Origin of the sequence: Sinimarinibacterium flocculans (assembly GCF_003201205.1) — a bacterium.
In the GTDB taxonomy this organism is placed as follows: Bacteria; Pseudomonadota; Gammaproteobacteria; order Nevskiales; family Nevskiaceae; genus Solimonas; species Solimonas flocculans.
In genome coordinates this window covers 1-56,418 of the sequence record NZ_QICN01000011.1, presented here as the reverse complement: position 1 = coordinate 56,418, position 56,418 = coordinate 1, and the positions used below count along the sequence as shown (strand labels likewise).

The window sequence follows — 56,418 nt, the reverse complement described above, 5'->3', positions numbered from 1 at the left end:
CCGCGCTCGGGTTGACGCTGATCTTCACCTACTTCCAGAACCTCGGCGGCATGGCCCTGGTGGTCGCCTGGTGGGGCATCTGGCACCTGATCACCGGTGGCCTGTTGGCACGGTACTGGGCGCGGCGCCCGGGGCATTCCTCAGGATAAGATGTCCGCAGAAGCTGCCGAGCATGAGCAGCCAAGGGAGCGGTGCATGAAGCGGATGCGATGGGTGTTCGCGTTACCGGCCGTGATCGGTGTCCTGGCGCACGCCGGCGAGCTGCCGCCGTACACCTGCAATCCGCCACAGGCGGGGCGCGGGCAGGCGCTCGAAGCCGAGGTCGAGCAGCGCATTTCCGCCACGCGGGCGCGGCCGACCGTCGAGGCGATCGCCGAACTCGAAACGATGGCCGAAGCGGCGCCGACAGGCAGCTATCTCGATGGCGTACTGGCCTTCGAACGGGCATGGCGCTATATGGACGACGGCCGTGCCGAGCTCACGGCAGAGCAGGCGCACCGGGTGTTGCGGAACGAGTATGTGGAGGGCGCGCGCATCAATCAGATGCGTGCCGTTCTCGCCCAGCTCGCGCGCGATTCGCAGCGCTGGCCGGAGGTGGTCGAGGCACTGCGGCCCGTGGTCGAGCAGCAATGCCGTGCGGTACCCGATACCTACCGCTATCTGCTCGCCGAGGCCTATGTGCACCTGGACGACACCGGCGCTGCGCTGGTGCAGATCGACGCAGCCGAGCCCGCCGACGACGCCGAAGGGATCGGATGGATGCGGGCGGCACTCGCGCACGACTGCGCCGGCGAGCCGGCGGCGTCCTGCGCGGTGCGGGTGCTGCGTTATGCCCAGACACCGGGGCCGAGCGCCGGTCTGCAGGCGCTCGTCAACGACTATCTCGCAACGCTGTCGGGCGTCGATGCGCACCGGCCGATGCTGGAGCAGGCGCGTGCGGCCGGCCTGCTCGACGAGCGTTATCGGCTGATTCCACGGGCGCCGAAGACGCTGACCGAGCTCAAGCCCATCAAACGCGTCGCGCCCACGTATCCGCAAGCAGCGATCCGGCGCGGGCAGCAGGGCTATGTCGAACTGGAGCTCACCGTCGGGCCCACGGGCAAGGTCATCGGCGCACGGGTCGTCGATTCGTCGCCGCCCGGCGTGTTCGACGCTGCCGCGCTCAGAGCCGCATCGCAGGCCCGCTTCCAGCCGGCGACGGAGGATGGCGAACCGGTCGAGACGACCGGGCGCTACACCGTCCAGTTCAAGCTCAGGTAACGGCGGTCAGGGGTGCGCCGGTCGCTGCGCCTGCAGCGCCGGTCGCGCATTGCTCATGCGGTCGAGGCGCGCGTCCTTGCGTGCCCAGACGCCGTTGATCCAGGTTTGGAAGCGCTGGCGGAACTCCGCATCGTTCTCGTAATCGCCGTGCAGCAGATCCGGCGGAATCGGCAGCACGTCGGCGTGAATCGCGAGCTGGTCCTGTTCGCCGCAGGCGAAGCTCCACAGCAGCGGCTTGGGCGTCGGCCGGTAGGCGATGGTCACGTCGATGACGCCGGCAAACTGCTCGCCCATCGCGTTGAGCGTGAAGCTCATGCCGCCGGCCTTGGGCCGCAGCAGATGGCGATAGGGCGACTGGCGCGCGACGCGCTTGGTTTCGGTGAAGCGCGTGCCTTCGAGGAAGTTGATCACCGTGACCGGCTCGGTCCTGTACAGCTCGCAGGCACGGCGCGTGGTTTCGAGGTCCTGGTGACGCAGTTCCGGATGGGCCTGCAGCGCACGCCGGTCGTGACGGCGCATGAAAGGAAAATCCATCGCCCAGCAGGCGAGGCCGATGACGGGCACGTAGATGAGTTCCCACTTCAGGAAGAAGCGGGGAAACGGCGCACGCGCGTGCAGCAGGTCGAACAGCACGACGATGTCCGCCCAGGACTGGTGGTTGCTGATCACCAGGTAGTTCCTGCCGGGCTCAAGCTGTGCGCGCAGGTCCACCTCCCACTGCTCGGCATGCAGCAAGCGGAACAGCAGCTTGTTGTTGCGCACCCAGTTGGTGGCGATCCAGATGCAGTAGTGCGCGCAGGCGCGTTGCAGCGGCCGGTAGGGAACCAGCTTGAGCAGGATGGCCGGCGACAGCAGGAGAAAGCAGGTGGTCATCCAGCCGATCATCGCGACCACCGTGAGAACGCCGATGGCACTGGGCGGGAAGATCACCGAGAGCATCGCGGTACTCCGGGCAGGCGCTAGGCGTGGAACGCCGGGCTCAGGTTGCGCACCGCCTCGATCATCGCGGCGGCATGCTCGGGCGGCGTCTGCTGCAGGATGCCGTGGCCGAGGTTGAATACGTGGCCGGGGCCCTTGCCGTAGCTGTCGAGCACGCGGGCGACGGCGGCCTCGATGCGCGCGGGCTGCGCCAGCAGCCAGGTCGGGTCGAGGTTGCCCTGCAGGGCGACGCGCGTACCGACGCGTGACCGCGCGCTGCCGAGGTCGGTCGTCCAGTCGAGGCCGAGCGCGTCGCAGCCGGTTTCGGCCATCGCCTCGAGGTGCTGGCCGCCGTTCTTGGTGAACAGGATCACCGGCGTCTCGGGGGCCACGCGCTTGAGGTGTTCGACGATGCGCGCCATCGGTTCGAGCGAGAACTGCACGTAGTCGGCCGGCGACAGCACGCCACCCCAGGTGTCGAAGATCATCAGCGCGTCGGCGCCGGCGCGCTGCTGCGCTTCGAGGTAGAGGCTCACCGATGCGGCGAGCTTGGCCAGCAGGCTGTCGAGTGCCTCCGGCGCGTCGTAGGCCATGCGCTTGATCGTGTGGAAGTCCGAGCCGCCGGCACCTTCGATCATGTAGGTGGCCAGCGTCCACGGGCTGCCGGCGAAGCCGATCAGCGGTAGTCGCGAACCGAGCGCGCCGCGGATCGTGCGCACCGCGTCCATCACGTAGCGCAGCTCGGTTTCCGGATCGGGCACGCCGAGCGCCTCGATGGCGTGCGCGTCGCGCACCGGGCGATCGAACACCGGCCCCTCCCCTTCGACGAAGCGCAGCCCCAGCCCCATCGCATCGGGCACGGTGAGGATGTCGGAGAACAGGATCGCGGCATCGAGACCGAAGCGGTCGAGCGGTTGCAGCGTGACCTCGCAGCACAGTTCCGGGCTGCGGCACAGGCTCATGAAGTCACCGGCGCGCGCGCGGGTGGCCTTGTACTCCGGCAGGTAGCGGCCGGCCTGGCGCATCATCCACAAGGGGGTGCGGTCGACGGGCTGGCGCCGGAGCGCACGCAGGAAACGATCGTTGTCCACGTGTACGTCCTATACAAGCCGGCGCCATCCATGGCGCCGACTTTCCAAACAAGCAGGGCAGTTCGTTTCGTTGATCATCGGCCTAGCTTAGAGCGTGTTCCCAGCGCGTGCCTGAACGGCCGCGGCAATCTCGGCCTGAATCGCCAGTGCTATCGCGCGCGGATCGGCCGCGTCGCGGATCGGACGGCCGACGACCAGGTAGTCGGCGCCCGCGGCGATGGCGGCCGCCGGCGTCATGATGCGCTTCTGGTCGGCCTCGACGCGGTTCTCCACCGGCCGGATGCCCGGCGTCACGCAGATCAGTTCGCGCGGCGCTTCGCGGCGCAGGCGTTCGACTTCGAGGCCCGACGAGACGACGCCGTCGCAGCCGGCCGCAAGCGCCCGGCGCGCACGCGACAGCACGAGGTCGGCCACATCGCACGCGAAGCCCAGATCGTTCAGGTCGCCCCGGTCGAGACTGGTCAATGCGGTGACCGCGAGCACCTTCAGCGTGCCGGACTTCGCCTTGGCGGCGGCCTCCATGATCGACTGGTTGCCGTGGATCGTGCAGAAGTCGGCGCCGCGTTCGGCCAGGTTGCGCACCGCGCGCGCGACGGTTTCCGGGATGTCGAAGAACTTCAGATCGACGAAGACCTTCCTGTCCTGCACCTTCAGCCATTCGAGCAGCTCGAAGAAGCCGGGCGCCATCAGCAGTTCCATGCCGATCTTGTAGAAGCGCACGGCATCGCCGAGCGTGTTCACCTGCGCGCGCGCGGCGTCGGCGGTGGGAACGTCGAGGGCGACGATGAGGCGGTCGGCGGAAGGGATGGTGTTCAAGCGTTTCAGTGTCCAGTGAACAGGAAGTCGACGGCCGCGAGGATTTCGTCGCGCCGATCGGACAAGTCGGCAACCACTTCGTTCAACTCGCGCTCGTCGAGTGCAGCAAGGTCGGAAAAGGACGCCACAACCGCCGCACCATCAACCGTCAATTCGAGGTTCAGCCGCGAGTACAGCATCTCGTAACCGCTCCTGCGCACCAACGGCACGACAATACGCGAGGAGGTCGTGACCAGATTCGATTGCACGTCGAGCAGGAACGGGATTTCGCCTCGACTGGGTCGGCGATTGCGATAGACCTTGTATTGAGCCATCCGCGTCAGAACGCGATCAGATCCTTGTTCAACATGCCATCGCGCGCGATGCGTTGCCGGTGGTACTCGATGGCCTCGCGGTTCTCTTCCTGCCAGCGCCGCGCCGCCTCCTCGCGTTGCCGCTGCAGCAGGGTTTCTTCGAGAACCTGCGATAGATTCAGCTTGGCCTGACGCGCGTACTGCACCATGTCGGCTCGCACCGTCAGGTTCAGTCGTTGCTTTGCTGTCGACGACGTCATGCCGGGCTCCATGCGCATATGTATGCGCATGGTAAGGCGCATTCAGGGCTGGCGCAAAGCGTCGTCGACCTTGCTTGCCGTCGGTCCGCCCTGCGCCCGCAACTCCTGCGCAAACAAGGCGATGCGCCACTCCTCCAGGACCCAGCGGGCCGCATGGAACGGCGCCGGCAAGCGGGCCGACAACGGTGCGAGCTGGCGGGTGAGGTCGTCGTCGCGCGCCGGCTTGTTGGGTAGCCGTTCCAGGCGCACGTCGATGGCGCGCAGGTACAGCGCGACGCGCGGCCACTGCGCATCCGGAATCGCGGCGACGAAGCCGTCCGCGAACAGGCTGTCGAGCTGACCGCGCAGGTCGGCCAGCGATGCCGGCCAGCGTTCGCCGAGGCTGCGCAGGCGCGCGCGCAGCTCGCGCGCCTTGTTCAGCCAATTCTGTACCTCGTCGAGCCGGCGTTGCGCGTCGATCGAGAATGCGCCGCGACTCTCCAGAGCGCTCTGGAACGCCGCACGGCTGCGCGGCGCGCCGTCGCGCAGCAGCACGGACTCGGCGCTGCGCGCGGCGAGCTGCTGCGTGATTGCGTCGATGTCCAGCGCGAACGCCGGCGCGAGCATGCCGAGCTTGCTGCGCACGCTCTTGCCGAGATCGCGCAAGCGGTCGGGCATGCGGGCGAGCAGCAGGGCGCGCACGCCGACGCGATGCGCCGCCTGCGCGGCGTCCGGCGACTCGAACAGACGCAGGTCGATCCGCGTGCCGTCGACGGCCAGGCCCGGCCACGCATGTGCGCCCGAGGCCAGTTGCACCTGTTCCGGCAGATCGTCGAAATCCCAGTCGGTGATCTCGCGGCGGCTCCATCGGGCGAGCACCGGATCGGTGGCCGCCGCACGGTTCAGGGCGGTGCGCGCGGCGTCGCGGTGGCGGTGCTGCAGCCCGTACAGCGAGTCCGCAGTTCCGAGGATCGTGCCCTGCGCATCCTCGAGCTGGAAACGCGGCCGCAGATGCGCATCGAGCCGGGCGGGGTCGAAATCCTCCGGCGCCACAGCAGCGCCGGTCATCGCGGTCAGCGCCGCGCACAGGCGCGCGAGCAGATCGCCGCCGTGCGGTTCGAGCCGTGCCGCCGCGGCCTGCGCGAACTCGGCGGCCGGGGTGAAAGCGCGGCGCTGGCGGTTGGGCAGCGTACGGATCAGGCCCTCGATCCGCGCCGCCAGCAGCCCCGGCACCAGCCAGTCGAAGTCCGCCGCCTGCAGCGCATGGACCTGGGCGAGCGGAATGTGGAAGGTGACACCGTCATGCTCGGCACCGGGCTCGTGGTGATACGACAGCCCGATGCGCACACCGCCGATATCGAGATGATCCGGAAACTGATCCTCGATGGCCGTCGAGGCCCCGGGCCGCAGGGCATCGGTCTCGGTCATCGCCAGGCGCGCGGTCGCGCTGCGCTGACGCGGGTCCTTGAGCAGGCGCTTGAGCGCCGCGGTGGTGCAGATGTCCGCCGCCAAGCGCGCGTCGTAGAACGCGAACAGCTGCGCGTCGTCCGCGAGCAGGTCCGGTCGGCGCAGGCGGGCTTCCTTGTCGCGGATCTGATCGACCAGCTGCAGGTTCTGGTCGAGAAACGCCGGCTTGCGCTGCATGCGCCCGCCGACCAGGGCTTCGCGGATGAAGATCTCGCGCGCCTCGGCCGGATGGGTCGAGCCGTAGTGACGCGGTCGCGTCAGCAGCGGCAGGCCGAGCAGGGTCAGGTGCTCGGTGGCGGACACCTCGCCGCGCTCGACGTTCCAGGTCGGATGCAGGAGCCGGCGCTGGACCAAGTGACCGCCGACGCTCTCCAGCCAGGCCGGTTCGATCGCGGCATTGGTGCGCGCGAACAGGCGCGAGGTCTGCGCGAGCTGCGCGCTCATGATCCACGGTGGGGTCTTCTTCGCGAGCGCCGAGCCCGGGTGCACGAAGAAACGCCGGCCCTTGGGGCCCTGGTAGTCACCGGACTCCGGCAGCTTCTGGCCGATGTGGTCGATCAGTCCGGCGAGCAGTGCCTGGTGGATGGGCGCGTACTGCGCCTCGAGCGACTCGGCCGTCCAGCCGGCAGCATCATCCGGCGCGCGTCGCGGCGCGTCGCCGGGCTTGCGCAACAGGTCGACGATCTGCCGGTGCACGGCCTCCCATTCCTCCATGCGCAGGAACGAGACGTAGTGTTCGCGGCACAGCTTGCGCAGCTGGCGGTTCGAGTGCGCGGCGCTCCATTCGCGCCAGCGCTGCCACAGCAGCAGCAGCGACAGGAAGTCGGAGCGCCTGTGCCGCCACTGCGCATGCTTCTGGCGTGCGGCGTCCTGGGCATCAGCCGGTACCTCGTGCGGGTCCTGCACCGACATCGCCGCTGCGAGCACGAAGATCGCCTCGCGCGCGGCATTGTCGCGGCCGGCGAGCGCAATGCGCGCGACGCGCGGGTCCAGCGGCAGGCGCGCGATCTCGCGGCCCAGCGCGGTCAGACGTCCGCCGTCGTCGAAAGCGCCCAGCGTCTGCAGCACGCGGTAGGCCTCGGCGACGTGCCGGCCTTCCGGCGGATCGACCCACGGGAACTCGTCGACGCGACCGAGGCCGAGCGCCGCCATCTGCAGGATCACGCCCGCGAGATTGGCGCGCTTGATCTCGGGATCGGTGAACGGCGGCCGCGCGGCGAAGTCGTCCTCGGCGTACAGCCGCACGCAGATCCCCGGACCGAGGCGACCGCAGCGCCCGGCACGCTGGTTGGCGGCGGCCTGCGACACCGGCTCGATCTGCAGTTGCTGCACGCCGGTGCGCGGCGCGTAGCGGTTGAGCCGCGCCATGCCGGTGTCGATCACGTAGCGGATGCCCGGTACCGTCAGCGAGGTCTCGGCAACGTTGGTCGCGAGCACGATGCGCGGCTTGCTGCTGCGACCGAAGACCTTGTCCTGCGCGGTCGCGGCGAGGCGCGAGTACAGCGGCAGGATCTCGGCACGCGGGAATCGTCCTTCGAGCACGCGCGCGGCATCGCGGATTTCACGCTCGCCCGGCAGGAAGACCAGGATGTCGCCCTGGGGCGAGCCGCGCCACAGCGATTCGGCGGCCGCGGCGATCGCGCCTTCGAGATCGGCATCGTCGTCCGCCGGCCGGTAGCGCATCTCGACCGGCCAGGTGCGGCCGGAAACCTGCAGGATCGGCGCGTCGTTGAAGTGTCGCGACAGTCGCTCGGGGTCGAGCGTGGCCGAGGTGACGATGAGCTTCAGGTCCGGGCGCTGCGGCAGGATGCGCTTGAGCCAGCCGAGCAAAAAATCGATGTTGAGGCTGCGCTCGTGCGCCTCGTCGATGATGATCGTGTCGTAGGCATTGAGCTGATGATCGCGCGCCAGCTCGGCGAGCAGGATGCCGTCGGTCATCAACTTGACCAGGGACTGTTCCGACACGCGGCGGTCGAAACGCGTTTCGTAGCCGACCAGCCCGCCGAGCGGCGAGTCCAGCTCCGAGGCGATGCGGTGGGCCACGCTGCGCGCGGCGAGCCGTCGCGGCTGCGTGTGACCGATCAGGCCGCGCGTGCCGCGGCCGAGCTCCAGGCACAGCTTGGGCAGCTGCGTGGTCTTGCCGGAGCCGGTCTCGCCGCAGACGACGACGACCTGATGCGTGCGGATCGCTTCGAGCAGTTCCTCGCGCGCCTGCGAGACCGGCAGCTCGGCCGGATAGTCGATCCGCGACGGGCGCAGGCGCTGCCGGTTCTCGGCCTTCAGCTGCGCCTGCTGCACGTCGCGTTCGAAGCGCGCGGCGTCGAAGCGCGGCGGCCTCGCACGTGCGAGCTGGGCGGCCAGACGCGCGGCATCGCGCTGCAGCAGGGTGTCCTTCGCTGCGGCGAGCTGTCCGCGCAGCGCGTCGAGATCCATCAGCGGCGCGGGATCAGCCGGCGTCGCCGGGGGAGGGTCCGATGCCCAGCTGCGCCTCGAGTCCGGCCATGCGTGCTTCGAGCGCGGCCACGCGCTCGCGCAGGGCGACGATTTCGTCGTTCGCCGGCGCGGCGGCCGCGGCGCTGCGGGGACTGGCCGGCGCCACCGCATCGGCGGCCGGCTCGCCGCACAGCAGGTGCGCCCAGCGCGCCGCCGACTGCCCGGGTGCGCGGGCGAGCTCGGTCACCAGCGGCTGCGCCCGGTCGGCGAGATCGGCGAGTGCTGCCTGCACGCCATCGAGATCGGTGGGGCCGTTGAGCGCCTCGGCATGCGCACGCAGCTCGGCCTGGGTCTGCGCCCCGCGCAGCATCAGCGCGACCAGCACCGCCAGGGTCTCGGGCTTGAGCATCATCTGGTGCTGGAACTGGTGGCGCCATTTCTGCGCGCGCGCCGAGAAGCTGTCCCGCACGACGAGCTTGCGTTCCTCGAGGCTGTTCAGCGCGTTGCCGACGTCGCCTTCGCTCAGGCTCATCACCGGATGGCGCGAGGTCTTCTGGTTGGCCGCCAGCATGATGCCGTTGACCGTCATCGGGTAGTACTGCGGTGTCGTGATCGACTTCTCGACCAGCACGGCGACGACGCGCGCTTCGGCTGGTGACAGCTGGAGCTCGGACATGGGGGTTCGGACGGCGGCAGGGGGCGCTAAAGATACAGATAGTCGCGCGTGAGCGGCACTGGCCTCAGTTGGTGTTCGCCAGACCGATACGCAGCACGCGGCCGTCGGCCTCGTCGGTGAGCAGGTACAGGGCGCCGTCCGGACCGAGGCGTACGTCGCGGATGCGCCGGTTGAGGCCTTCGAGCAGGCGCTCCTCGTGCACCACCGTCTCGCCCTCGAGCTCCAGCCGCACGAGCTGACCGAACTTCAGTGAGCCGACGAACAGGTTGCCGCGCCACGGGGCGAAGCGCTCCGCGGTGTAGAACGCCATGCCGCTGGTTGCGATCGACGGCACCCAGTGGTGGATCGGCTGCGCCATGCCCGGTGCTTCGGTGATGCCGTCGCCGACCGGGGCTCCCGAGTAGTCCCGACCATAGGTGATCACCGGCCAGCCGTAGTTCACGCCGGCGCGCACGACGTTGAGCTCGTCTCCGCCCATGGGGCCGTGCTCGTTCAGCCACAGCATGCCGGTATCGGGATGCAGCGCCGCACCCTGCGGATTGCGGTGGCCGTAAGACCAGATCTCGGGCCTGCTCTTGCCGCCGTCCGCGTACGGGTTGTCGGGCGGAACCGAACCGTCCGCCTGGATGCGGACGACCTTGCCGAAGTGATTTTCCAGCGCCTGCGCCGCCTCGCGATCCTTTGCCGCGCCCCGGGCCGTGTTGCGTTCGCCGAGCGTGACGTACAGCCGCCGCCGGTCGTCGAACACCAGACGCGAGCCGTAGTGGTGCTGTCCCTCCCAGTCCGGGCGCTGCCGGAAAATGACGGTGACGTCTTCGAGCGCCTCGTCGGTCAGTCGGGCATGCGCGACGGCGGTGCCGTTGCGGCCGCCGCGCGGCTCGGCGTAGCTGAAGTAGATGCGTCGCGAGTCGGCATAGTCGGGCGCGAGCACCACGTCGAGCAGGCCGCCCTGCCCGCGCGCATGCACCTCAGGGACCTGCTCCAGCGGCGCCGACACGGTGCCGTCGGCCGCGATCAGGCGCATGCGCCCCGGACGCTCGGTCACGAGCATGCGCCCGTCCGGCAGGATGGCGAGCGACCAGGGGTGCTCCAGGCCGCTCGCGACCTCCGTGACGACGACGGGACCGTGCTCGCTGTCGAAGCGTTGCGCCGCCTCGGCGGCAGCGGCGCTGCCGGCGGCGGTGGTGAGGACGATGCCGGCCAGCAGACGTGGACGAAGCATGGCGACTCCTTTCGGGACGTGCCTGTTCGACCGGGGCCGGCCGCATCCGTTCAGCTATCCGGGCCGGTTTGACGAATCGTCGGCGTACCGTCAGGTGTTGTCGTCGATCTCGTCGCCGACTTCCTCGACCGCTTCGCTCGCGCGGTCGCCGAGGGACTCGTCGTTGTCGCCGACATAGGCAAACAGCAGCAGGCCGGCGACGACGATCACGGCGCCGAGCAGCAGGACTTTCCAGTTCATGGGATCGGTTCCTCGCGTGAAGGTTGCGAGGACGGTGGATCAGGAAGCGTGCCGCGGCTTGCCGGACGCAGGAACAAGGGCTTGCGCGCGCAGCAACCGTCGCGAGCGTGCAAGATGCCCGCTCGCGACGAAGACTGCTGCAGTTCGACGGATCGTCGTTCCGGTTTCGTGCGCGCTCAGACGCCGAGGTAGTCGAGGATGCCCTCGGCCGCCTCGCGGCCTTCGAACACCGCAGTGACGACGAGATCCGAACCCCGGACCATGTCGCCGCCCGAGAAGATCTTCGGGTTCGAGGTCTGGAACTTGTGCTTGGCCAGCACTTCGCCGTTGACCTTCATGCGGCCGTCCTCGTGCAGCTTGAGGCCGTGGTCGCCGAACCACGGCGCCGGACTGGGCCGGAAGCCGAAGGCGACGATGACGCGGTCGGCCTCGATGATCTCCTCGGAGCCCTCGACCACCTCCGGCCTGCGCCGGCCGCGCGCATCGGGCTTGCCGAGCTGCGTGGTGACGAGCTTGACGCCTTCGACCTTGCCATTGCCGACGATCTCGACCGGCTGGCGGTTCCACAGGAACTCGACGCCCTCTTCCTTGGCGTTGGCGACTTCACGACGCGAGCCGGGCATGTTGGCCTCGTCGCGGCGGTAGGCGCAGGTGACGCTTTCGGCGCCCTGACGGATCGAGGTGCGATTGCAGTCCATCGCCGTGTCGCCGCCGCCGAGCACCACGACGCGCTGGCCCTCGACGTTGTAGTCGGCGTCGCCCGGGCGCGCCTCGCCGAGCATGCCGTTGACGTTGGCAATGAGAAACGGCAGCGCCTCGAAGACGCCGGGCAGATCCTCGCCGGGGAAACCGCCCTTCATGTAGTTGTACGTGCCCATGCCGAGGAACACGGCGTCGTAGTCCTTCAGTAGCTTCTCGAACGCGAGGTCCTTGCCGATCTCGACGCCGAGCCGGAACTCGACGCCCATGCCCTCGAGGATCTTGCGCCGCGTCTTGACGACGTCCTTCTCCAGCTTGAACGGCGGGATGCCGTAGGTCAGCAGGCCGCCGATCTCCTGGTACTTGTCGAAGACGATCGGCTTGACGCCGTTGCGCGCGAGGATGTCGGCGCAGCCCAGACCTGCCGGGCCGGCGCCGACGATCGCCACCTTCTTGCGTGTCCACTTGACCTTGGACATGTCCGGGCGCCAGCCCTGCTTGACCGCCTCGTCGGTGATGTACTTCTCGACCGAACCGATGGTCACGGCGCCGAAGCCGTCGTTGAGCGTGCAGGCGCCTTCGCACAAACGGTCCTGCGGGCAGACGCGACCGCAGATCTCCGGCAGCGAGTTGGTCGCGTGCGACATCTCGGCAGCGGCGAACAGGTTGCCTTCCTCGACCAGCTTGAGCCAGTTCGGGATGAAGTTGTGCACCGGGCACTTCCACTCGCAGTACGGATTGCCGCAGGCGAGGCAGCGGCCGGACTGCGCCTTGGCTGCTTCCGGCTGGAACTGGCCGTAGATCTCGCGGAAGTCGTGGATACGCACTTCCACCGGCGTCTTCGCCGGGTCCTGCCGCGGCAGGTCGAGGAACTGGTTGACGTTCTTTGCACCCATGTCTTTGTCCTCAGGCCGCGGCGCGCACGGAATCGATCAGCGAGCCGATTTCGGCGGCACGCGGCTTCACCAGCCAGAACTTGCCGACGTAATCGGCCCAGTCCGACAGGATGGCCTGCGCCCACTTCGAGCCGGTGACCTTGGCGTAGTCGCCGACGAGGTTGCGCAGGTAGTTCTCGTGCGCCTCCATCGATTCCGACACGACGCGGTGGATGTCGATCAATTCGTGGTTGTAGCGGTCGACGAAGTTGCGCTTCTCGTCGAGCACATAGGCGAACCCGCCGGTCATGCCGGCGCCGAAGTTCACGCCGGTGCGACCGAGCACGACGACCACGCCACCGGTCATGTACTCGCAGCCGTGATCGCCGCAGCCTTCGATGACCGCGTGCGCGCCGGAGTTGCGCACGGCGAAACGCTCGCCGGCAACGCCCGCGGCGTACAGCGTGCCGCCGGTGGCGCCATACAGGCAGGTGTTGCCGATGATCGCGGCCTCGCGCGTCTCGTAGCGCACGCCCTTGGGCGGCTTGACGACGATGCGGCCGCCGGCCATGCCCTTGCCGACGTAGTCGTTGGCATCGCCCTCCAGTTCCAGGTTCAGGCCGCCGGCGTTCCACACACCGAAGGACTGCCCGGCCGTGCCCTTCAGGCGGATCGTGATCGGCTTGTCGGACATGCCCAGGTTGCCGTGGCGGCGCGCGATCTCGCCGGACAGGCGGGCGCCGATCGAGCGGTGCCGGTTCTGCACGGTGTAGTGGAAGATGCCGCCGGTCTTGTGCTCGATCGCCGGCAGGCAGTCCTGCAGCATCGCCTCCGCCAGCTCGCCCTTGTCGAAGGGCTCGTTGTTGAACATGCAGTACTGCGCGCTCGGCAGCACCATGCCGGCCGATTCGAGGATCGGCTTCAGGTCGAGGTTGCGCGCCTTCGCGGTCTCGGCCTCGTCGATCTCGAGCAGGTCGGTGCGGCCGATCAGCTCGGCCACCGAGCGCACGCCCAGCGCCGCCAGCCACTCGCGCGTCTCCTCGGCGACGAAGCGGAAGTAGTTCATCACCATTTCCGGCAGACCGATGAAGTGCTCGAGGCGCAGCACCTGGTTCTGCGTCGCCACGCCGGTGGCGCAGTTGTTCAGATGGCAGATGCGCAGGTACTTGCAGCCGAGCGCGACCATCGGCGCGGTACCGAAGCCGAAGGACTCGGCACCGAGGATCGCCGCCTTGATGACGTCGAGGCCGGTCTTGAGACCGCCGTCGGTCTGCACCCGCACCTTGTCGCGCAGGTTGTTCATGCGCAGCGTCTGGTGCGTCTCCGACAGGCCCAGTTCCCACGGCGTGCCGGCGTACTTGACCGAGGTCAGCGGCGAGGCGCCGGTGCCGCCGTCATAGCCGGAGATGGTGATCAGGTCGGCGTAGGCCTTGGCCACGCCGGCCGCGATGGTGCCGACGCCCGGGCCGGACACCAGCTTGACCGACACCAGTGCCTGCGGGTTGACCTGCTTCAAGTCGAAGATCAGCTGCGCGAGATCCTCGATCGAGTAGATGTCATGGTGCGGCGGCGGGCTGATCAGTGCGACGCCCGGCTTGGAGTAGCGCAGCCGCGCGATCATGTCGTTGACCTTGTCGCCGGGCAGCTGGCCGCCTTCGCCGGGCTTGGCGCCCTGCGCGACCTTGATCTGCAGCACCTCGGCGTTGACCAGGTAGTGCGGGGTGACGCCGAAGCGGCCCGAGGCCACCTGCTTGATCTTCGACATCTTCTCGGTGCCGTAGCGCGCCGGGTCCTCGCCGCCCTCGCCCGAGTTGCTGCGACCGCCGAGGCGGTTCATCGCGATGGCCAGCGCCTCGTGCGCTTCGGGCGAGAGGGCGCCCAGCGACATGCCGGCGGAATCGAAGCGCTTGAGGATGGCTTCGGCCGACTCGACTTCCTCGACCGGGATCGGCTCGGCCGCCTTGAGCTTGAACATGTCGCGGATCGTCGCCACCGGACGCTCGTTGACATGCTGTGCGAAAAGCTTGTATTCGGTGTAGTCGCCGGACTTGACCGCGCGTTGCAGCGTGGCGATCACGTCGGGGTTGTAGGCGTGGTACTCGCCGCCGTGGATGTACTTGTACAGGCCGCCCTGCTCGATCGGCTTGCGTGCGCTCCAGGCGATATCGGCGAGGCCGTCCTGCTCCTCGTGCAGGTCGGCGAAGCGGGCGCCGCCGATGCGCGAGACCGTGCCCTCGAAGCACAGGTCGATGACCTCGTCGTGCAGGCCCACAGCCTCGAACAGCTGCGCCCCGCGGTAGCTCGAGATGGTGCTGATGCCCATCTTCGAGATGATCTTGTACAGACCCTTGTTGATGCCCTTGCGGTACGACTGCGCGAGCGCCTCCGGTGCCTTCTTCTTGACCTGGCCGGAGCGCACCATCTCGTAGAGCGTGGCGTAGGCCAGATACGGATAGATCACGCTTGCGCCGTAGCCGATCAGGCAGGCGAAGTGGTGGGGGTCGCGCGCGGTCGCGGTCTCGACGACGATGTTGCAGTCGCAGCGCAGCCCCGCGTGCACCAGGCGGTTGTTGACCGCGCCGACCGCGAGCAGCGCATGCACCGGCAGCTTGCCGCGCTCGATCGCGCGGTCGGACAGCACGATGATGACCTTGCCGGACTGCACCGCGGCGATGGCCTCGTCGCAGATGTGCTCGACCGCCGCCTTGAGGCCCAGCGCCGGGTCGTAGTTGAGGTCGATGACGTGATGCGCATACGCGGCGTCGTCGTTGCCGACGGCCATCAGGCGCTTGAACTTGGCCTCGGACAGCACGGGCGAATCGATCAGCAGGCGCGCGGCGCGCTCCGGCGTCTCCTCGAACATGCCCTTCTCGACGCCGAGCTGGCATTCGAGCGACATCACGATCTGCTCGCGCAGCGGATCGATCGGCGGATTGGTCACCTGGGCGAACATCTGCCGGAAATAGTCGTAGACCGAGCGCGCCTGTCCCGACAGCACCGCGAACGGCGTGTCGTCGCCCATCGAGCCCACGGCTTCCTGCCCGGCCTCGGACAGCGGGCGCAGGACCTGGTCGCGCTCCTCGAAGGTGAGCTGGAACATCTTGTGGTAGGTGGCCACCATGTCCGGCGGCATCACGTCGAGCGCGTTCGGGTCGTCCGACAGCGAGGCCTCCAGGCGCCTCATCTGCGTCTTCAGCCACTGCTTGTAGGGCTTGCGGCCGGCCAACATCCGGTCGATGTCGTCCGGACGCAGCAGGGCACCGGTCTCGGTGTCGACCGCGAGGATCTCGCCCGGGCGCAGGCGGCCCTTCTCGACCACGTCCTGCGGCTTGAAGTCATGCACGCCGATCTCCGACGCCAGCACGATATGGCGATCGGCGGTGATCACGTAGCGCGCGGGCCGCAGGCCGTTGCGGTCGAGCGCGCAGGCGGCGTAACGGCCGTCCGTCAGCACGACGCCGGCAGGGCCGTCCCAGGGCTCCATGTTCACCGAGTTGTACTCGTAGAAGGCGCGCACGTCGGGATCGAGATCCTCGACGTTCTGCCAAGCCGGCGGGATCAGTGCGCGCATGGCCTGGAACACGTCCATGCCGCCGGCCAGCAGCACCTCGAGCATGTTGTCGAGCGACTGCGAGTCCGAGCCGTCCATGTTCACCAGCGGCGCGATCTCCTCGATGTCCGGCAGGTCGGCGCACTGGAACTTCTTCGCGCGGGCCAGCGCCCACTTGCGGTTGCCCGAGATAGTGTTGATCTCGCCGTTGTGCGCGAGGTAGCGGAACGGATGGCACAGCTGCCAGCGCGGCAGCGTATTGGTCGAGAAGCGCTGGTGGAACACGCACATCGACGATTCCAGCGCCGGGTCGGCCAGATCCGGATAGAACGCCGGCAGCAGCTCCGGCATCACCAGGCCCTTGTAGACGATGACGCGGCACGACAGGTGCGTGATGTAGAACTCGCGGTCGCCTTCCGCGGCCAGCAGCTTCTCGGCACGGCGGCGAGCCTTGAACAGCTTGAGTTCGAACGCGAACTTGTGCAGGCCGGCCGGCGGCACGATGAAGGCCTGCTCGATCTTCGGCAGCGCGCGCAGCGCCTCTTCGCCGAGCGCCGTCTGGTCGGTCGGCACCTCGCGATAGCCGAGCAGCGTCAGGCCGTGCAGCTCCAGGCTTTCCTTGAGCGCGGCCTTGGCCCGATTGCGGCGCTTGGCGTCCTGCGAAAAGAAGATGTTGCCGGCGCAGTACAGACTCTGGCTGTCCGCACCGAGATCGAAGCCGAGCTTCGCGGCTTCGCGGCGCAGGAACGCGTCGGGCTTCTTCATCAGCAGGCCGCAACCGTCGCCGGTCTTGCCGTCGGCGGCGACGGCGCCACGATGGGTCATGCGGTGCAGCGCGGTCACAGCCGTCTGCACGAGCTTGTGGCTGGCCTGGTCGTCCATGTGGGCAATCAGGCCGAAACCGCAGCTGTCGCGCTCGAAACTTTCCCGGTACAGGCCGTAACCGGCCTGCGGCGTGAGACCGGCAGGGCGGTCGAAATGCTCGCGATCCAACATCGGGCTGGCTCCAAAAAAACACAGCAGGAATCCCCGTTTGAGGCGGCGCGGGGCGCGGAAGTGTGCGCCGCGACTGTTCCGGCTGCAAATGTTTTACCTCGCCTTTGCAGAAGGTGAAAAAACGCCCAATTGATTCAACGTGTTGTCGTGCCATAAGATGGCCATCTACATGGCCATCTGCAATCGATGCCGATGAAGACCGTCTCTGTTGCCGAGGCCCGGAACCGGCTCACCGAGCTGCTGCGCGAAGTCGAGCAGGGCGCGCCGGTCGCGATCAGCCGTCGCGGTCGCGGGGTCGCGGTGCTGATCGCCGAGGGCGACTACGAGCGTCTGCGCAGCGCCGCTGGCGGCGCCGATTTCAGCGCCTGGCTGGCGAACTGGCGTGCACGCGCCGGTACCGGTTTCGACGGGATCAGCCCGGACGAGCTGGCGCGCTGGTCGCTCGCGGAGTGAGCCGTGCCACGGCCGCGCTATCTGCTCGACCTGGCCGTCCTGGCCGAACTCACCCGGCCGAGCGGCAATCGCCTCGTGCTGACCCGATTCCGGCGGCACCAGCACGACTGCGCGACCGCGGCCTCGGTGGTCTACGCCCTGCTGCGCGGCATCGAGTCGCTGCCGGACGGGCCGCGACGCAGCCAGCTCGAGGCCTTTGTCCAGGAGCTGCTGCGCAGCGGGCCGCCGGTCTTGCCGTTCGACCTGGAGGCGGCGCGCTGGCTGGCGCGCACGGCCCCCCGTCGCGAGCGCCAGTACCGGGCCTGGACGGCGGTCGAAGGCCAGCTCGCGGCCACGGCGGCAGTGCACGAACTGCGCCTCGTGACGCGCAGCCCCGGCACCTATGCCGGCGCCGAAGGGCTGGCACTGGAGGATTGGTTCCGGCCGTAGACCTCAGTTGCGCGAGGGGATGCGCCAGAGCCAGGCAGCAACGGCGACACCCATCGCGGCGAGCGCCCACTTGAGCCCGATGGGCTGGACGAAGAACACGATCGAGCTGCCCAGGGTCAGGCTCATGAGAACGATCGCCCACAGCTTGGTGCGTCGCGGAATGCTGCGATGCTGCTCCCATTCGGTCAGCAGCGGGCCGAAGGCCCGGTGGCGCAGCAGCATCGTGTGGAAGCGAGCGGAGCTGCGCGCAAAGCAAGCGGCGGCGAGGAGCACGAACGGTGTCGTCGGCAGCACGGGAAGCAGGATGCCGATCAGTCCCAGCACCAGCGACAGCCAGCCGGCGGCGATCAGCAGCCAGCGGACCGGCGGCGAAAGCGGCCGTTGCGCGGCGGTCGGGAGTGGCGGCGGCAGGTCCATCTGGCCGGCGAGTGTACCTGCGCAACGCTTCGCCGAGCGGTCCGGTCGCCGGGAGGGTCAGCGCAGGCGCCGTGGGTCGAACAGCCGTTCGTACTCGTCGAGCGCGAAGCGGTCGGTCATGCCGGCGACGTAGTCGGCGACCACGCGTGCGCGCCCGGTTTCACCGTCGCGGCTCTCGAGCTGACGGGCCGCGTCGAAGAAATCCGGCGGCATCAGGCGCGGATCGGCGAGCAGCGCCGCGAACAGTTCGCGCACGACACGCTGTGCCTTGACCATGATCCGGTAAACCTGATGGTGGTGGTACAGGTGCTCGCGCAGAAAGCGCTTGAGCGCCTCGTTCTCGTGCTGGATCTCGTCGCTGAACCGGATCAGCGGTTCGGCACGCGCGCGCACGTCCTCGATCGATGCCACGCCGGCGGCCTGCAATGCGCGCCGCGAGCTGTCGGTGAGATCGACGACAAGCGTGTTGATGATGCGGCGCGTGGTCTCGTGGCGCTGCTGCTTGGCACTGATGTCGCCGTAGCGGGCCAGCACCTCGTCGTGATGGCGCCGGAACAGGGGCACCTCGCGCAACTGCTCGATCGTCAGCAGGCGCGCGCGCAGACCGTCGTCGATGTCGTGATTGTTGTACGCGATCTCGTCGGCACGGTTTGCGAGCTGCGCTTCGAGGCTGGGCTGCGTGCGGTTCAGGAAGCGCTCGCCGACGTCGCCGAGCGTGCGTGCGCGCGCCGCCGAGCAGTGCTTGAGGATGCCCTCCCGGGTGTCGAACATCAGGTTGAGGCCGCGGAAGCTCGCGTACTTGTCCTCCAGCTCGTCGACCACACGCAGCGACTGCGCGTTGTGCTCGAAACCACCGTAGGGCTTCATGCGGGCGTTGAGCGCATCCTGGCCGGCGTGGCCGAACGGCGTATGGCCGAGGTCATGGGCCAGCGAAACGGCCTCACACAGATCCTCGTTCAGTCCGAGGGTGCGCGCCATGGTTCTGGCGATCTGGGCGACTTCGATCGAGTGTGTCAGCCGCGTCCGGAACAGGTCGCCTTCGTGATTGACGAAGACCTGGGTCTTGTATTCCAGCCGCCGGAAGGCCGCGGAGTGGATGATCCGGTCCCGGTCTCGCTGATACTCGCTGCGATGTCCCGGCCCCGGCTCCGGGTGGTGACGGCCGCGCGAGCGGCGATCGTCGGCGGCGTACGGGGCGAGCGTCATTGCGCTGCCGGCGCGCCGCAGAAGTGTTCCAGCGTCTCGGCGAGCCGAGACGGATCGAAGTCGGCCGTCACCACGGCATCGCCGATCGCGCGCAACAGCACCAGGCGCAGCCGGCCGGCAGCGACCTTCTTGTCCAGGGCCATGTTGTGCAGAAAGTCCTGCGGGGTCATGTCACCGGGCGGTTTCGTCGGCAGGCCGCTGCGCGCGATCAGGTCCACGCAGCGCCGTGCGTCGTCCGCGTCGATCCAGCCGAGACGCGCCGACAGGTCGGCTGCCATGCACAGGCCGGTCGCGACGGCTTCGCCATGCAGCCAGTCGCCGTAGCCGGCATGGGTCTCGATGGCGTGGGCAAACGTGTGGCCGAGGTTGAGCAGCGCCCGCCCGCCTTTGCCGTCGGCCAGCGACTCACGCTCGTCGCGAGCGACGATGACCGCCTTCATCTCGCAGCTGCGCCGGATCGCTTCGGCGGTTGCGACCGGATCGAGCGTCAGCAGGTCGTCGAGATGGTGCGTGATCCAGTCCAGGAAGCTGGCATCGCCGAGCATCCCGTACTTGATCACCTCGGCAAGACCGGCGAGCAGCTCGCGCCGCGGCAGGGTCCTGAGCGTCCCGGTGTCGGCCACGACCATGATCGGTTGATGGAAGGCGCCGATCATGTTCTTGCCGAGCGGATGGTTGACGCCGGTCTTGCCGCCGACGCTCGAGTCCACCTGCGAAAGCAGCGTCGTCGGCACCTGCACGAAATCGACTCCGCGCTGGTAGATCGCCGCCGAGAAGCCTGCGAGATCGCCGATGACGCCGCCGCCGAGGGCGATCAGGCAGCCGTCGCGTGCGAGCCGCGTCTGCAGCAGCCAGTCCTGTACGCTGCCGGCGACCTCCCAACTCTTCTGTGCCTCGCCCGGTGGCAGGACGCGAACGGCATCGTCGTCGAGCGCCAGCGCCGAGCGCACCGCGTCGAGGTGCAGGGCGGCAACGTGCTCGTCGGTGATCAGCCGCAGGCTGCGCCCGCGCAGGGCCTGCCACAGGCTGCCGTCGGACAGCAGGCCGGCGCCGATGTGGATCGGGTAGCTGCGGTGGCCCAGGTCGACGTGCAAGCTCGGCATGGCGGGACGTGAGATCGGCGGACGCGCAGTGTATGCGCCAGCGGCCGGGGTTTCGAGCGTCAGCCCGACGGACGACCGTCGACGAAGTCCGCTATGTCGCGCACCACGCACTTGGCACTGCGCGCATCGGTGCTGACGACCAGATCGGCGATCTCCCGGTACAAGGGGTCGCGCTGGCGGAACAGCCGCTCGAGCACTTCGCGGCGGTCGGCAGCCTGCGCCAGCAGCGGGCGTGCCTCGGACCGCTGCGTGCGCGCGAGCTGCTGCTCGACGCTGGCATGCAGGTAGATCACCGTTCCGCGCGCCGCGAGCACGCGCCGGTTCTCGGGATCGAGGACGGCGCCGCCGCCGGTCGCCAATACGAGCGGCCCCTCGCCGCTGAGCTCGGCAATGGCCTGCGCCTCGCGGCGGCGGAAACCCGCCTCGCCTTCACGCTCGAAGATGTAGGGAATGTCGACGCCCGTACGGCGCTCGATCTCGTGATCGGAGTCGACGAAACGCACGCCGCGGATCTGCGCGAGGCGTCTGCCCACAGTCGTCTTGCCGGCGCCCATCGGGCCGACGAGAAAGATATTGGGACCCTGAGCCATCGCGAAACCGATGTTGTACGGACCGCTACCGCGCGCAGTATAGGCACGCGGTGGCAGTACCGCGACGACTTCACTGCACGACCAGACCTTCCTGCAGTACCCGCGGCGTCACGAAGATCAGCAATTCGCGCTTGTTGTCCGAGCGGCTGTTGTTGCGGAACAAGGTGCCCAGCAGAGGGATGTCGCCAAGAAACGGCACCTTCGCAGACGAACGTCGCGTCTCCTCCTGGAACACGCCGCCGAGCACGACAGTCTCGCCGCTGGCGATCAGTACCTGCGTGTCGAGTCGCCGGGTGTCGATGGCCGGTGCGGAGCCCACGCCGGTGTTGACGTCCTCACCCTGCGAGTCGTTGGTCACTGACAGGTCCATGATCACGCGGTTATCCGGGGTGATCTGCGGACTCACCGAAAGAGAGAGAACCGCCTTCTTGAACTGCGTCTGTGTGCCGGCGTTGCCGCTTGACGACTGATAAGGGATTTCCCGACCCTGCTCGATGACCGCCTGCTTGCCATTGGCAGTGACGACCCGAGGCGTCGAAATGATCTCGCCGCGGCCCTCCTGTTGCAGGGCGCTGAGCTCCAGATCAATCAGAAAGTTGCTGCCCAAGATCGTCCAGCCGATGGCGCCGGCCGCGTTCGCGACCGGCAGGTTGACGATGTAGTTGTCGTTCGCCGACGGAATGCCGCCGCCAATGATCGTCCGCGAGCCGCTGTTACCGGAGCCGCTCGCGCCACCCCCAGTACCGCCAGTGGTGCCGCCGCCGGTGGTACCTCCGGCGACAGGTGCGCCGCCAGACTGGCCGATGGTCGTGCTGCCGGAGCGGCTGATGGTGCTGACGCCGAAGCGGGTACCCAGCTCGCGCGCAAAGTCATCGTTCGCGATCACGATGCGCGACTCGATCAACACCTGTCGAACGGGAACGTCGAGCTGACCGAGCAGCTCGCGAATCTCGTCAATCTTCTCGCGCGTTTCGAGGACGAGCAGCGTGTTGGTGCGCTCGTCGACGGTGACGCGACCCCGCTCGCTGAGGAGCGAGGTGTCGCCGCTCGACAGCAGCGCGCGCATGTCCGTGGCCTTCGCGTAGTTGACCTGGATCAGCTCGGAGCGCAACGGCGCCAGCTCGGTCTGCTGCTTGGCCGCCTCCAGCTCCACGCGTTCGCGCTGCGCGATCTCCTCGACCGGCGCGACCAGCATGACATTGCCCTGCTGGCGCATGCCCAGACCCTTGGTGCGCAAAATGATGTCGAGCGCCTGGTCCCACGGGACGTTCTCCAGCCGCATCGCCATCTCACCTTCGACCGAATCGCTGATCACCATATTGGTCCCGGCGACGTCGGCGATGATCTGCAGCAGCGAGCGGACCTCCACGTTCTGGAACGACAGGCTGATGCGCTCGCCAGTGAACTGCGGTCTCTGCCGCTGCAACTCCTCCCGCTCTGCAGGCGTCAGCGGCTGCAGTTCGAGCGTGAACAGGTCTCCCGACTGGTACGCCGCCTGCTCGTATTCCTGGCCGGTTACCGGCGTCAGCGCCACAACGCTGTCGGAGCCGTCGGTACGGATGTCGACGTAGCGAACGGGCGTCGCGAAGTCGAGCACGTCCAGCCGTTTGCCCATCCCTTCGGCGAGGCGGGTATTCCTGAATCGCGCAATGATCTTGCCACCTTCGGGCTTCACGTCCACCACGGTCTTCGGGTCGTTCAGGCGCACGACCACCCGCCCCTCGCCCTTCTGTCCGCGACGGAAGTCGACGCCTTCCAGGGTGGCCCGGCGGTCGCGCATGGTGGGCGCGCTCTGCGCGGCACGGGCCGCTGCAAGGCCGTCAAGGCGCACCAGAATCCGGTTTCCATCGACGTCGACATCGTAGGGAGCGCTGCTGCCGAGTTCGACGACGACGCGCGTACGGCCGCGCGACTCGGCGCTGGCGACGGCACGCACGTTGCCCATGTTGATACGCTGATAGCGCTGTGCGACCGCGGTGCGCGTGCCCGGAAGATCGAGCGACAGACGCGCCGGCTGGTCGACGGTGAACACCGACGGTTGCGGCGCCGGGCCAGACAGCGTCAGGGTCATCAGCACGCGGCCGCTGTCGATCTCCACGAACGCGATATCTTCCAGCGCCAAGTCCTGCGCGGCAGCGGCCGGCACGGCCAGCAGGAAGGCCCAGAGCAGAAAGTGCCGGATCGTGGCGGTGATGGTGGTCATTTGAAAACTCCCTGGAGCCTCTCGCGTTTCCCTTACTCGGTCAGCGCCACACTGGCCGTGCGCTGCGTCCAGCCGCCGAACCCGTCTTCGACCAGTTCCTGCAGGCTGACTTCGGTCGGCGTGATCGAGACGATCTGGCCGTAGTTCTGCCCCATGTAATTCTTCAAGGTCACGCGGTGAATCACGTTGTCCGGCGCCTTGATCAGCGCGAACACCCCTCTGGGGGTGCTGATGGTCCCCATCATGCGCAGCGCGTCGAGCGGAAACTCCTCGAGCGGTTCCCGGTTCCGGTTCAGGTCCGGTCGAGGTCCGGCAGTATTGGCTGCACGATTGGGAACGATTACCTCCACGAACGGGTCGCGGCGATCGCCCGGAACGTAGGTGAACGGCTCGAACTGCTTGGGCTGCGGGATTGGCGGAATCTTGCTTGAGGTTCGTGCCTTGATCGCAGCGACATCACGACGCAGATCGGACATGTCGTCGCTGCAGGCGCTCAACAGCAGCGCCGCGCTGGTCACTGTCAGGAGCGCGCGCCTCATCGCCGTCTCCCGGCCGGTTTCTTCGGTTTCGCTGCCTCAATCTCCTCGTCATCGAGATAGCGATAGGTCTGGGCGGTCGCGGTCATGCGCAGCGTCGTCGGCCCGACGACGGGCGCATTGCGCGAGTTGCCAGCAGCACCTTTGATCTCGACGTCCTCGATCGTGACGATACGCGGCAACGCAGCGACCGCGCTGACGAAGTTGCCCATTTCGTGATAGTCGCCGACGACCACGATCTTGTTGGGGATCGCGGCATAGAACTCCTTTGGAACTTCGCCGGTGGGCTGGAACAGCTCCTCCTCGAGGCTCGCTTCCACGCGCTTCTGCGAGATGTCGTTGAGCAGGTTCGCCACCTCGGCGCGACTCGGGAGCTGCTTGAGCATGTCGCCGAACTGGCGCTCCATCTCCTTGAGCTGCTCGCGGTAGGCGTCGATGGCTGCGACTTTCTTCTGCTTGGTATCGAGCTCCTGAAACAACGTCTGTTCCTGCGTCTTGGCCGTCTGTACCTGTTCGTACACGGGTCTGATCACGAACCAGATGCCCGCAACGAACAGGACCACCCCGGTGAGGATCACTGCCGCGATGCGCACCCAGCGCGGCCAAGCGCCCGGATTCTGGGCGTCGAGCGTCTGCAGCTGCTGGATGATTTCCTGGGCGTTCATCCGACCACCTCTTCGCCCTCCGCATCTGCCGGGGCGTTGTCAGCCGATTTCGGCTGTGTCAGGCGCTTGACCTGCAAGGTGAACTGCGCTTGCCTGCGTTGATCCTTCTCGTCGGTCTTGATGACCACCAGGCGCGGATCCGAGAACCAGGGTGAGGCATCGAGGTTCTTCATGTAGGTCGAGATGCGCCCGTTCGACTCGGCGATACCGTCGAGCGTCACGTTCGCCCCTTGTTGCCTGAGGCTGGTGAGATTGACGCCCTCGGGCAGCGTATTGACGATCTCGTCGAAGAAATGCACCGATGCCGTGCGGCTAGCCTCCAGCTCCTCGATGACGCGCATGCGTGCGATGAGGTTCGAACGGACGCGCTCCAGTTCCTGGATTTCGGTGAGCTGCTTGTCCATCTCCTTGATTTCCGCGCGCAGGTAGGCGTTCCGCGACTCCTGGTAGCTCAGCTGGCCGCTGACCAGCATCCAGCCGGCTGCGACCAGACCGCCCGCAACGGCGACACCCAGGCCGATGCTTGCGATGAAGTCCTGCTTGCGTTTCTCGCGGCGTGCCTTGCGCCAGTCCAGCAGGTTGATATGCGTCGTCATCGGACGCTCCCGGACCTGCCGTCCCGGATGGCGAGGACAGGCACGGCGCCGTGCAAATTCGTGAGGGACGAACCTGTCATGCCTTCTCCTCGTCGAATGCGCGGTAGGCCAGACCGGCCGCAATCAGCAACGAGGCCTCTTCCTGGGCGAGGTTGGCAGGCTTGGCGCGGGAGGCGACGCTCATCTGCGCGAACGGCCGCGCGACGACCGTCGGAATCTGCAGACGCTCCTGAACATTGGCGTCGACACCCGCGATGTGCGCGCAACCGCCTGCGAGCACGATCTGGTCGATCGCGCTGTACTGCGTGACTGCGGAGAAGAAGAATTGCAGCGAGCGGTCGATCTGCTGCGCCATGTCGGAGACGAAGTGCGCGAGGATCTCGGTTTCGTATCCCTCCGGCAGATTGCCGCTGCGCTTGGCCTTGAGCGCTTCCTCCTGCGACATCCCGTAGGTGCGCATGATGTCTTCGGTCAGCTGGCGGCCGCCGAAGGCCTGGTCGCGCGTGTAGATCGTCTTCAGGTCGTGCAGGATCAGCACCGAAGTCGTCGTTGCGCCCATGTCGACCACGGCGACGGTGCGGCCGCGGCCGCCGTCCGGCATCTGGTGCGCGAGGAACTGGCAGGCGTTCTCCAGCGCGTACGCCTCGACGTCGACGACGCGCGTCTTCAGCCCGGCGATGTCGACGGCAGCGCACAGTCGCTCGACCTGCTCCTTGCGGCACGCGGCCAGCACGACGTCCACGGCGTCGGTGTTCTTCGCGCTCGCACCCAGCACCTCGAAATCGAGGCTGACCTCGTCGATGGGATAGGGGATGTACTGATCGGCTTCGGCCTTGATCTGCTCTTCCATATCGTCTCCGGAGAGCATGCTCGGCATTTCGACGATCTTGGTAATCACCGATGCACCGGCGACGGCGACGGCCGCTTCGCGCGTGCGCGTTCCGGCACGGCTGATCGCGCGCGCGATCGTCTCGCCGACCGGCTTGGGGTCGGCGATCTGCTTGTCGGCGACCGCGCCAGGCGGCAACGGTTCGACCGCGTACGCTTCCACGTGGTAGCGCGTACCTTTGCGTGAAAGCTCGAGGAGCTTCACGGCACTGGAGCTGATATCCAGTCCGATCAGTCCCTTGCTTCCCTTGCCGAACAACGTTTGCAGGCTGGCCATGGCGCCCCGTGCCGCTTCGTTGACAATCCCCCACGGGAAAGAAAGACTCTTCCCGCATCGCGCCGTACTATAGCGCAATATTGCTACTGCGCAACTAGAAGTTCCTGCGGCAAATACCTGATCAAGCTGCAAACATTTCTGAAGCTTTTCACCGTCCCAAACGTTCTGCGATGACCCTCGACAAGCCCGCGCTGCGCGTGCTGCTGTGGCTGCTCGCGGCCGCGCTGCTGCTCGCGGCTTTAGCTGTGGCCGCCCTGTTCGGCGCCGCCCACTATTACGGGCGCGACCTGCCGTCGGTCGCCAGCCTTCGGGAGCTGCAGCTCTCGGTGCCGCTGCGCATCTACAGCCGCGACGGCAAGCTGATGGGCGAATTCGGCAGCGAGCGCAGGGCGCTGCTGCGTTTCGAGGATCTGCCGCCACGGGTTGTGCAGGCGTTCCTCGCCGCCGAGGACGACCGCTTCTTCGAGCATCCCGGCGTCGACTGGCAGGGGCTGCTGCGTGCAGCCCTCAAGTACGCGGCGACTGGCGAGAAGTCGCAGGGCGGCAGCACCATCACGATGCAGCTGGCGCGCAACGTCTTTCTCAGCAGCGAGCGCACCTTCACCCGTAAATTCAAGGAGATCCTGCTGGCTTTGAGAATCGAGCGCGAGCTCGACAAGCCGCAGATCATGGCGCTGTACCTCAACAAGATCTTCCTTGGCGAACGTGCTTACGGCGTCGGCGCGGCCGCCCTGGTCTACTTCGGGCGGGACGTCGGCAGCCTGTCGCTCGGCGAGACCGCGGTGATCGCAGGCCTGCCCAAGGCGCCCTCGCGCGACAACCCGGTGGCCAACCCGGTGCGGGCCACCGAGCGACGCGACTATGTGCTGCGTCGCATGCGTGAACTCGGCTATATCTCCAGGGCCGAGTACGAGGAGGCCGTCGCCGAGCCGCTCGTCGTGCAGCCCTACCGCCCACAGGTCGAGGTCGAGGCCGACTACGTTGCCGAGATGGTCCGGGCCGAGATGGTCGCGCGTTTCGGCGAGGAGGCCTATAGCCGGGGGCTGAACGTCACCACGACCGTCGACGCGAGCCGGCAGACGGCCGCGAATGCCGCCTTGCGCCAGGCGCTGCTCGAGTACGACCGGCGCCACGGCTGGCGCGGCACCGAGGCGCGCATCCCGGCCGAGCTGCTGGCGCAGCCGCAGTCCCCCGAGTTCACCGCGGCCCTGGGCCGCTATGCGCCGGTCGGCGGGCTGCAGGCAGCTGTGGTCCAGGCGTTCGATGGAAACGAGCTGGCGTTGCTGACCGCTTCGGGGCCGCTGACGCTCGGTGACGAGAGCTTTGCCTGGGCGAAGCTCGATGCCGCGGGGCTGGCGCCGGGTGACGTCGTGCGTATCGACTCGAGCGGCGATGCACCGCGTCTGGCGCAGATTCCGGAGGCGCAGGGGGCGCTAGTGGCACTGAACCCCGACGATGGGGCCATCGAGGCCCTGGTCGGTGGCTTCGACTTCTTCGCCGGCAAGTTCAACCGGGTGACCCAGGCCCGACGCCAGGCCGGATCCGGCTTCAAGCCGTTTCTGTACGCCACGGCGATGGCCCATGGCTACACGCCGGCATCGGTACTGCTCGATGCGCCAGTGGTCTTCGACGATCCGCGACTCGAATCCACCTGGCGCCCCGAGAACTACGGGGGCGACATCAAGGGGCCGATGCGCCTGCGCGAAGCGCTGGTGCAGTCGCGCAACCTCGTCTCGATCCGGCTGCTGATGGGAATCGGCATCGACACGGCGCTCGACTTCATCCCGCGCTTCGGCCTGCCGGCGGATCGCCTGCCGCGCGATCTGACCATGGCGCTCGGCAGCGCGGTGTTCACGCCGCTGGAGATGGCCAGGGGCTATGCGACGATCGCCAACGGCGGCTTCGTCGTCGATCCGTACGTGATCGTCGAAGTGCGCGACAGCGCCGGCGAGATCGTCGAGCGGGCGCAGCCGCGCCGCGCCTGTCCCGAATGCCTGCTGCCACCGCCGGTGGCGGACGAAACGCAGCCGACGCCGCTGCCGACCGCCGTTGCCGACGAAGCCGAGGCCGAGTGGCTGCCGGCGGAGCAGGCCGTCGATCCCGCGGTGGCCTGGCTGGTCGGCGATATGCTGCACGATGTGACCGTCCGTGGCACCGCGGCCAAGGTGGCGCAGCTCCAGCGCAACGATCTGGCCGGAAAGACCGGCACGACCAACGACGAGACCGACGCCTGGTTCAACGGCTTCCAGCGCCACCACGTCGCCGTGGTCTGGGTCGGATTCGACCAGCCGACGCCGCTCGGGCGCGGCGAGGTCGGCGGTCGCGCCGCGTTGCCGGCCTGGATGGACTACATGCGGGTGGCGCTGGACGGCGTGCCGCAGGAACGCGCGCCGCGCCCTCCCGGGCTCGTCAACGTGCGCATCGATCGTGAGACCGGTTTCCTGGCCGCGGCCGGCGATCCGGATGCGATCTTCGAAACCGTTCCGCAGAACGCGATTCCGCCGGCGATGGAGAATCCGCAACAGCACCGTGACGAGCGCAACGGGCTGCAGGAACTGTTCTGAGCATGTGTACGTCCTGTACAAGCCGGCGCCATCCATGGCGCCGCCTTTTGAAACAAGCAGAGCGACCCCGTTTATCTGCCGGACGCAGATGAATCATCGGGAGCGCTCAGGGGTCATCGAGGAAGCGGCGCGCATCGTTTGCGTTGACCTGCTCACGGACTATCGCCAGGCCAAGCGCAAGGCTGCGCAGCGGCTCGGGTTGCCACCCAACGCGCCGCTGCCGGACAACGCGGCGATCCACGCGGCCGTGATCGACTATCAACGCCTGTTCGGCGGTGACGACTACGTGCAGCAGCTGCACCGGCTACGTCGGGCGGCACTGGCGGCGATGCGATTGCTGGATGCGTTCTCGCCGCGGCTGGTCGGGGCCGTCGTCAGCGGTGCGGTGACCTCGGCGCATCGCGTGCAGCTGCACGTCTTCAGCGACGCGGCCGAGGCGGTCGACATCGCGCTGCTCGACAGGGGTGTGGATTTCGAGCCGGCCGAACGACTGTATCGCCTGTCCGACGGGCGGGAACAGCGCGTGGCGTTGCTGCGACTCGATCTCGACGACTGCGGCGTCGACATCGCGGTGTTTCCCGAGGACGGATTGCGCCGGGCCCCGGTCAATCCCCTCGACGGGCGGCCTTTCCGCCGTCTCGACTACGCCGAGGCCGAACGGCTCGCAGCGGGAGCGCCATGAAAAACGCCCGGCAGGTGCCGGGCGTCTGGTGCATCCAGCGGCAGATCAGCGCTTGTCGAGTGCCGGCACGTTGCGTTCCGCGGCGCCGGTGTAGACCTGGCGCGGCCGCGCGATGCGCATCGTCGGGTCGGCGATCATCTCGATCCAGTGCGCGGCCCAGCCGACGGTGCGCGCGATGGCGAACATCGGCGTGAACATGTTCACCGGGATGCCAAGCGCCTTGTAGATGATGCCCGAGTAGAAGTCGACGTTCGGGTAGAGCTTGCGCTCCTTGAAATAGTCGTCGGACAGCGCGATCTCCTCGAGCTTCATCGCCAGCTCGAGCTTGGGATCGTTGATGTTCAAGGCCTTGAGCACCTTGTGGCACTCGTCGCGGATGATCGTCGCGCGCGGATCGAAGTTCTTGTAGACGCGGTGGCCGAAGCCCATCAGACGCACGCCCGAGTTCTTGTCCTTGACCTTGCTCATGAAGTCCGGGACCTTTTTCACGTCGCCGATCTCGTCGAGCATCTTCAGCACGGCCTCGTTGGCACCGCCATGCGCCGGCCCCCACAGCGCGGCGATGCCGGCCGCGATCGCCGCATACGGATTGGTGCCGGTGGAACCGGCCATGCGCACCGTCGAGGTCGAGGCGTTCTGCTCGTGGTCGGCGTGCAGGATGAACAGCACGTCGAGTGCGCGCGCGGCGATCGGGTTCACCTCGTAGGGCTCGGCCGGCACCGCGAACATCATGTGCAGCAGGTTCGAGCAGTAGTCGAGATGGTTCTGCGGATACATGAACGGCAGGCCGACGTAGCGCTTGTAGGCGGCCGCGGCGATCGTCGGAATCTTCGCGATCATTCGGTGCGCGAAGATCTTGCGGTGCTCCGGATCCTTGTTGTTGGTGGTGTCGTGGTAGAAGGCCGACAGCGAGCCGACGACGCCGGTCAGCATCGCCATCGGATGCGCGTCGTAACGGAAGCCGCCGAAGAAGCCCTTCAGCGACTCGTTGATCATCGTGTGGCGGCGGATCGTCTGGTCGAAGTCTTCCAGCTGGTTCTTGTCCGGCAGTTCGCCGTTCAGGATCAGGTAGGCGACCTCGATGAAGCTGCACTGCTCGGCGAGCTGGGCCACCGGGTAGCCGCGGTACAGGAGCACGCCGGCGTCACCGTCGATGTAGGTGATCGCGCTCTTGGTCGAGCAGGTCGACGAGAAGCCCGGGTCGTAGGTGAACACGTCCATCTGGCCATAGACCTTGCCGACGTCGAGCCCGACCGGGCCAAGGGTGCCGCCGACTGCAGGCAGATCGGTTTTTTCGCCGGTGGCGTTGTTGACCAGGCTGAAGCTGGGCGTGCTCATCTCGAAAACCCCTTGTCTGAAGAAGAAAATGCGCGAACTTCGATGTTCCTGTCGACGCTCCGGGCGGTGCGCCGACCGCTCCCACAGGCCTGCGCCGTCGCGATCAGTGCGCGCGGCGAGACTCGGGCGGCTGGGGAACGGCGTAATCCGGCCGCAAGGATAGCGATATTCGGGCGCGTGCTTCCAGCACTGCCCTCCGCAACGATCGTGCCGCGCGAGAGCGGCGCAACAAAAAAGCCGCGCATGCGCGGCTTTTTCGTCGCTGGCAGGAGGCTCAGGCCGCCTTGCCGTAACGCTTCTTGAACTTGTCGACGCGGCCGCCGACGTCCATGACCTTCTGCTTGCCCGTATAGAACGGGTGGCAGGCCGCGCAGACTTCGATCTGCATGGTCGGGGCGCCGCTGGTCGAACGCGTCGTGAACGAGTTGCCGCAGCTGCAGGTCACGGTCGTTTCCGTGTACGTCGGGTGGATACCTTCTTTCATCGGAACACCATCAAGTCCGGGTCGCAAAACGCGAAAGGGCGCGAATTCTAGTAGAGCGGACGCATCTCCGCAAGCACCGGCTTCTCAACCGGACTCCGGCTCCACCGAGACCTCGAAGCCGCCCTCATTGTCGACATGCAGGCTCACGGTCATCGGACGGCAGCACACCGGGCAGTCCTCGGCGTAACGGGCCGAGCCGCCGGACAGGTAAAGTTCGAGCACGATGTCCTGCCAGCAGGCCGGGCAGGTGACGACGGCTTCTTCGAGCATCGATGGCGTTCTCGAACGTCCGGTTCAGGGTTCCAGGAACAGCTGCAGCAGGCCGTTCAGGTAGCGGCGGCCCAGCGCGGTGGGGCGCACCGTCTGTCCATCCGCCTCCAGCATCCCGCGCCGCTGCGCGGCTTGCACGGCCGGGGTCAGCGGATCCCACACCAGGCCGGTCCGCGTGGTGTACAGCGCCGGGGCGAATCCCTCGTTGAGGCGCAGTGCGTTCATCATGAACTCGAACGGCCGTTCGGCTGCCGGCACGGATTGCTGCGTCTGCAGGGCCGCCGCGCCGCCGGCGTGCTGCTGGTAGTGCCGGGGGTGCTTGTGACGCGCGCGGCGACGGATGGCGAACGGTGCGGCAGCCGTGGACTTGCCGTGCGCACCGGCGCCGATACCCAGGTAGTCGCCGAACTCCCAGTAGTTGCGGTTGTGTCGCGCCTGGCGGCCACCGCGGGCGTAGGCAGAGATTTCGTACTGCGCATAGCCGGCCGCGGCCAACCGCTGCTGCCCGGCCTCCTGCATCGCCCAGCCCGTATCGTCATCCGGCACTGGCGGCGGATTCGCGCCGAAGGCGGTGTTCGGCTCCAGCGTGAGCTGATACCAGGACAGGTGCTCCGGCTGCAGGGCGATCAGGCCGTCGAGGTCGGCGAGCGCGCCGGCGAGCTCCTGCTGCGGCAGCGCGTACATCAGGTCGAGGTTGATGTTGTCGAAGCCGGCGTCGCGCGCGCTGGCGTACGCCTGCACGGCTTCGGCGGCGTCGTGGATGCGTCCCAGCCGCTTGAGCTGAGCGTCGTCGAGGCTCTGGATGCCCATCGACAGCCGGTTCACCCCCGCGGCGCGATAGCCCCGGAAGTGACCGGCCTCGGCGGTGCCCGGATTGGCTTCGAGCGTGATCTCGATGCCCTTCGAAAAGGACAGCCGGCGACTTACCTGCTCCAGCAGACGTCCGATGCTGCGGTCGGAGAACAGGCTGGGCGTGCCGCCCCCCATGAAGATCGAGATCAGCGGCCGGCGCTCCCCCTCGGCCAGCTCGAAATCGAGATCACGCAGCAGCGCGTCCACATAGGCGTCTTCCGGCAGCGCGCCGCGCAGCGGGTGGGAATTGAAATCGCAGTACGGACATTTCTGCACGCACCACGGAAAGTGCACATAGAGGCTCAGCGGAACCGCCGCCCCCCCCGGGCCGCTGTGATCGGCGTCCTGGCGCGGAGGCAGCGGTTCGCCCGCGGCCTCGCGGGTGGCGTCCGGAGCGTCGCGATTCACAGCTCCGTCTCGCGCAGCTGCGCCAGCAGGGATTGCGTGGCGCGTGCCCGGTGCGAGATCCGGTTCTTGACCGAGGGGTCGAGTTCGGCCGAGCTGCAGCCCTGATCCGGCACCCAGAACAGCGGGTCGTAGCCGAAGCCGTGGTTGCCGCACGGTGCTTCGAGGATGCGACCCGACCACAGTCCGAGCGCGATCACCGGCACCGGGTCGCCCGCATGGCGCAGGCAGGCCATCGCGCAGACGAAGCGCGCGCCGCGTTCGTGTTCGGAACGCCCTTCGAGGGCCTGCAGCAGCTTGCGGTTGTTGGCGTCGTCATCGCCGTGCGCGCCGCCGTATCGCGCGGAATGGACGCCGGGCGCGCCGCCGAGGACGACGACCTCGAGCCCGGAATCGTCGGCAATCGCGGGCAGTCCGGACACCGCCGCCGCGTGTCGCGCCTTGATCAGCGCATTCTCGACAAACGTCGCCCCGGTTTCCTCGGGGGCCTCGCGGCTGAACTCCGAGACCAGGCGCACCTGCCACTCCAGCGGCGCCAGCAGCGCCTGCATCTCGGCGAGCTTCTTCGCGTTGTGGCTCGCAAGCACGACGGTGCGCGTGCGCATCGGTTCAGCCCGCCAGCGCGCTCCGCTGTGCCTCGATCAGCTCGCGGATGCCGCCGCTGGCGAGATCGAGCAGCGCGTCGAGCTCCTCGCGACGGAAGGCGTGACCTTCGGCCGTGCCCTGCACCTCGATGAACTGCCCGGCCTCGTTCATGACCACGTTCATGTCGCACTCGCAGTCCGAGTCCTCGGCATAGTCGAGGTCGAGCACCGGCTCGCCGCGATAGATGCCGACCGACACGGCCGCCACCTGGCCGAAGAGCGGGTCGCGCTTGAGCACGCCGCGCTTGCGCAGCGAGGCCACGGCATCGACCAGGGCGACGTAGGCGCCGGTGATGCTGGCCGTCCGGGTGCCGCCGTCGGCCTGCAGCACGTCACAGTCCACGGTGATCGTCGCCGTACCCAGCGCGCTGAGATCGACGCAGGCCCGCAGCGAACGGCCGATCAGTCGCTGGATTTCCTGTGTGCGGCCGGACTGCTTGCCCTGCGCTGCTTCGCGCCGGCCACGCGTGTGCGTGGCGCCCGGCAACATGCCGTACTCGGCCGTGACCCAGCCACCGTCCTTCTTCCAGGCCGGGCCACGCTCTTCGATGCTGGCGGTGCACAGCACGCGCGTGTCGCCGAAGCTCACGAGGACCGAGCCCGGCGCATGTCGGGTGTAGCCGCGTTCGATGCTGACCGCACGCAGCTGGTCGGATGCGCGGCCGGAAGGACGCGCGACGCTCACCGGTGGTCCTCGCGTGCGAGGGCCGCGAGGGCGGGCGACTTCAACGGGACATTCGACATGGGCGGCGCGAGGGTTTGGTCGAGGGGTCTGGATTATAGGGCGACGACTTAGAATGACCGGCATGGAAACGCAAGAGCTGATCGAAACCTTCGAATTCCTGGGCGACTGGGAAGAGCGTTACCGCTACCTGATCGACCTGGGGCGCAAGCTGGAGCCGCTTCCGGAAGCCGAGCACTCGGAGGCCAACAAGGTGCGCGGCTGCATGTCGCAGGTCTGGCTCACGCACAGGGTCGAGCCCGGATCGCCACCGCGCCTGACGTTTCTCGGCGATTCCGACGCCCATATCGTCAAGGGGCTGATCGCGCTGCTGCTCCAGCTGCTCTCCGGCAGGACACCGCAGGAGATTCTCGACGCCGACGTCAACGGCGTGTTCGAGCGCCTGGGGCTGGAAAGCCACATCTCGATGAATCGTCGCAACGGCTTCTACGCGATGGTCGAACGGATCCGGCAGATCGCGCGGGAGCACGCCACGTCTGTGTCATGATCCGTGGCGCGCCTCCCGGCTAGAATCGAGCCGGCCTCGCACAGGCATCCAACGGAGGGAGTGTCATGGGGACGATGGTTGCATTCGTGATCGGCATATTCCTGCTGGTCACCGCATGGAAGGGGGTGGTCACCGTGCCGCAGGGCATGGAGTACACCATCGAGCGCTTCGGCAAGTACCGGGCGACGTTCTCGCCGGGCTTCCACTGGCTGGTGCCGTACGTCGATCGCATCGGCCGCAAGATGAGCATGATGGAACAGGTGCTCGACGTGCCATCACAGGAAGTGATCACCAAGGACAACGCCATGGTCGGCGTCGACGGCGTAGTGTTCTTCCAGGTGCTCGACGCGCCCAAGGCGGCCTACGAGGTGCACAACCTCGAATACGCGATCATGCAGCTGGCGCAGACCAACTTGCGCACGGTGATGGGATCGATGGATCTCGACGAGCTGCTGAGCCAGCGCGATCACATCAACACGCGCCTGCTCGGCGTGATCGACGACGCCACCACGCCCTGGGGCATCAAGGTGACGCGTGTCGAGGTCAAGGACATCCGTCCGCCGACCGACCTGGTGACAGCGATGGCGCGGCAGATGAAGGCCGAGCGCGAGAAGCGCGCGAACGTGCTCGAGGCCGAGGGCTTCCGCGCCGCCGCGATTCTCAAGGCGGAGGGTGAACGCCAGGCACAGATTCTCGGCGCCGAGGCGCAGAAGCAGGAGCAGATTCTCGAGGCCGAGGGCCGCAAGGAAGCCGCCTTCCGCGACGCCGAGGCGCGCGAACGCGAGGCGGAGGCCGAAGCCAAGGCGACGATGATGGTCAGCCAGGCCATCGCCAAGGGTGACGTGCAGGCGATCAACTACTTCGTCGCGACCAAGTACGTCGAGGCCCTCGCGCGCATCGCCACCAGCCCGAACGAGAAGCTGGTATTGATGCCGCTCGAAGCCGGCAGCGTCATCGGCGCGATCGGCGGCATCGCCGAGCTGGCGAAGAAGGCCGGCGTGCCCGGGTCGTCGTCGTGACGATCGAGTTCTGGCACTGGCTGGCCCTCGGCTTCGGCCTGCTCGTGCTCGAGATGTTCCTGCCGACCGGGTTCATTTTCCTGTGGGTCGGCGCGGCCGCGGTGGTGGTCGGCGCGCTGGCGTGGATCGTGCCGGGCCTGGGCTGGGAAGCCGAGTTCATCCTCTGGGGCGCGCTGTCGGTCGCCGCCGTGCTGGTCTGGCGCAAGCTCAAGCCGATGTCGTTCGAGAGCGAGCAGCCCTCGCTCAACCGGCGCGGGCACTCCTACGTCGGGCGCACCTTCACGCTCAATGAGCCGATGGTCAACGGCGTCGGCAAGTTGCGCGTCGATGATTCGCAATGGCGCATCATCGGGCTTGACGCGCCCGCAGGTACCCGCGTGCGCGTCGTCGAGACCGATGGCGCCACGCTCAAGGTGGAGAAGCTGGATTAGCGAGCAGTCGCGGCAGGGGCTGGGTCATCCCCACGAGGTTCTGGGCGTCCACGTTCCGGACAAGCTCTACTCGCTCGGCGAGGAGATCGCCCACGCCAGCACGCACGGACTGGGTGTCGTCCTGTCGATCGTCGGCCTCACCGTGCTGGTCGCGCGTGCCAGCCTCTACGGCGATGCCTGGCACATCACCGCGGTCAGCATCTTCGGTGCGACGCTGGTGCTGATGTACACGGCGTCGACGCTGTATCACAGCATCCCGCTGCCGCGGACCAAGCGCGTGCTGCGGGTGATCGACCACTCGCTGATCTACTTTCTCATCGCCGGCACCTACACGCCGTTCACGCTGGTGACGCTGCATGGCCCCTGGGGCTGGAGCCTGTTCGGCGTGACCTGGGGGCTGGCGATCGCGGGCGTCGGGTTCAAGATCCTCGCCACAGGAAAGTTCGAGAAATTATCACTCGCGATCTACCTCGGCATGGGCTGGTGTGCGATCGCGGCGGTCAAACCCTTGCTGCAGAAGCTCGAGACCGGCGGCCTGATCCTGATGCTCGCCGGCGGGCTGGTCTACAGCGGCGGCGTTGCCTTCTATGTCTGGGAGAAGCTGCGCTACCACCACGCCATCTGGCACCTGTTCGTGCTCGCCGGCAGCATCCTGCATTTCTTCGCGGTACTGTTCTACGTCGTCCCCGGACCGCAATAGGAGCCGCCATGGCCGACGACGAGGATCGCGTACCCGACAGCCCGCACCTCGTGCCCTTCGACGGTCGCTTCGACCCGGGCGGCGCGTCGACGCGACCGCCGCCCGGTGCGCCCGACAAGAGCGCATGTCGCGAGCTGCTGGCCAAGAGCGTCGAGCGGTTGAGCGACCTGCAGCGGGTGCTGTACGCCGACAACCGCCACGCCGTGCTGCTGATCTTCCAGGCGATGGACGCGGCGGGCAAGGACGGCACCATCCGTGCGGTGCTCACCGGCGTCGACCCGGCCGGCTGTCAGGTGCAGTCGTTCAAGAGCCCGTCCGCGCTGGAACTGGACCACGACTTTCTCTGGCGCCATCTGCGGGTGCTACCCGAGCGCGGGCGGATCGGCGTCTTCAACCGCAGCTGGTACGAGGAAGTGCTGGCCGTTCGGGTACACCCCGGATATCTGGATGCGCAGCGCCTGCCGCGACGTCCGGCGGATGACGCCACGCTGTGGCGCGAGCGTTTCGAATCGATCAACGACATCGAGCGGCACCTGGCCCGTAACGGCACCCTGATCCTCAAGTTCTGGCTCAACGTCTCGCGCGGCGAGCAGCGCGAACGCCTGCTGGCACGACTCGACGAGCCGGAGAAGAACTGGAAGTTCGACGCCGGCGATCTCGACACGCGCGCGCGCTGGGACGACTACATGACCGCGTATGCCGACGCGCTCAGCGCGACGTCGAAGCCCTGGGCGCCGTGGTACGCGATTCCCGCGGACAGCAAGTCGTACATGCGTCATGCAGTGGCCGACATCATCGTGCGCGCGATCGACGGCCTGTCACTGCAATATCCCGATCCACCGGCGGATGTGCTGCAGCGCCTTCACGAGCATCGCGCGACGCTCGAGCGGGACGCCCAGGGCTAGTCGGCCAGCGGCAGGTGGTGGACGTGCACGCCGGGCGTGCCGCGCAGGGCTAGGCGTTGCATCGCCTCGGCCACGTCGGCAGCACTGATCGCACGGTAGCGCGCCAGCGGCCCGCGCAGCAGCGGTGCGAGCTTCGGTGCCAGCCGCTGCGCTGCGTCTTCGGCGGGCCGCGACTGTTCGCGCGAACCGAGCAGCAGCGAGGGGCGCAGGATGTGCACCGCGGTGTATCCCATCCCGCCGACCGCGGCTTCCATGCGGCCCTTGACGCGCGAGTAGAACGCCAGCGCATGACGCGATGCGCCGACGGCGGACACCACGAGGAACTGGTGGGCCCCGGCTGCGCGAGCGCAGCGCGCCAGGTCGACCACCATGCGGTAGTCCACGTCCTCGAAGGCGGCGCGCGAGCCGGCGATGGCCCGCGTCGTGCCGAGGCAGCAGAACACGTCATCGACGGCGAGCGCGTCGCCCAGCTCGTCGAGCCGCGCGTAGTCCGTCTGCAGCTCGCGCAGGCGTTCGTGCTGAAGCCCCAACGGCCGTCGTGTCAGCGCGCGGACCTCGCGATAGGCGGGATCGTGCAGCAGGCGCTGCAGCAGCTGCGCACCGATCAGACCGGTCGGGCCGGCGACCAACGCGGATCGACTCATGCGATGCTTCCCCCGAAAGTTGTCCGGAGCAGTCTAAGGGATGGCCACCGTTTTCGAACTCGACCCGCGGCTGGCGGCCGACACCCTGCACGTCGGTGACGGTCCGCTGTGCCGCGTACTGCTGATGAACGATGCCCGCTATCCGTGGGTGATCCTCGTGCCAAGGGTCGCCGGCATCACCGAGCTTTATCAGCTGACACCGGTGCAGCGGCAGCAACTGCTCGATGAATCGGTGCAGCTAGGCGAGCGCCTGATGACGCATTTCGCCGGACACAAGCTCAATGTCGCCGCGCTCGGCAATGTGGTCGCGCAGCTGCACGTGCATCACATCGTGCGCTTTCACGGCGACGACGCGTGGCCGGGACCGGTATGGGGGCGTCATCCGCGGCGGCCTTACGGGCCCGATGTCGCGAGCGAGCGCGTCGCGGCCTTGCGCCGGTTGATCGAGATCGACGACGCCTTGGACTGAGTGCGAGCGCTACGCCCGCTGGAATGCCACGAGCTGTTCGGGGCCCTCTGGCCATCCATGGCGCGACGACGTCATCGTTTGGTCACCCGGCCTGGCCCTCCATAGCCGGGCGTTCAGCTGCGTAGCGAGCGGGGCTCGCTACGCAGCTTCACCCCCTAGAAAGGGGGCGCGGCGGATCGCACGCCCTTTCTAGAGTGTCGCCCGTGCACGGACCCCGAAAGTCCGTGCGGGGAGCTGACCGTCGTGCAACGCACGACGGCGGCGTTGCCCGGAGCAAGCGGCCGGGCCCGACACCAGGGATAACCGAACATGGGTATGCAACTTCGCTTTTCGCGCTCGTGGGGGCGTATCGGCGCCGTGATGGCGCTCTCGCTTCTGGCCGCCGCGTGCAGTGACGACGACGGCACGATCTCGCCGGCCGACGCCAACACGATGACGCAGGCGCTGGAGCTCAAGGTCGGTGACAGCGTCGCGACCAAGGCGGTCGGTGAGCTGCCCCAGGGCAGCAACCAGCCGGGCGAGCCGACCGTCGCGCTCGACGACGACGAGATCGAGGCCCGTGCCGGTTCGACGCTGGATGTCGAACTCGTGTTCACGACGGCGACGGGCGTCGACCTGAGCAGCATCTTCGCCAAGATCGGCGATGCCAGCCAGTACTACCAGATTCCGGTGTCCGGCGGGTCCAAGCGCGCCGTCAACGGCAAGGCCGGCGTGAGCTACACCGTCTCGATCGCGATTCCCCCCTTCATCGAGCCGGGCACCTTCGCGATCCGCTTCAGCGGACGCAACGCGCAGGGTCTCAATTCCAATGCGGTGCAGCTGCTGGTCAAGCTCGCGCAGGGCGGTGCCGCACCGACGCCGACGGCGGCCCCGACGGCAACGCCCACCCCGTCAGCCGCGCCGACACCCACTCCGGTGCCGACGGCCACGCCGACGGCAGCACCGACCCCGACGCCCACCGCGACACCGGGTCCGACGGCCGTACCGACACCGACGCCAGCGCCGACGGCCACACCGACTCCCCTTCCGACTCCGACGGTCGCACCGACTCCCACGCCCGCACCGACGGCAACCCCCAGCCCGACGCCGGTGCCGACGGCCACGCCGACCCCCACGCCCGGCGCAGGCAGCAAGGCCACGGCCTGCCTGAACCCGACGCTCGACCAAATCGGGACGCGCGTCGAGCAGGTGATCCGCTCGACCGACGGACAGAGCGGTGCCGACCTGACCACGACCTCGGACTCCGTCGTGATGCGCTCGACCACGTTCAAGGGCAACAACGCCAACGAGACCGAGTCCACGGTGCAGGCGCGTTCGCAGAGCAACCCGGAAGTGAACTCGGACTCGACGACGTACAGCTACACGCGTCTCGACGGCACCACGCTGAAGATCTTCGGCGTCGTCACCGAGGCCGAGGCGCAGGGCTTCACGATCACCACGACGATCTCGAACGAGCCGCCGGCCGAGGAGCGCTTCGACCTGTTGCCGGGCCAGAGCTACACGCAGAGCTACACGACCACGCAGGAGAACGGGTCGGTCGGCGGCTTCCAGATTCCGCCCACGGAGACGCAGTTCACCGTGAAGACCACCTACGTGGGACAGGAGAGCGTCACCGTACCGGCCGGCACTTTCAACGCCTGCAAGTTCACGGAAGACGCGACGGCGACCTTCGACGGTCAGACCTCCACGTCGACCGCGACGACCTGGATGGCCGTCGGCAGTGGTCAGTTCCTCAAGTCGGTCTCCGAGGGCGATACCAACGAGCTGATCAGCGCCTCGATCAACGGCGAGCCGGTCACCGGTAACTAGAACGCCAAAACCTTTGGGAAGGCTGGGCCGCTCCGCACTGCGGGGCGGCCCTTTTTGTGCCTGTCACGTTAGACTCGTCCGACAACATGTAAGCGATGTCGGGGGAGACCATGGGCAAGACAACCGCCGTGCTGCTGGGGCTGGCACTGGTGATGCCGGCGCAGGCCTACGAGGCGCAGGACGCGGAGGCCTTCTTCCCCAAATGGGGCGAATACGCGGTACCCGATACGCCGTATCGCTCCGAGAACCGCTCGGTCTCGGTCTTCGACCTCGTCGAGCGCAGCCTGACCACCGGCGTCTGGGAGGGCTCGCCCAAGGTGCAGGCCGAGCGCGAGCGCTATGCCGCCGAGTTCTACGCGACGCTCGCCTCGCGCAAGGCCTGGCACGAAGGCCACAGCCCGTACACGCACGAGTACCAGGGGCCGATCGTCTGGGACATCGTGCCGATCCCGCAGGCCGCGCCGCCGCCCTGCGACCAGCCGCAGCCGACCGGCTACGATGCCGAGTCCTGTCGCTACGTCAACTCATTGTTCAATGATTTGGAACAGCGCGATCCGGAGGCTGCGCGCGCAGCGCGCGAGATCGTCCGCCGCGGTCGCGATGTCTGGTTCAAGGGCACCTTCGGCAACCAGGACGAGGAGTATCTGCATCTCGCGCGCACGGTGGGCCGCGAAAACGTCTGGTACCCGTGGCTGGACACGCGCACGCGGCCGTACCGCTTCAGCAAGTGGGGCATGATCAATGACCCCGATTGCGAGCAGGGCGATGCCAGCACGAACTGGTACGACAAATGCCCGGACCCGCACAGCTCCGGCGTGCTCGGCTACCGCAAGTACCACGCCGATCCGCTGAAGGACGAGAGCGGCAAGGTCGTCTTCGATCCGGCCACGTCGCCATACCGCGAGGACGAGCTGCAGAAGAACCTGCGCTACGTGCTGGGCGGTCCCTGCGTGCAATGCCACGTCGCCTTCGATCCGACCAACCCACCGGAGAATCCCAACGAGCCGGAGTGGGAGAACCTCCACGCCACCATCGGCAACCAGTACACGATGCAGCCGATGCAGTACGTCATGGGCACGCCGGAGGACAGCCTCGTGCGCCAGGTGCTCGGCCGCGGCCATCGCGTCGGCACCATCGACACCTCGCTCGTCGCCACCGATTTCCAACACAACCCCGGCACGCAGAACAACGTGATGGACTTCTTCAACAAGAGGCTGTTCGAAGAAGAGATGAAACATCCGGTGACCGGTAAGATCAGCACGGCGCGCACGCGCGCGGTGCTCAAGGGCGGTGAGGATTCGGTCGGCGAACACCTGGCCCTGATCCGCGTCTACGTGAACATCGGCATGTGCACCGAGGAATGCTGGGCGCCCAACTTCCCGGTGCCCGGCTCGTTCTTCGGCGAGAAGGCCGAGCAGCAGCCGTTCCGCATCGCGCAGTGCGCGAAGGACTGCGAAGCCTGGAACCACGCCGACGCCAAGATGCCGGACCTCGCGGCCTTCCTGATGACCGGCGGCCCGACCTATCTGCTCAAGGCCGTCGATGTCGACGGCACCCCCGGCAGCGCCTTCGTCGACACCGCGAAAGTGCCGCAGGGGCGCAAGGTGTTCGCGCGCGAATGCGCGCAGTGCCACAGCTCGCGGGTCGCGCCCGACAACATCCGCGCCGACAAGGCGGCGCTCGCGCGCTTCTACGAAGGGCACGTCTTCGGTTCGGAGCAGTTCTGGGAGCTCGAGTTCACCGAGCAGGAGCGCAGCAGCGAGGCGTTCAGGGCCAAGTATCTGGTCGCCGATGCCGACGGCAACATGCGTCCGCGTCAGTTCGCCAGTGAGGGCGTGTTTGCGCAGGACTGGCTGTCCAACGACGAGCCGGTGCCGTTCCACATCGTCGGAACCAACCGCTGCCGCGCGCTGCACGACAACCACAACGAGGGCCACATCTGGGAGGAGTTCTCGTCGGAGACCTACAAGCAGCGCCCGTCGCCGGGCGCCGAGCCCAACGTGATCAACCGCATGGTGCCGCTGCTCGGCGGCAAGCAGGTGCCGGGCGAGCGCACTATCGAGGGCGGCCCGGGCTACCTGCGCAACTTCTCGCTGCTGTCGGTCTGGGCCACGGCGCCGTTCCTGCACAACAACGCCATCGGGGAGCTGACCTACCTCGATAACGGCACGACCGTCGACTACACCGTCGCCGGTCGCGTCGCGCAGTTCGAGAACGCCTACGCCGAGCTGATGATGTCCGACAACCCCGCGGATACGCCGCACCGGCCGCAGAAGATCAGCGTCACCGACCGCGACATCAAGGTCGCGCCGCGCGAGGACCAGCAGGGCTTCATCAAGCTGCCGGTCGCTGCCGGCACGCCGATCATGACCTTCACCAGCTCAGACCCGCACAAGCCGCTGTTCATGAAGTGCGACGATCCGGTCGAGAACAAGGGTCACCAGTTCGGCGTCTCGCTGTCGGACGACGAGAAGCTCGCGCTGCGCGAGTTCCTCAAGATCCTGTGATCGTGCCGATCTGCCGCCCGACGCCTTGCGCCCGGGTACAGGGGGTCTCCGCGTAGCGCGATGCGGACGCTGAGCCTCATCGTTCTCGCGCTGCTGCTCGCCGCTGCCGGCGCGTGGTGGATCGTCGGCGGGCAAGGCGATACCTCCGATGCGTCGGTCACGGCGCGTGCCGCCGAGGTCGCCGCGCAGGCGGACACCTTGTCCGCGCGCGCGATCCCGAACGACGACCTGCCGCCGGCCGGCACGCGCTCGCTGTTCGACCACCTGGTCGCGCAGAACGACGGCCTGCCGTATCCCTTCGAGGACCTGGTGGCGATGATCCAGCGGCAGGCGCCGGAGGGCAGTGCGCCGGTGCAGTTCGCGATCCCGCTCGGCCGTTCGCTGCTCAAGGCGCAGGCGGACTTTCACCAGCCGCGCGTGCTCTATGCCGCCGACTTCCACGGCCCGAACACGCCGGCCAGCCTCGGTGTCGCCGCGCGCGGGCGGCTGTTTCTCGGCTTTGTCGAGAACGCGCGCGAGATCGAGGTCATCAGCTACAACGAGCTTGCGGGTCGTTACGAGTTCCAGCTCGTGCAGGACTACGCCGCCGACGGGCAGCGGCGCATCGTCTACGCGCGCCGGGCGGTGTGCACGACCTGTCACCAGGGCGCCACGCCGATCTTCCCGCAGCGGCCCTGGAACGAAACCAATGCGCAGCCGGAGATCGGCACGCGCATTGCGGCGGCACGCGGCGGTGAGGCGTATCTCGGCGTTCCGCCGCAGGTGCCGCTGGCGATGCCCGAGCGCTTCGACGAGCTGACCGATGTCGGCGCCTTCACCGTCGCGCTGCAACGGCTGTGGATCGACGGCTGCGACAACGACGCCATGTGCAGGCGGACGATGCTCCGGCTCGGCCTGCGCTATGCAAGCGATCCGGGTGCGTTCAATGTCGACGCAGACGAGGTCGGGCGCTTGCGCGCACTACAGGCTGCGCACTGGCCGGCAGACGGGATCGCGATTCCCGAATCCGACATCCGCAATCGCGACCCGCTCGCCGCAGGACGGGGCTGGCGCGCACGGCTGCGTGTCCTGTTCGAAGCGGCGCCCGATCCGACCGCCGGCGCCAGGGACAACGAGGATCTCGAAACCTTCGACCGCCTGCCGAAACTGCCGGCGGATCTCGATCCGCTGACCCCGCGCCCGCCCAAGCGCCGGCTCGCCGCCGACACCCTCGACGGCGTCTACGGCATCGCCGCGCTGTTCACCGCCGATGACCTGCGTGCGCTCGACGCCGCGAGCGGATACGACGCGGCCCGTCTGGATGCCGCCGTTGCGGCGCTCCCGGACGCGATGTTCGACGCTGCGCCGGTCTCGCGCGTGCGCCTGCTGCAAGCACTGTTCGCTCAGATCGGCGTGCCGGTTCCGGACTACTGCTGTCTCGCCGCGAGCGCCATGTCGGCACCGGTGGCGCTCACCGCGCCGCCGCTGGAACTGTCCGCGAATTCGCCGCTGCAGCCCTATGCCGAGTACTGCTTCGGCTGCCATCGCGGCAACCCGGCGGCGCGCCTCGACTTCATGTCCGGCGAGGACGAAGCGGCCGTGGCCGCGAACATCCGCGGCAAGCCGGAGATCCGCGATGCGCTGGACTGGGCGCGCTATGAAAATACCGCGCAGGCGTCCAAGCTGATGCCGCCACCCGATTCGGCCGAGTACGCGCGCCTGCGCGCGGCCGTGGAGCGCGACCCGGCACTGCTCGAACGCATGCGCGAGCAGGTGCCCGGCCTGTTCGATTTTTGAGGGAGCCGATGGACGAGATGCTCGCAATGACTTCAAACGGTGCCGTTCGCCCCGGGTGCCGCAGCGAAGCTGCCGTGTATCGAGGGGTTGGCGGAGCGATGTCGCGGTTGGGGGCGGCCGCGTTGCGGCTACTCGACGAGAACGGGCAGAGGGTGGGCTGCGCGATCCTGACGCTGCTGTTCACGCTGCCCGCGAGTGCGGAACCCGGATTCGCCCGTCTGTACAAGCAGCAGTACGGCTACACCCCCTCGTGCAATGCCTGCCACAAGGACGGCGGCGGCACACCGGTGAATGCCTATGGCCAGCAGTTCAAGGACGCCGGCATGACCCTCGCCGCCTTCGCCGCCCTGGCCGCGCTCGATGCCGACGGCGACGGCGTCGCCAACGAGGCGGAGTCGCTGGCCAAGGCCAATCCCGCCGACGCGAAGTCGACGCCAGACATCAAGGGCGACTGGCTCGACACCGCCAGCCTGATCCCGCGCGAGGTGCAGGCCGCATTCCCGGGTGTGCGCGCCTACCTCCCGCGCGACGCGGTGCTGAGCCCGGCGGACATCGAGCGCGCGGCGGCGATGGGCGCGACGCTGACGCGTGAGGACGAGAACACCATCTACGTGCCGCTCGAGAACCAGCGGCCGGTCGGTACCGCGCTGATCTTCCCGGTCGCGCATGGCGATAAGACCTTCTTCCTGCTGATGACCACCGACCGGCAGCTGCGCATCACCGGCATCGCGCCGCTGAACACCAAGCACGTGCCGGCCGCGGCGCGCGCCGATCTCTACGCGGCGTATGCCGGCGTGGCGCTCGACGCACTGCCGGCAGCGCAGGGCGACGGGCTGCCGGCCGACATCGCGCGCGCGGTGAAGAACGCCGGCACCCTGGTCTACGTGCGCCTCAAGGGCGGCTGACGATGACTCCGCGCCGCGCCCACTTGATCGAGCTGCTGCTGGCACTGGTGCTGATCGCCGCGATCGGCGGCACGCGCGTGCTGGCCCAGGCCGCGGCCGAGCAGGACATCGCGGCCGAAGCCGCCGGGCAGGTTGCCGAGGACGAGTTCGACTTCTTCAGCGACGCGCCGGTGGTCAGCACCGACATCGTCGAGCTGCCGCCGCCGACGCCACGCTGGATCACCGTCGGCGGGCCGCTCGCCCTGATCGCGTTCTTCTTTTTCCTGATCGGTTTCTTCTGGTGGATGGTGCCGTTCCAGGCGCACACGCTGGACATCAACCTGCACCGCCTGCCCACCGGGGTGAAGCGCGGCATCGCCATGGCCACGGTGCTGTTCGGCATCGCCTTCGCCTTCGGCGCGTCCGAGATCTGGTACCAGCTGCGCCTGCACGGCAGCGCCGAGGCCTACTTCGCGCAGATGTCGCTGGGCAAGCTGATCGCCTTCACCCACGCGCACCTGTTCGGCTTCACCACCAGCTTCTTCATCATCGGCATCCCCTTCTCGCTGCAGTTCAACCACCTGTGGCCGTACCAGTGGGTGTTCCCGATCGGCCTGTCGGCCTCGCTCACCGACGTGATGTCGTGGTGGGGCATCAAGTACTTGGCGCCGAGCTTCGAGTGGGTGTCGGTTTTCTGCGGCATCCTGTTTTCTCTAAGCTATCTGTACATGCTGGTCGGCCTGCTCCGGGTGCTGCTGTTCCCGGAGGTCATCTGGGTCACCGACAAGGACGCCGGCGAGCGTCTGGGCCGTCGGCGGGCGCTGCGCGAGGCAGCGCAACACCGGGAAGGCGACTACTGAGCGCAGGCGGCGCGGACGGCACGGTTCTGGCGTCTGCCGGCTACCCGGTGCCGACCCGGGCCATGGATGCAGACACCAGGACGAGCGGAGACGGCTGTGGGGCGGAGTGCGGGAACATCGATCAGCGTGGCGATCAGCGTGGCGACCATCGCGGCCGGACTGCTGGGCGCCTGCGCGGGCCTGTCGCCGCAGCGTTCCCCGGACCTGCCGCCGGAGGCCCTGTTCGACCGCAGCCTCGTCGTCGTGCGCCAGCCGGCGCCGCCGCTGCAGGCCGACGGGATCGGCGACGACCTGGCCGCGGAATACGGGCTCGCGGACCCCGCCGCCGGCATCGGCCGCGGCCTGGCGATCCGGCTGGCGACCGAGCGCGGCATGATCGTGCTGTCCACGGACGCCGAGCCGTCCGCCGTCTCGGAGCCCGCGGCACTCGCCGCCGCTCACCCCGGCGCGGACTACGTTCTCGACGTGAAGACCCTCAGCTGGGGACTCGACAACTACGTCACCGCGCGCAGCCGCTACCGGCTCAACTACGCGGCGCGCTTGCGGCTCGTCGACGCCCAGGGCGCGCTCGTGGCCACCGCCGAATGCCGCAGCGAGCAGGGGGACATCGACAACCCGCCGTCGCGCGAGGCGCTGCTCGCGCAGAACGCCTTCCTCGTGAAAGGCTATCTCGATCTGGCGACGGCGCACTGCATCGAGCACGCCGCCGCGCGCATGCTCGGCCTGCGTGCGCCCGAGCCGCAGGTCGCATCGCGGCGCGGCGAGCCGATCCTCGTGCCGTCCGCGAAGCCCGCGGTCGCCAGCCGTCCGGTGCAGCTGCCGGCCGCGGCGCCCATGCCGTCGGTGCACGAATTCTTCGACGACAGCGTGGTCCCGGCGCCGACCCCGACCGCTACGCCGCAAGCTGCGGTACTGCCGCGTATCGCGGCAGCTCCGGCACCCGTCTCTACGCCGACGCCGCGTCCGACCGTCCGGCCGATGCCGTCGCCGTCTCCCAGCGTGCGGCCGATGCCGACGCCTGTCCCTACGCCGACGCCAACACCCGCCCCGACGCCTGCACCGACGTCCGTACCGACACCGGCCCCGGCCCCGGCTGCGACGCCGACGCCGGTCGCCACCCCCGTCGTGCTGCCGCGTCCGCCGGCAAATCCGAAGCCGGCCCCGCGCATCGAAGCGACGGCGCGCCCGCCGCTACCGGCGCCGACAGCCGCGCCACAGGTCCTGACGGCGCCGCCGGCCGAGCCCCGGCTGGAGGACGAGCTGCCGCGCAGCGACCGGCTCAGCCCGGCCGCCCGCGCCTCCGGTCAGGTGATCGAGCTGCTGCAGGACACCCCCTTCCGCGACAGCCCGCGCATCGGGACGCGGATCTCGCGCACGCTGCCGGCCGGCACCGAGGTGGTCGTGCGCCAGCGCGTCTACAACGCCGAGGGCGAATGGTGGTTCGTGATCATCCCCGGCGACATTGGCTGGATGCGCTCGCCCGATCCCATCCCCTACGGCAGCCCCCGCGCCGGCACCGACACGCGCGCCGACAGGCCGTGACGGCGCCACGGCGACATCGTTTCGCCGCGACGGTCCGGTAAGATGATTTTCCGGTCGCATAACGAGATGTGTGGAGAGAAAAGACCATGAACTACTTCGTCACCGGCGCCACCGGTTTCATCGGCAAGTTCCTGCTCGAAGAACTGCTCAAGCGCGAGGACGCCAAGGTCCACGTGCTGGTGCGCGAGTCGTCCAGGGGCAAAGTCGAGGCCCTGCAGGCCCGCTACGGCGCCGCCGGCAAGCGCGTGGTGCCCGTGATCGGCGACGTGACCCAGCCGGGCCTGGTCTCGCCGGCCGACCTGAAGAAGCTGGCCGGCAAGATCGACCACGTCTTCCACCTCGCCGCCGTCTATGACATGAACATGGACGACGCCACCGGCGACCGCATCAACAACGAAGGCACGCGCAATCTCGTCGCCTTCTGCAACGAGCTGGGCGGCAAGGTGCGGCTGCACCACGTCTCCAGCGTCGCGGTGGCCGGCGGCGACTTCGTCGGCCGTTTCACCGAGGACATGTTCGACGAGGGCCAGCGCCTCGGCCATCCGTACTTCCGCACCAAGTACGAGTCGGAAAAGATCGTGCGCGACGAGGCGCAGGTGCCGTTCCGCATCTACCGCCCCGGTGCCGTCGTCGGTCACTCCGAGACCGGCGAGATGGACAAGATCGACGGCCCGTACTACTTCTTCAAGACCATCCAGAAGATCAGCTACTCGGTGCCCAAGTGGCTGCCGCTGCTCGGCGTGGAGGGCGGCCGCGTGCCGCTGGCGCCGGTCGACTACGTGGCCAAGGCCATCGACACGATCGCGCACAAGGACGGGCACGACGGTGAGTGCTTCTGCCTGATCCAGTCGCGCTCGCCCACGGTCGGCGAGCTGCTGCAGACCCTGTTCGAGGCCGCGCACGGCCCGCAGTTCGCCAAGAAGTTCGAACTGCCGCCGGTGCCCACCGGCGTGCGGCAGCTCACCACCGAAGTCGGCTCGCGCATTCCGGATGTCGTGCGCCGGCGCATCTCCAAGGCCATCGGCGTGCCGGTGTCGGTGCTCGGCTATGTCAGCAACCAGGCCGTGTTCGACGACAAGCACACGCGCAAGGTGCTCAAGGGTTCCGGCGTCAGTTGTCCTGACATCCGTGACTACGCCGACAAGCTCTGGGCCTACTGGGAGCTGCAGCTCGACCTGCACGTGAAGGTGCCCGAGCGTGCGGTGCAGAAACTTGGCGGCAAGGTGGCCGTGGTCACCGGCGCATCGAGCGGCATCGGTTTCGTGGTGTCCAAGAAGCTGGCCGCTGCCGGCTCCAAGGTGATCCTGGTCGCGCGCACCAAGGAAAAGCTCGACGAGACCCGTGCGGTCATCGAGAAGATGGGCGGCGAGGCGCATGTGTACCCGTGCGACCTCAACGACATGGCCGCGATCGACGCCTGCGCGCAGCAGATCCTCGCCGACTTCGGCCACGTGGACATTCTCGTCAACAACGCCGGCCGCTCGATCCGCCGCGCCGTGTTCGAGTCGATGGAACGCTTCCACGACTTCGAGCGCACGATGCAGCTCAACTACTTCGGCGCCGTGCGCATGATCCTCAACTTCCTGCCCGGCATGTCCAAGCGCAAGAGCGGGCAGATCGTCAACATCAGCTCCATCGGCGTGCTCGCCAACGCCGCGCGCTTCTCCGCCTACGTGGCGAGCAAGGCCGCGCTGGATGCGTTCTCGCGCTGCCTGTCGGCGGAGGTCAAGCACCTCAACATCGAGGTCACGGCCATCTACATGCCGCTGGTGCGCACGCCGATGATCGCGCCCACCAAGCTCTACGACTACGTGCCCACCTGGAGTCCCGAGAAGGCCGGCGACACCGTGATGAAGGCGATCCTCGACCGCCCCAAGTCCATCGCCACGCCGCTGGGCACCGCCGCTGCCGTGAGCTACGCACTGTGGCCCAAGCTCAACGACTACGTGCTCAACAAGGGCTTCAATCTGTTCCCATCCTCCAGCGCCGCCAAGGGCCGCCGCGAAGGCGCCAAGCCGACGCTGGAACAGGTGGTCTTCGCCAACCTGTTCAAGGGCGAGTACTTCTAACCGCGATCTTCCTCCTCTCCCCGTTCACGGGGGGAGGGCTGGGGTGAGGGGCCGGCGGTGAGGGCAGCCTCCCGCTGGCGCCGAAAGTGCGCCACCAGCTCCGCCATGTCCTCCATGGCCTGGATTTTCTCGCGCTGCGGCAAAGCCCGGAACCGCAGATGCTGCGCCACGCGCACCGCGTCGAAGCTGACCGGCCAGTCGCCGGGCGGGAGTTCGATATCGCTATTGGTCACGGATTCGCTCCCGGATACTGACCAGTTCTTCAATGTCCGCCAGATCCTTCGTCCGACCCGCGAGCCGCTTCATTTCGATGAGCGTATCCAGACTCGCCACCGGCAGTTTTAATCCCAGCACCAGCTCCTGAATGTATGCGGCAGCGTACTCACGGTCGAAATCGAAAGGCTCGGTCACAAAGACGTCGATATTCGTTTCGCGGTGCGCGTCGCTGTGCATATTCAGCACCGTCATGCCCTCCTGATCAACCCAGGCCTGCCGGACTTGCTCATCGGCAAATTGCTCCGCGGTCACCGGTACCAAAGGCCGAAGCAGTGCTTCGCATCAGCCCACTCTATCGAGCGGGCTGACCACGCCTCGCCCACCCCGATTGAGGACGTGAGTGTAGATCATGGTCGTGCTCACATCGGAGTGACCGAGCAGCTCCTGCACCGTGCGGATGTCGTAGCCGGCTTGCAGCAGGTGCGTCGCAAACGAGTGCCGCAGCACGTGCGGAGAACAAGGCTTGGCAATGCGCACGCGATGCGCGGCCGTCGCAATCGCCCGCTGAACCGTGTCGGGCTGAATGTGATGTCGCCGTACCACGCCGGATCGGGGATCGGTCGAAAGTTGTCGCGACGGAAATACGAACTGCCAGCCCCAGGCCCGTGCAGCCTGCGGATACTTCACCGCCAGTGCATCGGGCAGCCAGACCTGTCCAAAACCTGCAGACAGATCGGCATCGTGCAGCGCCTTTGATGATGCCATCTGCTGACGGAGCGGCAGGACCAGATTCTCCGGCAGCACTGTCACCCGATCCTTTCCGCCCTTGCCTTGGCGGACCGCTACCTCCCGTCGCTGCAGTTCCACGTCCTTCACCCGCAGACGCAGCGCCTCCTGCTGGCGCAGGCCGGCGCCATACAGCAGGCTGGCAATCAGACCCGAGACGCCGCTCATGGCAAGGAGCAGGCGGCGGACCTCATTCTCGGTGAGCACGACCGGAAGTCGTTGGCGCGGTTTGGCCTGAACGATCTCGTCAAGCCACGGCAGCTCCAGTTCAAGCACATGCCGGTACAGGAAAAGAATCGCGGCCTTGGCCTGATTCTGGGTCGACGGGGAAACATTCCGACCAACCGCCAGATGCGAGAGAAATGCTGTCACCTCCGCGGCACCAAGATCCCGCGGGTGCCGCTTGTCGTGAAACAGAATGAAACGACGTACCCAGTCGCAGTACGCCCGCTCAGTGCTCAAGCTGTAGTGCCTGACCCGGATCGCCTCCCGCAGCCGGTCCAGCAAACGCACTGGTTTGCCTTCCATTTCCTGACCCCTCACCTGTCCGGAAATATTTATGCAGCATAAAACGGACTTCCACGGCTAAACCATTGGCCAGATGGATAATTGAACTTTTATCACCGCTATGGCAGCGTCCCCGACATCGGCACAAATCTAGTTGGGCCTAGGAGAAGCTTGGTGACAGGTGTCTTTGCAACAGTCCTCAGCGGTGTACTTGTCTTCGTACTAGGGCAAGTCTTCCTGAAGATGATTCTGGAGCCAGTCAATAAGTTGAAGCAGACCATCGCGTCGGTTTCACACGCGTATCTTCTGCATGCTCCGGTGTTCTTCAATCCTGTGGTTTCTCAAGATGACGAAAAGAAGAAGACACGAGAGCAGTTCCGACTTTTGTCTGGCCAGCTATACGCTGATGCAAAGATGATCCCGCTCTATCGTCACGTGAGCCGTGTTTTCGGTTTGCCTTCGTGGGAGAAGGTCCACGAGTCAGCACAGTGTCTCGTTGCCATCGGGAACTGGCTCTTTTCCGGGAACACGGCAACCATAGAGCACATCCTCAAGAATTGGCAGCAGGCCGCAGATAATCTTGGCTTGTATATCGCGCCAGCTGACCGCGTAGATGATGAGCTTCTGAATCAAGCTATCAGAAATGCGCTGGGCAGACGTGACTCGGCCCAACCATCGGCTCCACCCGACGTCCCTGCCGCCGCTCCGCGGCGCCAGGGCCGCGAGTGAACCGGGGCGTTGGGCATCATGAAAGCAATTGTCAGCATCAAGCGGAGCGATTTACTTCTGATCAGTCTCTACACGCTCCCAAGAGCACACTCAAACTATATCTTCATGGGGATTCTTGGGCTTGGCATATTCGCATTTCTTTTGTTTCGAGAGCAGTGCGTTTCCGTTCGGACCGTCTTTGTCGCAGCGGTGGCGTCTATTGGTGGCGCACTTGGCGGACTGCTTGGAGGGTTCGCAGTTTCCACGCTGATGATGCTGATCACGGTTGGCGACAAAGGCGGCGTGCTCGGAGTTCACGAGTACACGCTTTCCCCGGAGGGGCTGCGTGAGAAGACAGACGCAAATGAAGGCCTAAATAGGTGGTCGGGCGTTCTGTCTCTCACCAAGCAGCGGCACCACCTACTCATCCGCATAAGCAGCTATATGTTCCACATCATTCCGAGGCGATCATTTTCGTCGGCGGCCGAGTTTGAGGCATTTTGCAGTCAAGCCGCCGAGCTGTGGAGTGCGGCCCAACAACGTGCTCAAGCCGACGGCCCCGCCTCCGGCGGGTCCGCGGCTTAGCCCGGGCGTTGGGCGGCAAGTGAGATTACCTGCAAACCGAAAGGCTATTTGTCGCTAGGCTTCTGGCGGGTGCAAGTGAGAACGAACGGTCTCATTGAAGCGATTCAGGGCGCCTTCAAAGCGACCGAATCTCAGGGCGTCGTTGGCGCCGCTGAGTAGCCCTGACTGGATGCTTTCACCGATATCGAAGTCCTCGTTGAGCGTGGTCACAGTCAGCTGATGGTTTTTGTCCCAATAGTCTTGAGTCTGCTTCGAATCAGCCGGTTTAAGCGTCATCATTCGTACTTCGCTGCGATCGGCGGCTAGCGCGCTAATTCCGATCCAGATCACGTGATCAGACTGTACCAACAGTGAACTGCTAGGGAACACATTCAACAAGATATTGGCATGCTCCCGAATATTCCATTGCTCACGAGGCTGTTCTTGCAGCTCTGAGATTGATGCTCGTGGTAACACGGATCGCATATGTGGCCCGAGGCACTGATAACTGGAAAGATTGTCGTTGAACAGCGGCGCGATAGTGTTTCGGTGTGCGACGCGAAAGTGATAAGCCTCGATGCCGCCTTCTACCAATATTTTCCAGTTACAGTGTCGCAATTGCACGTCTGACTGATGCGCCACGAGTCGCTCGGTTCCGGCCCAGGCCAAGGCCGAATCGAATTCACCCAAGTACTCTTCAATGTTCTGCCGACCATGCTCTGGCAACAGCCAGATGAAACCATGTCGCACGGCTATTGGAACGGGTTTCAAGTTGAGATCTTCCTTGTTCACGCCCGGAAACCCTGCGTCAAAATGTGGGCCATTCACAAACTGTCCGCGGCTATCCCAGGTCCAGGCGTGGTAAGGGCAAGAATGTCGCCGCTTGCAGCCACTTTCATCATTCACAAGGCGCGTTCCCCGGTGGCGACAAACATTGATAAATCCCCGAACCTCATTGTCATCCCCTCGAAGTAGTAACAGTGGTCGCTGATTGACCGTGCGCCGAAGAAAGCTGTTGGGGCCATCGAGTTCACTGGCATGGGCGATGATCAAAGGCATGCGATCAAAAATCTGCCTCATTTCGGTGGTGAAGCGTGTCGCATCTGTGTAGTCGTCGACTGGATTACTGGTCGGTGCATCGTCCAGGAAAAGCTGCTTTTCCTTCTTTAATCCTACGAGCTCCTCGAGCAGGATCACTTCTTCATCGCGGCGCATGGTTGGCTCCTTACCAATTGGTAGGCCGCTATTCTGGCTTACCATGTGGTAAGCGTCAAGCTATACTGGTTACAGACCAGCACAGGACAAGCTATGGAAACGCGTCAGAGGATGCTCGCCGCCGCCTTGAGGCTCTTTGCCGAGAGAGGGTTTTATGGTGCGAGCATGGATCAGATCGCACGGGAGTTGGACCTCACCAAGCAGGCGCTGATTCATCACTTCGGGACTAAAGAGAAGCTCTACGGCGCCGTGCTTGTTGCGATCTCCGAGCGATTAATGACGGAGGCTATACAGCCGACTGAGGTTGAATCAGCAAGTGCATTTGCCGATGCGGTTTCCCGCATTTATCTGCGAACACTGCAACATCGGGAAGACACGCTCCTTCTCATGCGTGAACTCCTGGACAACCGCCGTCGTGCGGCCCAAGCAGGAACCTGGTATCTCAAACCGTTCTTGGATGGATTGGCCGACCTGTTGCGTCGCGATCCAAACTGGCAAGAAGAGGATGAGGGGTCAATTTTCACTCATGTCTATCAAGTGTTGGGAGCAATCAATTATTTTGCTGTTTCGACCGCGACGCTCGAAAATATGTATTCTGTTGAGCATGTTGAAGCCATGCAGGAATGCTTTCCAGAACGTCTTCGAAAACTGGCTATGGCCGGAGTGGACACTTGAAGCTTGGTTTATTAACGACCAGACAAGCGGCGTGAGTGTTGGCGTGTTGCCGCCCAACAAATCGCTGCAGGGGACGTTTGACCCGCAGCCCATTTTGCTTCCGCAAAATGGCCCGCGCCTCAAACGCCCCTGAGCTCAGGCGTTGGGCTTCAGATCAAGATGAGTAAGTCTGCAAAGCTCATGCTTTTCAATCTCCTCCACACCACAGACACGTCAACCGTTAGCTTGGTGATGTGGCGGCGGCTGATGGGAGCCGTGCGACGTCCCCCCGTAGTTGAGTAGCGTCGCGGTTTGGAATCCAATCCCTTAACGAAGGAGATTGGACGTGAAGAAGCGATTCAGCGAAGAACAGATCATCGGGTTCCTCAAGGAGGCCGATTCGGGTGTGCCGGTAAAGGAGCTGTGCAGGCGGCACGGCTTTTCGGATGCCAGCTACTACCTGTGGCGCAGCAAGTTCGGCGGCATGGACGTGACGGACGCCAAGCGGCTCAAGGCGCTGGAGACGGAGAACGCGAAGCTGAAGAAGCTGCTGGCCGAGGCCCTGCTCGAAAACGAAGTGACGAAGGAAGTCCTTCGAAAAAAGTGGTGACCGCACCGGCTCGTCGCGAGGTGGTGCGGGTGATGAAGGATCGAGGGATGAGCGAGCGGCATGCGCTGCGCGTCGTGGGCATGAGCGCGTCCGCGCTGCGCTACGTTGCCCGGCCCGACGGCAATGATGAGCTGCGCCAGGAGATCGTGGCACTGGCTCAGCGGCACCGTCGCTACGGCGCAGAGATGATCTATCTGAAGCTTCGCCAGGCGGGGCATCTGGTCAATCACAAACGCGTCGAACGGCTGTACGCCCTGGAGAAGCTGCAAGTTCGTCGACGGCGACGCAAGAAGATCCAGCCTGGCGATCGGCAGCCGCTGATTAGACCTGGCGCAGCCAACGAAGTCTGGTCGATGGACTTTGTCTTCGATCGCATCGCCTCTGGCCGCGCACTCAAGTGCCTGGCCATTGTCGACGACGCCACGCACGAAGCCGTCGCCGTCATCCCCGAGCACAGCATCGGTGGTGACCATCTGGTCAGACTGATGGACGAGATCTGCGCGATCCGCGGCAAGCCATCGATCATCCGAACCGATAACGGCAAGGAGTTCACCGGCCGAGCGATGCTGACCTGGGCTCATCGTCACGGTATCGCACTGCGGCTGATCGATCCGGGCAAGCCGAATCAGAACGCCTACATCGAATCCTTCAACGGACGACTGCGCGACGAGTGCCTCAACGAGCACTGGTTCGTCAGCCTCAATCACGCTCGGGCGGTCATCCGCGCTTGGACCAAGGAGTACAACGAAGAACGACCCAAGAAAGCACTTGGCGGGCTGACGCCCGCCGGCTATGCAAAGCAGTTGGCCGCAAAGGCCGTTACATTAACCTCGGATTGGAGTTGGAGTTGACCCGCTCTCACGGACAGGTGGTCGCTTGATTCTCAAGCGATGGATTCAGTCTCCGCTGTGCGGAGCTTGGCGGCTGTCGATGGTGG

54 protein-coding genes (1 of these 54 only partly in view) are annotated in these 56,418 nt (G+C 66.7%); 23 read left to right on the top strand and 31 right to left on the bottom strand.

Annotated elements, in window-relative coordinates; translation table 11 throughout:
- Both C8D93_RS17000 and C8D93_RS16995 read left to right on the top strand, forming a co-directional pair.
- Positions 1–149, top strand: the end of a protein-coding gene (locus C8D93_RS17000) for a bile acid:sodium symporter family protein (protein WP_110266429.1). The gene continues 763 nt to the left of window position 1, outside the view; only the last 149 of its 912 coding nucleotides appear in the window; the start codon falls outside the window, past its left edge; the stop codon is at positions 147–149.
- Between the two features lie 46 nt (positions 150–195).
- Positions 196–1,260, top strand: coding sequence for an energy transducer TonB (locus C8D93_RS16995; RefSeq protein ID WP_170124082.1), 1,065 nt, complete (start codon positions 196–198; stop codon positions 1,258–1,260).
- Positions 1,261–1,266: 6 nt separating this feature from the next.
- Here C8D93_RS16995 and yihG read toward each other — a convergent pair whose 3' ends face one another.
- The 11 genes from yihG to gltB all read right to left on the bottom strand — a co-directional run bounded on the left by yihG (position 1,267) and on the right by gltB (position 16,775).
- Positions 1,267–2,199: a 1-acylglycerol-3-phosphate O-acyltransferase, YihG family gene (yihG, locus tag C8D93_RS16990; RefSeq protein ID WP_110266427.1), complete on the bottom strand. Its 933-nt coding sequence runs from the start codon at positions 2,197–2,199 to the stop codon at positions 1,267–1,269.
- 20 nt (positions 2,200–2,219) lie between these two features.
- Positions 2,220–3,269 (bottom strand): uroporphyrinogen decarboxylase, encoded by a 1,050-nt coding sequence (gene hemE, locus C8D93_RS16985; protein WP_110266426.1) that lies wholly within the window; start codon positions 3,267–3,269, stop codon positions 2,220–2,222.
- An 87-nt stretch (positions 3,270–3,356) separates the two neighbouring features.
- Positions 3,357–4,085 (bottom strand): orotidine-5'-phosphate decarboxylase, encoded by a 729-nt coding sequence (pyrF, locus tag C8D93_RS16980; protein WP_110266425.1) that lies wholly within the window; start codon positions 4,083–4,085, stop codon positions 3,357–3,359.
- 5 nt (positions 4,086–4,090) lie between these two features.
- On the bottom strand, positions 4,091–4,399 hold the full coding sequence (locus tag C8D93_RS16975) for a CcdB family protein (RefSeq protein WP_110266424.1): 309 nt from the start codon (positions 4,397–4,399) through the stop codon (positions 4,091–4,093).
- Positions 4,400–4,404: 5 nt separating this feature from the next.
- Positions 4,405–4,638 (bottom strand): type II toxin-antitoxin system CcdA family antitoxin, encoded by a 234-nt coding sequence (locus C8D93_RS16970; RefSeq protein ID WP_170124081.1) that lies wholly within the window; start codon positions 4,636–4,638, stop codon positions 4,405–4,407.
- Between the two features lie 42 nt (positions 4,639–4,680).
- A complete protein-coding gene (gene hrpA / locus C8D93_RS16965; RefSeq protein WP_110266422.1) occupies positions 4,681–8,517 on the bottom strand; it encodes an ATP-dependent RNA helicase HrpA in 3,837 nt (1,278 codons plus the stop codon).
- A 13-nt stretch (positions 8,518–8,530) separates the two neighbouring features.
- Positions 8,531–9,193 carry a YceH family protein gene (locus C8D93_RS16960; RefSeq protein ID WP_110266421.1) on the bottom strand — a complete coding sequence of 221 codons (663 nt, stop codon included), beginning with the start codon at positions 9,191–9,193 and terminating at the stop codon, positions 8,531–8,533.
- Positions 9,194–9,257: 64 nt separating this feature from the next.
- The gene (locus tag C8D93_RS16955) at positions 9,258–10,415 is read right to left on the bottom strand and encodes a PQQ-dependent sugar dehydrogenase (protein WP_110266420.1); all 1,158 of its coding nucleotides are present in this window, start codon (positions 10,413–10,415) and stop codon (positions 9,258–9,260) included.
- Positions 10,416–10,505: 90 nt separating this feature from the next.
- Positions 10,506–10,655: a hypothetical protein gene (locus C8D93_RS20775; RefSeq protein WP_170124080.1), complete on the bottom strand. Its 150-nt coding sequence runs from the start codon at positions 10,653–10,655 to the stop codon at positions 10,506–10,508.
- A gap of 176 nt (positions 10,656–10,831) precedes the next feature.
- Positions 10,832–12,250, bottom strand: a complete 1,419-nt coding sequence (locus C8D93_RS16950) for a glutamate synthase small subunit GltD family protein (RefSeq protein ID WP_110266419.1) — start codon at positions 12,248–12,250, stop codon at positions 10,832–10,834.
- A 10-nt stretch (positions 12,251–12,260) separates the two neighbouring features.
- The gene (gene gltB / locus C8D93_RS16945; RefSeq protein ID WP_110266418.1) at positions 12,261–16,775 is read right to left on the bottom strand and encodes a glutamate synthase large subunit; all 4,515 of its coding nucleotides are present in this window, start codon (positions 16,773–16,775) and stop codon (positions 12,261–12,263) included.
- A 192-nt stretch (positions 16,776–16,967) separates the two neighbouring features.
- Between gltB and C8D93_RS16940 the strand changes: the two genes are divergently transcribed.
- Positions 16,968–17,228 carry a type II toxin-antitoxin system Phd/YefM family antitoxin gene (locus C8D93_RS16940; RefSeq protein ID WP_110266541.1) on the top strand — a complete coding sequence of 87 codons (261 nt, stop codon included), beginning with the start codon at positions 16,968–16,970 and terminating at the stop codon, positions 17,226–17,228.
- A 3-nt stretch (positions 17,229–17,231) separates the two neighbouring features.
- Positions 17,232–17,657, top strand: a complete 426-nt coding sequence (locus C8D93_RS16935) for a PIN domain-containing protein (RefSeq protein WP_110266417.1) — start codon at positions 17,232–17,234, stop codon at positions 17,655–17,657.
- 3 nt (positions 17,658–17,660) lie between these two features.
- Here C8D93_RS16935 and C8D93_RS16930 read toward each other — a convergent pair whose 3' ends face one another.
- The 9 genes from C8D93_RS16930 to C8D93_RS16890 all read right to left on the bottom strand — a co-directional run bounded on the left by C8D93_RS16930 (position 17,661) and on the right by C8D93_RS16890 (position 26,129).
- Positions 17,661–18,074, bottom strand: coding sequence for a YbaN family protein (locus C8D93_RS16930; protein ID WP_110266416.1), 414 nt, complete (start codon positions 18,072–18,074; stop codon positions 17,661–17,663).
- Between the two features lie 57 nt (positions 18,075–18,131).
- Positions 18,132–19,280: a deoxyguanosinetriphosphate triphosphohydrolase gene (locus tag C8D93_RS16925; RefSeq protein WP_110266415.1), complete on the bottom strand. Its 1,149-nt coding sequence runs from the start codon at positions 19,278–19,280 to the stop codon at positions 18,132–18,134.
- Positions 19,277–20,383 (bottom strand): 3-dehydroquinate synthase, encoded by a 1,107-nt coding sequence (gene aroB, locus C8D93_RS16920; RefSeq protein ID WP_110266414.1) that lies wholly within the window; start codon positions 20,381–20,383, stop codon positions 19,277–19,279. Before aroB ends, C8D93_RS16925 begins: the two co-directional genes overlap by 4 nt.
- 59 nt (positions 20,384–20,442) lie before the next feature.
- The gene (aroK, locus tag C8D93_RS16915) at positions 20,443–20,973 is read right to left on the bottom strand and encodes a shikimate kinase AroK (RefSeq protein ID WP_110266413.1); all 531 of its coding nucleotides are present in this window, start codon (positions 20,971–20,973) and stop codon (positions 20,443–20,445) included.
- Positions 20,974–21,043: 70 nt separating this feature from the next.
- Positions 21,044–23,176: a type IV pilus secretin PilQ gene (locus C8D93_RS16910; RefSeq protein ID WP_110266412.1), complete on the bottom strand. Its 2,133-nt coding sequence runs from the start codon at positions 23,174–23,176 to the stop codon at positions 21,044–21,046.
- A gap of 32 nt (positions 23,177–23,208) precedes the next feature.
- A complete protein-coding gene (locus C8D93_RS16905; RefSeq protein ID WP_110266411.1) occupies positions 23,209–23,715 on the bottom strand; it encodes a pilus assembly protein PilP in 507 nt (168 codons plus the stop codon).
- Entirely contained in the window at positions 23,712–24,377 is a 666-nt protein-coding gene (locus tag C8D93_RS16900) for a type IV pilus inner membrane component PilO (RefSeq protein WP_110266410.1), read from the bottom strand. The genes C8D93_RS16905 and C8D93_RS16900 overlap by 4 nt, the downstream gene beginning before the upstream one ends.
- On the bottom strand, positions 24,374–24,973 hold the full coding sequence (locus tag C8D93_RS16895; RefSeq protein WP_110266409.1) for a PilN domain-containing protein: 600 nt from the start codon (positions 24,971–24,973) through the stop codon (positions 24,374–24,376). The genes C8D93_RS16900 and C8D93_RS16895 overlap by 4 nt, the downstream gene beginning before the upstream one ends.
- A 76-nt stretch (positions 24,974–25,049) precedes the next feature.
- Positions 25,050–26,129: a pilus assembly protein PilM gene (locus tag C8D93_RS16890; RefSeq protein WP_170124089.1), complete on the bottom strand. Its 1,080-nt coding sequence runs from the start codon at positions 26,127–26,129 to the stop codon at positions 25,050–25,052.
- A gap of 179 nt (positions 26,130–26,308) precedes the next feature.
- Here C8D93_RS16890 and C8D93_RS16885 point away from each other — a divergent pair, with 179 nt between their 5' ends.
- Together C8D93_RS16885 and C8D93_RS16880 are read left to right on the top strand one after the other, a co-directional pair.
- Entirely contained in the window at positions 26,309–28,702 is a 2,394-nt protein-coding gene (locus C8D93_RS16885) for a penicillin-binding protein 1A (RefSeq protein WP_170124079.1), read from the top strand.
- A 4-nt stretch (positions 28,703–28,706) separates the two neighbouring features.
- Complete coding sequence (locus C8D93_RS16880; protein ID WP_245903954.1) at positions 28,707–29,384, top strand: hypothetical protein; 678 nt, start codon at positions 28,707–28,709, stop codon at positions 29,382–29,384.
- Between the two features lie 45 nt (positions 29,385–29,429).
- On the opposite strand, the gene C8D93_RS16875 is transcribed toward C8D93_RS16880, so the two are convergent.
- The 6 genes from C8D93_RS16875 to rph form a co-directional block, all read right to left on the bottom strand.
- The gene (locus tag C8D93_RS16875) at positions 29,430–30,722 is read right to left on the bottom strand and encodes a citrate synthase (protein ID WP_110266406.1); all 1,293 of its coding nucleotides are present in this window, start codon (positions 30,720–30,722) and stop codon (positions 29,430–29,432) included.
- A 274-nt stretch (positions 30,723–30,996) separates the two neighbouring features.
- Positions 30,997–31,206 (bottom strand): 50S ribosomal protein L31, encoded by a 210-nt coding sequence (gene rpmE / locus C8D93_RS16870; protein ID WP_110266405.1) that lies wholly within the window; start codon positions 31,204–31,206, stop codon positions 30,997–30,999.
- Between the two features lie 84 nt (positions 31,207–31,290).
- The gene (locus C8D93_RS16865; protein WP_110266404.1) at positions 31,291–31,476 is read right to left on the bottom strand and encodes a CPXCG motif-containing cysteine-rich protein; all 186 of its coding nucleotides are present in this window, start codon (positions 31,474–31,476) and stop codon (positions 31,291–31,293) included.
- A 24-nt stretch (positions 31,477–31,500) separates the two neighbouring features.
- Complete coding sequence (gene hemW / locus C8D93_RS16860; protein ID WP_110266539.1) at positions 31,501–32,688, bottom strand: radical SAM family heme chaperone HemW; 1,188 nt, start codon at positions 32,686–32,688, stop codon at positions 31,501–31,503.
- Between the two features lie 44 nt (positions 32,689–32,732).
- Entirely contained in the window at positions 32,733–33,338 is a 606-nt protein-coding gene (gene rdgB / locus C8D93_RS16855) for an RdgB/HAM1 family non-canonical purine NTP pyrophosphatase (protein WP_110266403.1), read from the bottom strand.
- A 4-nt stretch (positions 33,339–33,342) separates the two neighbouring features.
- Positions 33,343–34,062 carry a ribonuclease PH gene (rph, locus tag C8D93_RS16850; RefSeq protein WP_110266402.1) on the bottom strand — a complete coding sequence of 240 codons (720 nt, stop codon included), beginning with the start codon at positions 34,060–34,062 and terminating at the stop codon, positions 33,343–33,345.
- 121 nt (positions 34,063–34,183) lie between these two features.
- Here rph and C8D93_RS16845 point away from each other — a divergent pair, with 121 nt between their 5' ends.
- From C8D93_RS16845 to C8D93_RS16825, 5 genes are all read left to right on the top strand, one after another.
- A complete protein-coding gene (locus C8D93_RS16845) occupies positions 34,184–34,606 on the top strand; it encodes a SufE family protein (RefSeq protein ID WP_110266538.1) in 423 nt (140 codons plus the stop codon).
- A gap of 65 nt (positions 34,607–34,671) precedes the next feature.
- Complete coding sequence (locus tag C8D93_RS16840; RefSeq protein ID WP_110266401.1) at positions 34,672–35,625, top strand: SPFH domain-containing protein; 954 nt, start codon at positions 34,672–34,674, stop codon at positions 35,623–35,625.
- Positions 35,622–36,056 (top strand): NfeD family protein, encoded by a 435-nt coding sequence (locus C8D93_RS16835; protein ID WP_245903951.1) that lies wholly within the window; start codon positions 35,622–35,624, stop codon positions 36,054–36,056. Before C8D93_RS16840 ends, C8D93_RS16835 begins: the two co-directional genes overlap by 4 nt.
- The gene (trhA, locus tag C8D93_RS16830) at positions 36,022–36,756 is read left to right on the top strand and encodes a PAQR family membrane homeostasis protein TrhA (protein ID WP_110266400.1); all 735 of its coding nucleotides are present in this window, start codon (positions 36,022–36,024) and stop codon (positions 36,754–36,756) included. Before C8D93_RS16835 ends, trhA begins: the two co-directional genes overlap by 35 nt.
- An 8-nt stretch (positions 36,757–36,764) precedes the next feature.
- Complete coding sequence (locus C8D93_RS16825; protein ID WP_110266399.1) at positions 36,765–37,661, top strand: PPK2 family polyphosphate kinase; 897 nt, start codon at positions 36,765–36,767, stop codon at positions 37,659–37,661.
- On the opposite strand, the gene C8D93_RS16820 is transcribed toward C8D93_RS16825, so the two are convergent.
- Positions 37,658–38,305: an NAD-dependent epimerase/dehydratase family protein gene (locus C8D93_RS16820; RefSeq protein WP_110266398.1), complete on the bottom strand. Its 648-nt coding sequence runs from the start codon at positions 38,303–38,305 to the stop codon at positions 37,658–37,660. The two genes, C8D93_RS16825 and C8D93_RS16820, sit on opposite strands and share 4 nt — an antisense overlap.
- A gap of 40 nt (positions 38,306–38,345) precedes the next feature.
- On the opposite strand from C8D93_RS16820, the gene C8D93_RS16815 reads away from it, so the two are divergent.
- The 8 genes from C8D93_RS16815 (at position 38,346) to C8D93_RS16780 (ending at position 50,221) form a co-directional block, all read left to right on the top strand.
- Entirely contained in the window at positions 38,346–38,774 is a 429-nt protein-coding gene (locus C8D93_RS16815) for an HIT domain-containing protein (protein WP_110266397.1), read from the top strand.
- A 309-nt stretch (positions 38,775–39,083) separates the two neighbouring features.
- On the top strand, positions 39,084–40,583 hold the full coding sequence (locus C8D93_RS21005) for a hypothetical protein (RefSeq protein WP_211307402.1): 1,500 nt from the start codon (positions 39,084–39,086) through the stop codon (positions 40,581–40,583).
- A gap of 110 nt (positions 40,584–40,693) precedes the next feature.
- The gene (locus tag C8D93_RS16805; protein ID WP_110266396.1) at positions 40,694–43,090 is read left to right on the top strand and encodes a hypothetical protein; all 2,397 of its coding nucleotides are present in this window, start codon (positions 40,694–40,696) and stop codon (positions 43,088–43,090) included.
- Positions 43,091–43,150: 60 nt separating this feature from the next.
- Positions 43,151–44,866: a hypothetical protein gene (locus C8D93_RS16800; protein WP_110266395.1), complete on the top strand. Its 1,716-nt coding sequence runs from the start codon at positions 43,151–43,153 to the stop codon at positions 44,864–44,866.
- Positions 44,867–44,964: 98 nt separating this feature from the next.
- On the top strand, positions 44,965–45,771 hold the full coding sequence (locus tag C8D93_RS16795; RefSeq protein WP_146216642.1) for a hypothetical protein: 807 nt from the start codon (positions 44,965–44,967) through the stop codon (positions 45,769–45,771).
- 2 nt (positions 45,772–45,773) lie between these two features.
- Positions 45,774–46,610 (top strand): Aq_1264-related membrane protein, encoded by an 837-nt coding sequence (locus C8D93_RS16790; RefSeq protein ID WP_110266393.1) that lies wholly within the window; start codon positions 45,774–45,776, stop codon positions 46,608–46,610.
- 138 nt (positions 46,611–46,748) lie between these two features.
- On the top strand, positions 46,749–48,152 hold the full coding sequence (locus C8D93_RS16785) for a hypothetical protein (RefSeq protein ID WP_146216641.1): 1,404 nt from the start codon (positions 46,749–46,751) through the stop codon (positions 48,150–48,152).
- Between the two features lie 86 nt (positions 48,153–48,238).
- A complete protein-coding gene (locus tag C8D93_RS16780) occupies positions 48,239–50,221 on the top strand; it encodes an SDR family oxidoreductase (RefSeq protein ID WP_110266391.1) in 1,983 nt (660 codons plus the stop codon).
- On the opposite strand, the gene C8D93_RS16775 is transcribed toward C8D93_RS16780, so the two are convergent.
- The 3 genes from C8D93_RS16775 to C8D93_RS16765 are packed head-to-tail and all read right to left on the bottom strand — an operon-like array spanning position 50,218 to position 51,751.
- Complete coding sequence (locus C8D93_RS16775; RefSeq protein ID WP_110266390.1) at positions 50,218–50,454, bottom strand: hypothetical protein; 237 nt, start codon at positions 50,452–50,454, stop codon at positions 50,218–50,220. The two genes, C8D93_RS16780 and C8D93_RS16775, sit on opposite strands and share 4 nt — an antisense overlap.
- A complete protein-coding gene (locus C8D93_RS16770; protein WP_110266389.1) occupies positions 50,444–50,749 on the bottom strand; it encodes a hypothetical protein in 306 nt (101 codons plus the stop codon). The genes C8D93_RS16775 and C8D93_RS16770 overlap by 11 nt, the downstream gene beginning before the upstream one ends.
- Before the next feature lie 30 nt (positions 50,750–50,779).
- Positions 50,780–51,751 carry an integron integrase gene (locus C8D93_RS16765; RefSeq protein ID WP_110266388.1) on the bottom strand — a complete coding sequence of 324 codons (972 nt, stop codon included), beginning with the start codon at positions 51,749–51,751 and terminating at the stop codon, positions 50,780–50,782.
- Positions 51,752–51,904: 153 nt separating this feature from the next.
- Here C8D93_RS16765 and C8D93_RS20490 point away from each other — a divergent pair, with 153 nt between their 5' ends.
- On the top strand, positions 51,905–52,459 hold the full coding sequence (locus C8D93_RS20490) for a hypothetical protein (RefSeq protein WP_146216640.1): 555 nt from the start codon (positions 51,905–51,907) through the stop codon (positions 52,457–52,459).
- An 18-nt stretch (positions 52,460–52,477) separates the two neighbouring features.
- On the top strand, positions 52,478–53,023 hold the full coding sequence (locus tag C8D93_RS16760; RefSeq protein WP_110266387.1) for a YcxB family protein: 546 nt from the start codon (positions 52,478–52,480) through the stop codon (positions 53,021–53,023).
- Between the two features lie 54 nt (positions 53,024–53,077).
- Here C8D93_RS16760 and C8D93_RS16755 read toward each other — a convergent pair whose 3' ends face one another.
- Positions 53,078–54,217, bottom strand: coding sequence for an aromatic ring-hydroxylating oxygenase subunit alpha (locus tag C8D93_RS16755; RefSeq protein WP_170124078.1), 1,140 nt, complete (start codon positions 54,215–54,217; stop codon positions 53,078–53,080).
- 93 nt (positions 54,218–54,310) lie between these two features.
- Here C8D93_RS16755 and C8D93_RS16750 point away from each other — a divergent pair, with 93 nt between their 5' ends.
- Together C8D93_RS16750 and C8D93_RS16745 are read left to right on the top strand one after the other, a co-directional pair.
- The gene (locus C8D93_RS16750; RefSeq protein ID WP_110266385.1) at positions 54,311–54,892 is read left to right on the top strand and encodes a TetR/AcrR family transcriptional regulator; all 582 of its coding nucleotides are present in this window, start codon (positions 54,311–54,313) and stop codon (positions 54,890–54,892) included.
- A 325-nt stretch (positions 54,893–55,217) separates the two neighbouring features.
- Positions 55,218–56,332 (top strand): IS3 family transposase gene (locus C8D93_RS16745; RefSeq protein ID WP_380731582.1). Its coding sequence is split into 2 segments (ribosomal slippage): positions 55,218–55,470 and positions 55,470–56,332, totalling 1,116 coding nucleotides; the frame shifts between segments, so codons are not numbered across the junction.
- Positions 56,333–56,418 lie beyond the last annotated feature (86 nt).

What these genes read in the sequence shown, in the direction of transcription:
- C8D93_RS16995 (WP_170124082.1), top strand. Translation starts at nt 196, where the DNA reads ATGAAGCGGATGCGATGGGTGTTCGCGTTACCGGCCGTGATCGGTGTC.
- yihG (WP_110266427.1), bottom strand. Translation starts at nt 2,199, where the DNA reads ATGCTCTCGGTGATCTTCCCGCCCAGTGCCATCGGCGTTCTCACGGTG.
- C8D93_RS16975 (WP_110266424.1), bottom strand. Translation starts at nt 4,399, where the DNA reads ATGGCTCAATACAAGGTCTATCGCAATCGCCGACCCAGTCGAGGCGAA.
- C8D93_RS16970 (WP_170124081.1), bottom strand. Translation starts at nt 4,638, where the DNA reads ATGACGTCGTCGACAGCAAAGCAACGACTGAACCTGACGGTGCGAGCC.
- hrpA (WP_110266422.1), bottom strand. Translation starts at nt 8,517, where the DNA reads ATGGATCTCGACGCGCTGCGCGGACAGCTCGCCGCAGCGAAGGACACC.
- C8D93_RS16960 (WP_110266421.1), bottom strand. Translation starts at nt 9,193, where the DNA reads ATGTCCGAGCTCCAGCTGTCACCAGCCGAAGCGCGCGTCGTCGCCGTG.
- C8D93_RS16955 (WP_110266420.1), bottom strand. Translation starts at nt 10,415, where the DNA reads ATGCTTCGTCCACGTCTGCTGGCCGGCATCGTCCTCACCACCGCCGCC.
- C8D93_RS20775 (WP_170124080.1), bottom strand. Translation starts at nt 10,655, where the DNA reads ATGAACTGGAAAGTCCTGCTGCTCGGCGCCGTGATCGTCGTCGCCGGC.
- C8D93_RS16950 (WP_110266419.1), bottom strand. Translation starts at nt 12,250, where the DNA reads ATGGGTGCAAAGAACGTCAACCAGTTCCTCGACCTGCCGCGGCAGGAC.
- gltB (WP_110266418.1), bottom strand. Translation starts at nt 16,775, where the DNA reads ATGTTGGATCGCGAGCATTTCGACCGCCCTGCCGGTCTCACGCCGCAG.
- C8D93_RS16940 (WP_110266541.1), top strand. Translation starts at nt 16,968, where the DNA reads ATGAAGACCGTCTCTGTTGCCGAGGCCCGGAACCGGCTCACCGAGCTG.
- C8D93_RS16930 (WP_110266416.1), bottom strand. Translation starts at nt 18,074, where the DNA reads ATGGACCTGCCGCCGCCACTCCCGACCGCCGCGCAACGGCCGCTTTCG.
- C8D93_RS16925 (WP_110266415.1), bottom strand. Translation starts at nt 19,280, where the DNA reads ATGACGCTCGCCCCGTACGCCGCCGACGATCGCCGCTCGCGCGGCCGT.
- aroB (WP_110266414.1), bottom strand. Translation starts at nt 20,383, where the DNA reads ATGCCGAGCTTGCACGTCGACCTGGGCCACCGCAGCTACCCGATCCAC.
- aroK (WP_110266413.1), bottom strand. Translation starts at nt 20,973, where the DNA reads ATGGCTCAGGGTCCCAATATCTTTCTCGTCGGCCCGATGGGCGCCGGC.
- C8D93_RS16910 (WP_110266412.1), bottom strand. Translation starts at nt 23,176, where the DNA reads ATGACCACCATCACCGCCACGATCCGGCACTTTCTGCTCTGGGCCTTC.
- C8D93_RS16905 (WP_110266411.1), bottom strand. Translation starts at nt 23,715, where the DNA reads ATGAGGCGCGCGCTCCTGACAGTGACCAGCGCGGCGCTGCTGTTGAGC.
- C8D93_RS16900 (WP_110266410.1), bottom strand. Translation starts at nt 24,377, where the DNA reads ATGAACGCCCAGGAAATCATCCAGCAGCTGCAGACGCTCGACGCCCAG.
- C8D93_RS16895 (WP_110266409.1), bottom strand. Translation starts at nt 24,973, where the DNA reads ATGACGACGCATATCAACCTGCTGGACTGGCGCAAGGCACGCCGCGAG.
- C8D93_RS16885 (WP_170124079.1), top strand. Translation starts at nt 26,309, where the DNA reads ATGACCCTCGACAAGCCCGCGCTGCGCGTGCTGCTGTGGCTGCTCGCG.
- C8D93_RS16875 (WP_110266406.1), bottom strand. Translation starts at nt 30,722, where the DNA reads ATGAGCACGCCCAGCTTCAGCCTGGTCAACAACGCCACCGGCGAAAAA.
- rpmE (WP_110266405.1), bottom strand. Translation starts at nt 31,206, where the DNA reads ATGAAAGAAGGTATCCACCCGACGTACACGGAAACGACCGTGACCTGC.
- C8D93_RS16865 (WP_110266404.1), bottom strand. Translation starts at nt 31,476, where the DNA reads ATGCTCGAAGAAGCCGTCGTCACCTGCCCGGCCTGCTGGCAGGACATC.
- rdgB (WP_110266403.1), bottom strand. Translation starts at nt 33,338, where the DNA reads ATGCGCACGCGCACCGTCGTGCTTGCGAGCCACAACGCGAAGAAGCTC.
- C8D93_RS16845 (WP_110266538.1), top strand. Translation starts at nt 34,184, where the DNA reads ATGGAAACGCAAGAGCTGATCGAAACCTTCGAATTCCTGGGCGACTGG.
- C8D93_RS16840 (WP_110266401.1), top strand. Translation starts at nt 34,672, where the DNA reads ATGGGGACGATGGTTGCATTCGTGATCGGCATATTCCTGCTGGTCACC.
- trhA (WP_110266400.1), top strand. Translation starts at nt 36,022, where the DNA reads ATGGCGCCACGCTCAAGGTGGAGAAGCTGGATTAGCGAGCAGTCGCGG.
- C8D93_RS16825 (WP_110266399.1), top strand. Translation starts at nt 36,765, where the DNA reads ATGGCCGACGACGAGGATCGCGTACCCGACAGCCCGCACCTCGTGCCC.
- C8D93_RS16820 (WP_110266398.1), bottom strand. Translation starts at nt 38,305, where the DNA reads ATGAGTCGATCCGCGTTGGTCGCCGGCCCGACCGGTCTGATCGGTGCG.
- C8D93_RS16815 (WP_110266397.1), top strand. Translation starts at nt 38,346, where the DNA reads ATGGCCACCGTTTTCGAACTCGACCCGCGGCTGGCGGCCGACACCCTG.
- C8D93_RS21005 (WP_211307402.1), top strand. Translation starts at nt 39,084, where the DNA reads ATGGGTATGCAACTTCGCTTTTCGCGCTCGTGGGGGCGTATCGGCGCC.
- C8D93_RS16805 (WP_110266396.1), top strand. Translation starts at nt 40,694, where the DNA reads ATGGGCAAGACAACCGCCGTGCTGCTGGGGCTGGCACTGGTGATGCCG.
- C8D93_RS16800 (WP_110266395.1), top strand. Translation starts at nt 43,151, where the DNA reads ATGCGGACGCTGAGCCTCATCGTTCTCGCGCTGCTGCTCGCCGCTGCC.
- C8D93_RS16795 (WP_146216642.1), top strand. Translation starts at nt 44,965, where the DNA reads ATGTCGCGGTTGGGGGCGGCCGCGTTGCGGCTACTCGACGAGAACGGG.
- C8D93_RS16790 (WP_110266393.1), top strand. Translation starts at nt 45,774, where the DNA reads ATGACTCCGCGCCGCGCCCACTTGATCGAGCTGCTGCTGGCACTGGTG.
- C8D93_RS16780 (WP_110266391.1), top strand. Translation starts at nt 48,239, where the DNA reads ATGAACTACTTCGTCACCGGCGCCACCGGTTTCATCGGCAAGTTCCTG.
- C8D93_RS16765 (WP_110266388.1), bottom strand. Translation starts at nt 51,751, where the DNA reads ATGGAAGGCAAACCAGTGCGTTTGCTGGACCGGCTGCGGGAGGCGATC.
- C8D93_RS16760 (WP_110266387.1), top strand. Translation starts at nt 52,478, where the DNA reads ATGAAAGCAATTGTCAGCATCAAGCGGAGCGATTTACTTCTGATCAGT.
- C8D93_RS16755 (WP_170124078.1), bottom strand. Translation starts at nt 54,217, where the DNA reads ATGCGCCGCGATGAAGAAGTGATCCTGCTCGAGGAGCTCGTAGGATTA.
- C8D93_RS16750 (WP_110266385.1), top strand. Translation starts at nt 54,311, where the DNA reads ATGGAAACGCGTCAGAGGATGCTCGCCGCCGCCTTGAGGCTCTTTGCC.